Genomic DNA, 57,097 nt, shown 5'->3' with positions numbered 1-57,097 from the left:
CGCGAGGAGCTGCGCTCCCTCCCCGGCGTGGGCAGCTCCCCCGCGTTCGGCGGGTCCGACACCGGGAGACTGCCCGCGCCCACCTCGACCCGGCCGGCCGGCTCCGCCCCGACCTCCCCCACCGACACCCCTGGCGCGACCTTGCCCACGGAGGCCACCGACACCACCGACACCACCGACTTCCCCGACGCTACTGACACGAGTCCGCCCCAGGTCTTCGTGGACGGCAGACAGCTCGCCCTGGACACCGCCCCGGGCCAGTGCCTGCGCACCTTCCTGCGCGACGCAGGCTCGGCAGGAGTCAAGCGCGGCTGCGACGCCGGGGACTGCGGCGCCTGCACCGTGCACCTGGGCCGGCCCGGCGAGACCCCCACCGCTGTGCACAGCTGCATCATCCCGGCAGAACGTGTGGCCGGAGCAGAGGTCACGACCGTACAGGGACTGAGTGCTGAGGCTGTGGCGCAGGTCGAGGGCCGAGGAAACGCCGAGAGCCCCGCGGCCCTGCACGCCGCCTTGCACCCCACCCAGCGCGACTTCCTCGAGGCCCACGGGTTCCAGTGCGGCTACTGCACCCCTGGATTCCTGATGACCGCCACGGCGCGGAGCCCCTACTCTCCGGCCTCCGGGGAGCAGACCGATCCCGAGGACCCGGACACGCTGCGACGATTCAAGGGCAATCTCTGCCGGTGCAGCGGCTACTGCTCGATCAAGGACGCGCTGACCAAGACCCCACGAGTCAGCACCGACTCCGCTCCGGGCAGCAGCCCGATGCCTCCGGCGGGGCCCGCCGTGGTCACCGGCACCGCGGCCTACACCTTCGATGAGGCCGGCGAGCGCCCCCAGGAGTCGCCGCTGCACCTGGTGGTGATCCGCTCCCCGCACGCCCACGCTCATATCCGCGGCATCGACCCCGCCGCGGCGCTCGCCGCCCCCGGGGTGCTCGCCGTGCTCACCCATGAAGACGCCCCCGCCGAGCTCTACTCCTCGGCGCAGCATGAGCTGGTGGAGGATGACCCTGCGGACACTCGAGTCCTCGACGACGTGGTCCGGCACGTGGGGCAGCGGGTCGCCGTCGTGGTCGCGGAGACGCGTCGGCAGGCCGAGCGGGCCGCCGCCCTGGTCGAGGTCGACTATGAGCTGCTCCCCGCGGTGCTGGACCCCCGACAGGCCCAGGAGGACACCGCGCCGGCGATCCACGGAGACAAGGACTCCGCCACCCACCGGATCCTGTTCCCGCAGAGGAACCTCATCGCGATGGCCTCCAGCTCCCAGGGCGAGGCGGCCCAGGAGCTCTCCCGACCGGCTGAGGATCCCGGTGAAACCGGATCGGCCGAACCCGCCGGGTCCGCTGCGCAGAGCTCCGACTCCGCGAGAGGCGCCGCGTATTCGGCGAGCTTCGAGACCCATCGGACCTCCCATGTGGCCCTGGAGACCCATGGCGCGCTGGGCTGGATCGATGAGCTTGGCCGCTACACGCTCCGGTCCTCCACCCAGGTCCCGTTCCTGGTCCGGCGCACGCTCTGCCGGGTCTTCGGGCTGTCCTCGGAGGCGGTGCGGGTGTTCGCGCCCAGGGTCGGGGGCGGATTCGGCTCCAAGCAGGAGGTGCTCACCGAGGACCTGGTGCTGCTGGCCCTGCGCACCTTGGCGGCCCGCGGGATCACCCGCCCGGTGCAGCTGGAGCTGACCCGCTCCGAGGCGCTGGCGGCGACCACCACCCGGCACCCGTTCCAGATGCAGGTCTCGGTGAGCGCCTCCGCGTCGGGCCGGCTCCAGGGGCTGGCGCTGCAGGTGCTCTCCGACACCGGGGCCTATGGCAACCACGGGCCCGGGGTGATGTTCCACAGCATCACCGAGTCGATGCAGCTCTATTCGGCTCCGCATAAGCAGGTCCACGCCGAGGTCGTCTACACCAACAACCCTCCGGCCGGCGCGTTCCGCGGCTACGGGCTGAGCCAGACCACCTTCGCGGTGGACTCCGCCATGGACGAGCTGGCCCGCCGGCTCGGCGAGGATCCGCTGCGCTTCAAGGCCGCGAACATCGTGGCCCCCGGGGAGGTGCTCTTCGGCGCCGAGCATGATGATGTGGCCGCCGACGTCGACGGGCTGCAGCAGTGCCTGCAGATCATCGGGGAGAAGCTGCGCACCGGGGAGCTCACCTCGGCGGAACGGGCCCAGTGCGAGCGGCTGCTCAGCGAGGAGCGCCACGGCGGATTCGACCACGGCGGGTTCGACGACGGTGTCAGCCCCGGGCCTGCCGCCTCCCCGGTGGGTGCGACCCTTGGTGACTGGGCGGTGGGCACCGGCACGGCCGTGGCCATGATCGACACCGTCCCGCCCAACGGGCACCACTCCCACGTCACCGTCACCGCCCAGGGTGAGGGGCGCTACCTGCTCAAGGTGGGCACCGCAGAGTTCGGCAACGGCACCTCCACGGTGCACCGCCAGGTGGTTGCCGAGGTGCTGGGCACCGGCGCGGAGAAGATCCAGCTGATCCAGGCCGACACCGACGCGGTGCGCTTCGACACCGGCGCCTTCGGCTCCACCGGGATCACGGTGGGGGTGAAGGCGGCCCACGCCGCCGCGCAGGACCTGCTGGGCAAGCTCGCGGCCGATCCCGAGGCGGACCCGGTCGGCATGACCGGTGATGGCACCTGGGCCGGGACGCCGCGCTCGGTCTCCTTCAACGTGCAGGGGTTCCGGATCGCGGTGGACCGGCGCAGCGGGACCCTGGCCATCCTGCAGTCGGTCCATGCCGCCGACGCCGGGGTGGTGCTCAATGAGGCCCAGTGCCGCGGGCAGATCGAGGGCGGGGTGGCTCAGGCGCTGGGCGCGGCGATGTTCGAAGAGCTCGAGATCGACGAGTCCGGACAGGTCACCACCGACATATTGCGCAATTACCACGTGCCGCAGATGGCCGATGTGCCGCGCACCGAGGTGCACTTCGCGAAGACCCACGATCCGGTCGGTCCGATGGGCGCCAAGTCGATGTCCGAGGCCCCGTTCAACCCGGTGGCCCCGGCGCTGGGCAATGCGATCCGGGATGCGATCGGGCTGCGGATGACCCGCACCCCGTTCCGGAAGGACCGGATCGCGCAGGCGCTGCGCCGGGCTTCGACGAGTCCCACCGCGGTGGCCCCGCGGAGCTGATCAGGCCCCGTGGAGCGGCGCTGCCGTCCTCGGGCCGGGGCCGCTCCAGCGGTCCAGATCCTGAGGCGTATCGATGTCCTGCGCCTGGGCGATCCCGCTGAGATCGACCGCCTCGATCAGCTCCGGATGGGCCCTCAGGTAGGGGCGCGCTCCGGCATCTCCGAGCGCGATCGCCGCGGCCGCCTGGGCTGCGGCCAGGTCGAAGACCACCGGGTGCGTTCGAGTGCCGCGGATCAGGCCCTGGGTGATCCGCCCGGGAGCGTGGGCCTGGAGCACCCGGCGCAGGGCGACCGCGCCGATGCCGGGCTGATCCACCAGCACGACGGCGACCCGGCCGGCTCCCTGCTGGGCCGCGGCTTCCACGCCGGCACGGAAGGAGGCGGAGAGTCCCTGCTCCCAGTCCGGGCAGAGGACCCATTCCGCATCCGCCAGGCCGGGACCTTGAAACAGCTGCTCCCGGACCGGCTCGGCCCGATGTCCGAGCACGATCAGCGGACGGGTGTCGGCCTCGCGGGCACAGCGCAGCGCCCGCGAGGCCAGGGTCTCACCACCGATCCGCAGCAGCGCCTTGCCTCGGCCCCCGAGTCGAGTCCCGGCCCCGGCGGCGAGGATCACGGTCACGTCGGGACTCGGCATCAGGGCGGTGTTCCGCTCAGGCGCGCGCCGAGGCGGCCTGGCCGAGCAGGACCAGCTTCTCCCCCAGCCCGTAGCTGCGGTTCGCCAGCTGCCGGACGTACCCCTTGGCGATCATCGTGCGCAGCAGTCGGTGCGCCGTCGGTGCTGGCAGCCCGGTCTCTCCGGCGAGCTCGCTGAGGCTCAGCTGTCCCCCATGAGCGTTGATCACCTCGAGGATGTCCAGCGCTCGATCCACCGACTGCACCCCCTGGGTGCGGTGCTCCGCGGCACGGGTTCTCGTTGTCACGCGCGCCTCGCTGGGTGGCGCTGGTGCGTCGAGTGCTTCTGTCACGGCCTGCTCCTTCTGCTCATCCATGCTTGGCTCAGCGCCGGAGGGCGCTGAGTTCAGAGCTGCCTCGTCCATGCCGGCCGCCCACTCCGGGCGAGCTCCCCGGTCCCTGCAGAAACCCGCCCACCGGGGCCAGTGCGCTGGTGGTGTCCTGGGCGGTGTAGAGCGGGGTGCCGCGCAGCACCGCGCCGACCACGGTGCCGGTGATCTCATAGTGGTCATAGGCCGAGATCGGGTTCTTATGGGCCAGTCCTGCGGCGGAGATGAGGTTGGTCTGTCTCGGGTCGTAGATGACCAGGTCCGCGTCCCTGCCCAGCGCGATGCTTCCCTTCCGGTGCAGCCCGGCCAGCAGCGCGGTGTTGGTGGCCATCCAGGCGCTGACCGTCTCGATCCCGATGCCGCGCAGCCGGGCCTCATGGGCCACCGCGGAGAATCCCACCTGCAGCCCGGAGATTCCGCCCCAGGCCTGTTGCAGATCGGGCGCCCCCCGGCGCTTCTCCTCTGCGGTGGAGGGCGAGTGATCACTGACCACGGCGTCGATGATGCCCTCGCGCAGTCCCTCCCAGAGCGCCTCGCGGTTGCCGCGGTCACGGATGGGCGGGCAGCATTTGAACTCCGCCGCCCCGTCCGGGATCGCCTCGGCGTCGAAGCAGAGGTAGTGCGGGCAGGTCTCGACGGTCAGCGGGAGGCCCTCATCGCGGGCCTGGGCGATGATGTCCAGGGCGCGGGCCGAGGCCAGGTGCAGGATGTGGGTGCGGCAGCCGGTCTCGCGCACCGCTTCGATCAGGTCGCTGACCGCCGCGACCTCGGCGTCGTGGGGCCGGGTCTGGGCCCAGTCTGCATAGTGGCTGAGCCGGCGTCGTCCTCCGGTGAGCTCGCTGGCCCGCTCGATGGTCTCGGCGTCCTCGGCGTGGACGATCACCAGCCCGTCGAAGCTGGCGACCTCGGTCATTGCTTCACGCAGCTGAGAGGCGTTGACCGGGGGAAATTCGTCCACCCCCGAGGGCAGCAGGAAGCACTTGAAGCCGAAGACCCCAGCCTCCCAGAGCGGCCGCAGCTGTGGGGTGTTGCCCGGGACGATCCCGCCCCAGAAGCCGACCTCGACGAAGGTCTGCCCGGCGGCGGCCTGCTGTTTGATCCGCAGCGATTCCACGTCCACGGTGGGCGGGATGGAGTTCAGCGGCATGTCCACCACCGTGGTAACCCCGCCCAGCGCCGCGGCCATGGTTCCGGTCGCGAAGCCCTCCCAGCTGGTCCGGCCGGGCTCGTTGATGTGTACATGGGTGTCGACGTTGCCGGGCAGCACCTGATGCCGCGGATCGACCACGGTCATTCCCGCACCGGCGCCGACGTCGCTGGCCTTGACGATCTCGGCGCGACGTCGTCCCTCCCCCGGGCTGAGTCGGTGGATCCGGACGATCTCGCCCCCGAGGATCTCCAGGTGGGCCGGGGCGAACTCGCCCTCGAGCAGGACCTGCTCGGCGATGAGGTGGCGCAGCATCATCGGCTCGGCTCCGCTTCTGCTGCGGGTGCTGCCGCGGGGCCTGCGGTCGGGTCTGGGGAGGGGGACGTGGCGGGGGCGCGATCCGTCGGGGCCTGTTTCGGCAGCACCGCGTTCAGCACGACCGCACTGAGCATCGCCGGCACGATTCCGGAGGACAGCAGCAGCGCGATGTCTGCGGAGAAGGCGGCGGTGACCTCCTCCGGGGCGAAGGAGAAGCCGATGCCGAGCCCGAGGGAGACCGCGATGATCAGCATGGCGCGGCGGTTGAGCACCTCGCTGCCGACCACCTGGATGCCTGCGGAGGCGACCATCGAGAACATCACCAGCACCGCACCGCCGAGCACGGCGTAGGGGATGGTGCTGAAGAAGGCGGCGAACTTCGGCACGAAGCCGGCCAGCAGCAGGATGCCGCCGGCCAGTGCGACGACGAACCGGCTGACCACCCCGCTGAGCACCACGACCCCGGTGTTCTGGCTGAACGTGGTGTTGGGCATGGCGCCGAAGAGTGCGCCCAGCGAGGTGCCGATGCCATCGGCCATGACACCGCCGCTGAGCTGACGCGAGGTCGGGGTCTTGCCGATTGCGGTGCGCGAGACCGCGGTGAGGTCCCCGATGGACTCCATCGAGGAGGCCAGCGCGATGATGGTGATCGCGATGATGGCGGCGCTGGTGAAGTCCAGGCCGAAGTGCAGCGGCGTCGGGGCGAAGATCCAGTCGGCCTCGGCCACGGCCTGCAGGCTCACCATGCCGAAGGCGGCCGCCACGGCGTAGCCGATGAGGAGACCGATCAGCACGGAGGCCACCGAGAGGAAGCCGCGGCCGAACTGGTTGCATGCCACGGTCACGACGACCACCAGGGCGGCGATGCCGAAGTGGAACAGCGCGCCGTAGTCGCCCGCGGCCTGGGCGGGAGCCCCGCCGGCGGCGTAGTCGATCGCGGTGGGCATCAGCTTGATCCCGATGATCAGGATGATGACCCCGCAGACCAGCGGCGGGAAGAGCCGGGAGATCCAGTGCAGCGCCCCGCCGAAGATCACCTGGACGAACCCTGCCACGAAGGCTCCGCCGAAGACCGCGGCGATGCCGAACTCCTGGGCGATCGGGATCGCCACCGCGAGGAACGCGAAGCTGGTGCCCTGCATCACCGGCAGCCGAGACCCGATGGGCCCCGCGCCGAGGGTCTGCAGCAGGGTGGTCACACCGGAGACGATCATCGCCAGCTGCACCATCAGGGTGGTCTCTCCGGCGGCCATGCCGATGGCGGTGGCCACGATCAGCGGAGGCGCCGCGTTGCCGACGAACATCGCCAGCAGATGCTGGATGGCGAGCGGGAATGCTCGGCGCAGCGGCGGCATCTGGTCCACCGGGCTGGGCGTCGCCGACACTGCGTGCGCGGCGTCAGGCTCCGCCGGGGAGGCCTGCGCCTCGTCGGTGGTGCGGGCTGCGGTGGTCTCGGCACTCATGGGAGCAACTTCCTGTCACGGTGAAACCGGCTGGTTGCTCCCACGGTATGAGTCCGTTGTTAGGGCCGTGTTTCCGAGCGATTACCGCCAAGAGAAACATGCGTTCCGCGTTTCATGCGCTACGGAACACCTGTTTCTCACACCCGGTGCAGGTGGTCAGCAGAAGCCGCCCAGCCACTCCCAGGCATGCGGCCGGGCGGGGGCGTCGCGGCGGGTCACCGAGGCGTTCATCAGGCCATAGGGCCGGTCTCCGGCCTGGAAGACCTCGTTCGGGTTCTCCAGGTCGAAGCGGCTCAGGTCCACCACATAGTGGTGGTTGTTGGGCATCACGAAGCGGATGTCCTCGATCTCGGGCACGGCGCCGAGCACCGCCTCACCGGCGGCGTAGAGCGTCTGCTGCAGGGACAGCGAATGCACCAGCGCGAACTGCTCCAGCACGAGCTGCTTGACCCTGGCGTAGACCGCGTCGAAGTCGGTCTCCGCCGCGGCATCCTCCGCGAAGAGCCAGCGGGCGGTGATGTCCGTGGCCATGATCCGGTCCTGGGTCTCCGGCAGGGTGGTGTACCGGTCCCGGGGGAATCCGGAGAACTCGCTGCCGGTGGTCTTGAGCACGGTGAGATCGCTGAACCCGCCCAGCAGGTGTTCCTCTCCGTCCTGGATGGTGAGCGCGGCGGTGCGGATCTCCTGCTTGGACTTCACGAAGGAATGCTCATGAGCGCGCAGCTCTCCCTCGGGTCCGGGCACCTGGATCCGTTCCCAGGGGTAGGACTCCGCGGTCCAGCGACCCCCGGCGACCTCGTCCTGGGCGGTGAAGTGCCGGCCCAGCAGCCGCAGGAACTCCTCCGGGGTGGAGATCCCGTGTTCCTTGGCGAAGGCGTAGACCGTGTTCTTCTGGGTATCGGTGGCGATGACCCGGGAGTTGTCTCCGCTGCGGTAGCAGTCGGTGAAGTCCCCGCGCAGCAGGGAGCTCACATTGAGGTCCATGAGCGTATGGACCGGAGTCTCCCGGTTGACTCGGACCACCCGGACCTCGGCCTTGCCGTATTGGTTCGGACCGAGGACGACGTCAGAACTGCTCATGGGTGCTCCTGTTTCTAGGTGAGGCGCGGTCGTGTCGGGGCATGGGTGCCGGCAGCATTTCCTGGAGCGGCCGGGCTGGGGACTCAGCTGCCCCGGTAGGTGGTGTAGCCGAAGGGACTCAGCAGCAGCGGCACGTGATAGTGCTCGGCGGAGGCCTGCACGGAGAATGCGAGGCTCACCTGGGGAAAGAAGTGCTCGACCCCGCGGGCGTCGAAGTGTTCCCCGGTGGCGAAGACCAGTTCGTAGGTCCCGGGGGTCAGCGACTCCGGGCCGAGATCGCCGACGCGCCCGTCGGCGTCGGTGGTGCCGGCGGCGATCTGCTGCTGCTCCGGTCCGCGCAGGGTGACCTGGATGCCCTCGGCGGGGGTTCCGGTGCTGGTGTCCAGGACGTGGGTGGTGATCAGGCTCATCGTGGCTCCTGCCTTCAGTGTTCGAGCTCGTCAAGTTCGTCGTAGGCCTTCGCGATGGCCGAGAGGCGTCTGCGTCCAGCACCGAGCTGCCGGTTGAGCACCCCGTTGGCGAGCAGGCTGACCAGGGACATCGCGGCGGCGTAGCTGTCGAAGGCGCCCTCGGAGTCGATGGGGCATTCGATCCAGCAGTCCGCCTCCATCGCGTAGTGCCGGGAGGTGGAGTCACCGAGGCAGAGCAGCTGCGCCGGTGATGCGGCCACCGCCCGCACCGCACGCCCGAAGACCACCGGGCGACGTCGGAAGCCCACCGCCACCACCAGGTCCCCGGAACCGATGCCGGCGAGCTCCTCGCCCAGGGTCTGCCCGGGCTGCGGGGCCAGGCGCACCTTGGACCGGGTCTGGATGAGCTGCTGGTGCAGGTGCAGCGCGACCGGATAGCTGTTGCGCAGGCCCAGCACGATCACCCGCTCCGCGGCATCGAGCAGCTCCACCGCCTGCTGCAGCCGGCCCTCGGCCAGACCGGCTCCGAGCCGAGCGAGGTTCTCGTGATCGCGCGCCTCGTGGCGCTGCACCCCGGTGGAGGCGTCGTTGTCCGCCGAGGTCACCGGTGCTGCGGTGGGCACCCCGCGGCTGCGCAGCGCCCGGGCGTGGTCCTTGACCTCGCGGAAGTCTTCGAAGTCCAGCTTCCGGAAGAGCCGGGAGACGGTGGCCTTCGAGACCCCGGTCTCGCGGCTGATGTCGGCGGCGGAGAAGATCGCCAGATCGCCCAGGTGTTCGAGCAGGAAGTCTGCGACGTGGCGCTCCTGGGGCGGGAGGCTGCCGTAGCGCGCGTCGATCCGGGCGTCGATCCGAGTCTCGGTGTCGAGCCGCGGGTCGGCCTCGGATCGGGGCTCAGCGCGGGATCCTGACTTAGGATCCTGCGTGGAGGACTTCGTCATCTGCTGCTCACTCTCGGTGCTCGGCGGCCACGGCCCAGACCGCGCGCTCCAGGGCCTGCAGGGCCAGCGCCACGTCTGTCTCCAGCACATTCTCCTCCGGATGGTGGCTGATCCCGTCCTCGCACCGGGTGAAGAGCATCCCGATCTCGGTGACCGCCGCCATGGCCATGGCGTCGTGCCCGGCCCGGGAGTACAGCGTGATCGGGTCCTGATCCCCGGTCTCGGCGACCCCTGCGGCGAGCGCCTGGCCCAGCCGTGGTGAGCAGCTCACCGTGGGGGCCGAGTGGATCTCTTCGATGACCAGCTCCAGGCGGCGCTGGGTGCAGAAGCCGCTCAGCGCGGCGTGGATCTCCTCCCAGGCGGAGTCGCGCAGCGTGTCGGATTCCGCGCGCAGGTCCAGGGAGAAGTCCACCTCGCCGGGGACCACGTTGACCGCGCCGGGGCGGGTGTCGAGCTGACCGACCGTGGCGATGACCCCGCGGTCGCGGCCGATCCGTTCGACGTCGAGCACCGCCTGGGCGGCTCCGATCAGGGCGTCGCGGCGGCGTTCATAGGGGGTGCCCCCGGCGTGCCGGGCCTCCCCGAGGATGGTGAGCTTGAACCTGCGGGCTCCGGCGATCGAGCTGACCAGTCCCAGCGGTCGTCCGGCGGCTTCGAGGTAGGGGCCCTGTTCGATATGGGCCTCGAGATAGCCGACCAGGTCTTCGGGCGCCCGGGCGGCGTCGTGGATCTTCTCGGGGTCCAGGCCGAAGTCCCAGAAGGCCTGGGCCATGCTGATGCCCGCGGCGTCGGTGGCCTCCCACCAGCCCGGGTCCCAGGTGCCGGCCATGGCCCGGGAGCCCAGCAGGGTGGCGCCGAAGCGGGTGCCCTCCTCATCGGCGAAGGCGACGATCTCCACGGCGAAGGGCAGCTCGTCGGCGTGCGGGGCGAGTCGACGTGCGGTCTCGATCCCGAGCAGCACCCCGAGGATCCCGTCGTAGCGCCCGGCGTCGGGCACGGTGTCCAGATGGGAGGCGATGATCAGGGTGGGCAGTCCGGGGCGGGCGCCCTCGAGGCGCCCGCACTGGTTGCCTGCGGCGTCCTGCCAGACCTCGAGTCCGGCCTCGGCCATCCACCGGGCGGCCAGCGCGTTGTGCCGGCGGTGCTCCTCGGTGAGGTAGGCGCGCAGGATGCCCTCGGGCATCGCGCTGATCGCGGCCAGCTCATCGCATCGGGCCATGATCAGCGCGGCTGCGGCGTCATGGGTCAGGTCAGGGTCGCCCGTCATATCAGGGTCGCCCGTCATGTCGGCAGCGCTCATCATCTCAGGGTCGCGGCTCATCGGGCGGTCTCCTCGGTGGCCGCGGCATCCTGATACACCTCAGTGGCCGCGCCGACCCCTCCGCCCGGGGTCGGCTGGGCGCCGCCGGAGCGCAGCACCTGTTCCAGTGCGGCCAGGGTGAGCAGCACCGCGTCCTTGCGGGCGTTGTAGCCCATGGTGCCGATGCGCCAGACCTTCCCGTGCAGCGGACCGAAGCTGGTGCCGATCTCAATCCCGTAGTCATGCAGCATCGCCTGGCGGGCCGCGTCGCCGTCGATGCCCTCCGGGATGTGCACGGCGACCACGTTGTTCATCTTGTGGGCGATGTCCCCGAAGACCTGCAGACCCAGGCCCTGGACGCCGGCGAGCATGGCCGCGCCGTGGAGCTGATGCCGGGCGATGGCGGTGTCGATGCCTTCTTGAAGCAGCAGCCGGGCGCATTCGCGGGCGCCGTAGAGCATCGAGGTGGCCTCGGTGTGGTGGTTCAGCCGCTGCGGGCCCCAGTAGTCCAGGATCATCGCCAGGTCGAAGTAGTTCGAGGCGATGCGTCGGCCGCGACCTTCGGTGCCGTCGGCGATGCCTTCCTCCACGTGGCGGCGGGAGCGGATGACCTCCACCGCGCGATCGGAGAGGCTGATCGGTGCGGAGCCGGAGGGCCCGCCGAGGCATTTCTGCAGCCCGGCGGTGACCGCGTCGATCCCCCAGTCGTCGGCGCGGAACTCGTTTCCTGCCAGGGAGGCTGTGACGTCGGTGTAGAACAGCACGCCGTGGGCCCGGCAGATCGCGCCGATGTCCTCAAGCGGCTGGTTCATGGTCGTGGAGGTGTCGCCCTGGACCAGCGCGAGCAGGGTGGGCTGCTCCTCGAGGATGGCCTGTTCGATCTCCTCGGGCGTGAAGACCTGGCCCCAGGCCTTCTCGCGGACGGCCACCTCGGCCCCGGCGCGCACCGCGATCTCCTTGAGCAGGTGCCCGAAGCGGCCGAAGATCGGGACCAGCACCTTCGCGCCCGGCTCGATCAGAGAGATCAGTGCCGCCTCGATGCCGGCCCGGGAGGTGCCGTCGACCAACACGGTGGCCTCGTTGGAGGTCTTGAACACCCCGCGGTAGAGCTCCATGACCTCGTTCATGTACCCGGTCATCGCCGGGTCGTACTGGCCCACCAGCTGGGCGGACATGGCGCGCAGCACGCGCGGATCGGCGTTGATCGGGCCGGGGCCCATCAGCAGCCGTGGGGGCGGATTGATCTGGCTGGAACTCATGGACACCATCGTACTGAAACTATTGTTTCATCCATGAAACGAGGACGTATCCTCAGGAAACGCTGTGCTCCAGGCGCCTGACAGCGATCTCGGCCAGCTGACCACTGCGGATCCTGGCCTCCTCCTCGGGGGTGTTCTGCAGCCGCAGCTGCAACTGAGTCATCATCTGGGCCGGGGTGCGACCGGCGGCCCGGATCAAAAAGATCCGGTCGAAGCGGTCCTCATAGGCCCGGTTCGCGCTGATCCATTCCTGCTGCGCGGCCTCATCCTGGCTGAGGCTTCCCTGTTCACGCCGGGAGGCCTGCGCCTCCCGCGTCTCGCCCTGGACCTTCTCGCCGATCCGGGGGTGATGGGCCAGCGCGGCGTCGACCTCCAGGTCGGTCCAGTCCTGGGCCATCTCGGCCGCGATCTGGGTCAGCTGCTCGACGTGCGCGTAGGGCCGCCGGGCCAGCAGCGCAGCCCGCCAGGAGGGAATCGGCACGCAGGCATCGAGCAGCTCGGTGAGCTCCTCGGGCGACGCCTCATTGAACTCAGTCAGTCTCATGGATCTCCGTTTCCGTGACTCCGGGCCCGTCGCTCTGATGGGACGGGATTCTGGCGTGGAAGGCGGCGGCCTGCTGGATCAGCGCGATATCGCTGCCGGCGGGGCCGATCAGGCAGATGCCGGTGGGCAAGCGGTCGCGGGTGCGCAGCGGGACGTTGACCGCGGGGAGCCCGGCGAGTCCCGCCAGGCAGGTCAGCAGCATGGTGCCGCGGCGATGTTCCTCGATCAGGGCTCCACCCAGGGCGGCGTCCTCACGCAGCGGGGCCGGTCCTGCGGCGGAGGGCACCGCAAGGATCCCGTCACCGACCCAGCCCCGGATGATCCGACGGGCTCCGGCGGCCAGCGCCCGGGCCTGTCGTTCCTGATCTGCGGTGAGCTCGCTGGCCATGCGGAACCGGGCCCCGACGTCGGAGGCCATCGCCTCCCAATGTCGGCCGACCCACGCTCCGTGGTTGCTCCAGGCTTCGCGGAACTGGATGATCCGGAACGCCTCGAACCAGGCGGCATGCATCTCGGGTGAGACCCCGGTGAGCTCCTCGATCCGCATCACCGGGTTCTCGGTGGGCGGCTCGACGTCGGGGCTCACCTGGGCGCCGAGCGCGGCGCGCAACGCCTCGGCGACCTCCGGCTGCACCTGGTCGAACAGACGCGGGATGATCCTCATCGCGGGCTCCTGGGCCAGGACCGGATCAAGGACGGGATCCGCTTCACCAGCGGTCGCAGCTCCGGTCCCGGCGCTGGTTTCGGCGAGCAGGACCTTGGCCACGGCGGCGAGGGTGTCCGGGTCCCGGGTCATCCAGCCCACGGTGTCGAAGCTCTGCGCCAGCGGCAGCATCCCCTCTCGTGAGATGGCGCCGTGGGTGCTGCGGATGCCCCAGAGCCCCTGGTAGGAGGCGGGCACTCGGATAGAGCCGCCGGTGTCGCTGCCCAGTCCGATGTGCGCCTGGCCCAGGGCCACCGCGGCGGCGGACCCGGAGCTCGACCCGCCGCTGATCCGCTTCGGTGCGGACGGGTTGGGCGGGGTGCCGTAGTGCTGATTGGTCCCGGCCAGCGAAAGCGCGAACTCATCGGTCTGCGCGATCCCGGTGATCGCGGCGCCGGCATCGAGCAGCTGGGTGATCACGGTCGCGGTGGTGTCTTGGACCGGTGCGTCGGCGAGCCAGCTCGGGTTCCCGGCTCCGATCCGATGCCCGGCCACGGCATAGAGGTCCTTCACCGCCAGGGTGTGCCCGTCCAGACTCCCCGTTCCGGTGGCGGGCACCAGCGGCGCGCCGGCGTCGCCGCCGACCCGCCAGACCGTCGCGTCGATCGGGTGCTCTGCCGCCGTCTGGGCCGAAAGCCCTGTTAGGGAGTGCTGCTGCATGGGTTCCATCACAGCCCTGCGAAGTCTTTGACGGAGACCTTCGCGTGGACGCCCTTGACGATGTCGACCACCTGGGAGATGTTGAAGTCGGTGGCTGCGGAGAGATAGGCGTAGGCGTGTTCGGCGTCGAGCCCCCAGCGGGCCTGCAGCAGCACGATCGCGTTGCGCACGCAGTTGCGTACCGCGATGTCGAGGTCTTCGTCCATCCCAGTGGGGATCAGATGATCGGTGGTCTCGGCGAGCGGGCCGATCTGTTCTCCGAAGGCTCGCAGCGCCTGCTCCCGGGGAACCACCTCGAAGCTCAGGTGTCCGCGCAGCGAGGCTTCCATGGCGGTGAGCGCCACCTCGCCGTCGCCCTGGGCGAAGTGTGGGTCCCCGACGAAGGCCAGCGCTCCGGGCACCTGGACCGGGAGGTAGAGCGAGGTCCCCTCGGTGAGCACCTTGATGTCGATGTTCCCGCCATGGGCACCCGGGGGCACCGAGTGCGGCCGGACCTCGCCGGCCACGGCCACCCCGATGGTGCCGAAGAACGGGGCGAGCTCGAAGCTCAGCCGTCGCGGGGCGCCGGCCTTCGGGGCCATCCAGCCGCGCGGGACACCCTCACTGTCGGGCTCTACGGCGGCGAAGATCGACACGTTGGCCTCCCCACGCGGGTACTCCCCGTTCAGCGCGCCCTTGCCGTGCCGGTTGGAGATGATTCCGTAGGGCACCCGGCGTTCAAGCTTGTCGATGGTGACCTTCAGCAGGTCTCCGGGCTGCGCGCCGGCCACGTGGATCGGGCCGGTGTTCACATGCGGACCATCGACCTTGGGGTCCCGCGCGTGATCGCTGGCCGCCAGCTCGACCGCGTCGTGGAGCACCTGCTCAGCCGGTACGCCGTGGCTGGCGAAGTATCCTGCGGGGTCCCGGCCCTGGTCCTCCAGGATGCCTTCATGCGAGAGGGTGTCGATGACGATCTGCTCCCCGGGCTCGATGTGCAGCACCGGAACGTCGTTGGCACACGGCAGGCGCCCCCAGAAGATGTTCTCCGCGGTGGCCGGGAGGTAGCGGGCCCCATCGGGCAGGTGCTCGCCGGGCTGCAGGACGGGCTCGGGGCTGGATTCCACGCTGATGCGGGTGCTGGACTGCTGGTCGGTTGGCAGGCTCATGGATCACTCTCCTCGTCCCGATCCAGTCTGCCCGATCAGGTGTTACAGCAGAATGACACCCCAGAAACAGCTGTTTCAGAGGCGGTGATGTTTCAGGGTCGGTGATCTCTCAGTGCAGCTGGTGCATCAGAGTCGCTGGTGCATCAGGGACTCGGCGAGCGAGGTGTGGGTGCCCAGCCGCAGGGTCTCGCGCATGGCGTCGCCCAGCTGCTCGGCGCTGGTGAGGAACCCGTCGTGCCCGATCGGGGAGTCGATCATGTGCACCTGATGCTCCCCGGGGATCGCATCGGCGATCTCATGGGACTGGGCTGGGAAGTACAGCCGATCCGTGGTGACCGCGGCCAGGAACGGCACGGCGGTGACCCCGGCGAGCGCCTGGTCCACTCCCCCGCGTCCTCGGCCGACGTCGTGGCTCATCAGCGCCTCGGCGAGGACGATGTAGGCGTTGGGGTCGAAGCGCTTCAACAGCTTCTCGGCCTGGTGGTCCAGGTAGGACTCCACCTGATAGCGCCCGCGCCGGCGCCGGGGTCCCCCGAAGGGGTCCTCGGAGCCCTGGGCGGAGCGGCCGAAGCGCACCGCCAGCTCGTATTCTGCGCGGTAGGTGATGTGGGCGATCCGCCGGGCCAGGCCGAGCCCGGCCTGCGGGGCCGGACCTGCGTAGTAGTCGCCGCCGGCGAAGTGCGGGTCGTTCTCCACGGCCAGCACCTGGGCCTGGCCGAAGGCGATCTGCTCTGCGGTGGAGGCCGCCCCGCAGGCGAAGACGGCCACGCCGTCGACCATCTCGGGGTAGGTCACGGCCCATTCCAGCGCCCGGGCACCTCCCATGGATCCGCCGATCACCGTGTAAAACTTTTCGATGCCCAGGGCCTGAGCCAGCCGGGCTTCGAGGTGCACGGAGTCGCGAATGGTCACGAAGGGGAATCGGGAGCCATAGGGCTTCCCCTCGGGATCCAGGGAGGCGGGTCCGGTGGAGCCGTAGCAGCCGCCGACCATGGCCGGGGCGATGACGAACCAGCGCTCGGTGTCGATCGGGCGGCCGGGCCCGAGCAGCCCCTCCCACCATCCGGTGGAAGGGTCCGCCGCGGTCGCGGCGACGTGGGAGTCACCGGTGAGGGCATGTGCGACCAGGATCGCATTGCTGCGGTCCTGGTTCAGCGTGCCCCAGGTCTCGTAGGCAAGGGTGACCTCAGGCAGCCGCCCGCCGGCCTCAAAGGTGTACGCGCCGACCTCAGCGGTCTTCAGCGCACCGGCAGGTCTGTTCCCAAAGTCGTTCAGCACCTGATCACCCTAGCTTCAGACCGCCGCTGCGGTTTCTTGCTTCGTCACATTGTTCGTGCCGGCCTCGGAACCAGGATCTGCGGCAGTCTCCGATGCCGCGTCAGCTGCGGCCTGGGCGGCCTTCTCGAAGCCCTGGGCCAGGTCGGCGATGATGTCGTCGATGTGTTCCAGGCCCACGGAGAGCCGGACCAGCCCGGGCTTGACCCCGGCGGCACGCTGCTCGGCGGCGCTGAGCTGGCTGTGCGTGGTCGAGGCGGGGTGGATCACCAGGGAACGGACGTCGCCGACGTTGGCCACCAGCGAGTGCAGCTCAAGCGCGTCCACGAAGGCCTGGCCCGCGCGGGCCTGGGCGGCGTCGTCCTCGGCCGCTCCCCCGGCGAGCTCGAAGGCCAGCACCGCCCCGGAGCCGCGCGGCAGGTACTTCTTGGCGCGCTCGAAGCAGGGGCTGGAGGGCAGGCCGGAGTAGTAGACCCGCCGCACGTCCTGATGGGCCTCGAGATATTCGGCCACCTTCTGGGCGTTCTCCACGTGGCGTTCGATCCGCAGCGAGAGCGTCTCCAGGCCCAGGTTGATCTCGAAGGCATTGTGCGGGGACAGCGCGGGGCCGAAGTCGCGCAGCAGCTGGACCCGGGCCTTGAGGATGAAGGAGAGGTTGACTCCGAAGATCCCCTCAGACCCGAGATCCCGGCCGAAGACCAGCCCGTGGTAGCTCTCGTCCGGGGTGGCGAAGCCGGGGAAGCGCTCGGGGTGGGCGAAGTAGTCGAAGCGTCCGGAGTCCACGATCACCCCGGCGATGGCGGTGCCGTGTCCGCCGAGGAACTTGGTGGCCGAGTGCACCACGACGTCGGCACCGAAGTCGAAGGGCCGGATCAGGTAGGGGGTGGTCAGGGTGGAGTCGATGATCAGCGGGGCGCCGAACTCGTGGGCCACCGAGGCGACGCCTTCGATGTCGAGCACGTCCCCGCGCGGGTTCGCCACAGCTTCGCCGAAGAAGGCCACCGTGTTCTCCCGGGTGGCGGCGCGCCAGGACTCGAGGTCATCGGGGTCCTCCACGAAGGAGACCTCGATGCCGAACTTCGGCAGGGTGTGCTTGAACAGGTTCTGCGTGCCGCCGTAGAGCGTGGGCGAGGCGACGATATGGCTGCCGGCGTGGGCGATGTTCAGCAGCGCCAGCGAGGTGGCGGCCTGCCCGGAGCCGACCGCGAGCGCCCCGACTCCGCCTTCGAGGGCGGCGATCTTGTCCTCCACCGCCTGGACGGTGGGGTTCCCGATGCGGGAATAGATCGGGGCGATCTCCTCGAGGCCGAAGCGGCGCGCGGCCGCAGCGGTGTCCGGGAAGACGAAGGAGGTGGTCTGCTGGATCGGCAGCGCCCGTGCACCGGTGACCGGGTCGGGGGCGACTCCCGAGTGGATCTGCTGGGTCTCGAACTGCCAGGTGTTTTCGTTGCTCAAGGGATTCTCCGTTCAATGCGGTCCAGGATCGGGACCGGATATGAACCTCGCTGCCGGTGATCGAGACTCCGGCGCCGAATCCTGTACGGCCCTGTCCTGAGGACTGGGATGAAGGGCCCGCACTGGTGTGTGGCCCGCGCTTGCCACGGTCAGTCCATAGATCTTCTCCGGGACTGCCGCAACCAGGTCGTCACCCGGGGCACCCCACCGCGAACTGGAGGGTTGCCGGCCAGCAAACCGGGGTTTTGCGCTGGCACTCTTGACCTAGGGATAAGTCTGCATCGCGGAATGCTCCCGTGCAAGTGCGCGCCGCCGGACGGGTTCGCAGTTCGTCATGTTCGGCGCCCCGGGCCGACGGAAAGTCGTAGAGCTGTTGCTTCGTCCTAGAGCTCTATCCCTACGATCTTCCACAGCGCTCCGACTTCTGCGAGCCTGAGGGCATGCGACGTGGAGCCAGAGCCGTCATGACAGCAGCTGCAGCAGGCGTGATCCTGTCTGGATGTGCGTCCAGCGGGACGGAATCCGATCCACCCGAGGGTTTGCCCACCCGGGAGACCCAGGACGACGCCGGGGACTCGGCTCGGCTGGCCGGCGTCGTCGCTGAGATCGATGGCTGCTTCTACATCGAGGACGCTGAGGGCGAGCGGTGGGTCGCGGTCTTCCCGGCCGACATCGTCGATAGATCCTCCACAACAGAGGGATTCGCACTCAACGGGGAAGACTACGTCGAGGGCGACGACATCATGGTCGGAGGGAGCGCCGCCCCATCGATCACCTATCCGGTCCCCGATGTGTGCGATGAGGACATCCAGCAGTGGCAGGTCCACCCGGAGGGCTGATCATCCGGGGATCTTCCGAAGCACGAGGAACTCTGGAACGGTAGGACCATGGCATCTGCATCGCGAGTCTCTGGAGGGCTCGCTGCCTCCTGCCTCGCCCTGGGGGTGCTTCTGACCGGGTGCACCGAAGGCCAGATCGACCCTGGCCCGCCCGCAGGAGTGGCGAATCGCGTGGCTGAGGAGCCCACCGGACCCGAGGCCCTGCTGGAAGGGGCCGTTGCCCAGATCGACGGGTGTTTCTACATCGAGAGTCCCACCGTCGAGGGCCGTCTCAGCATCCCAGTCTTCCCCGCCCACGAGATCGGTGAGACGTCCGACGGCGACGGTTTCGCGTTCCTGGGCGAGGACTACTCCGAGGGCGACACCATCGCTGTAGGTGGGGCGATGTCCGGGGCGACGATGCATGAGCTTCCTGAGGAATGCGACCAGGATGTCCCGCAGTGGACGGTCACCCCGTCTGTCCCAGCTCCGTGATGCCGAGGGTCACTGGCCTCCCGACCCGAGAGAATGTAGCGTTTATTTCCAAATAGAGACCCAACATATTGGATATTCATCTCATGCTTCTTGCGACATCTCCCGCAGTGGTTGGGCTTAATCCATCGATCACGTCATCCTGGATCGACATTGCGTGGTGGGCCATACCCCTCGCCTACGTCACGGCTCTCCTCTGGGCTGCGGTGGAGCTGGCCCGGAACCAGAGCCTCGACCTCGGGCCAAAGATCGCCTTCGCGTTCCTGATGGTCCTGGCACCCTTCATCGGCTCGATCTTGACCATCCTGCTGGTCCGGACTCACGCCAGGCCCTCGGCTCCAGGGCGGGCCGAAGGAGCCCCGCCCACGGAAGATCCCGCGCCGGCACGGGTCACTCCGGACCGAGGAACGCGAACGGCTCCGCCGGTTCGAACAGATCGCTGACCTCTCCGACGTGACCCTCGGGCGGGCCTTCGCTGAGCACCAGACGGCGGACCCCGGAGCCTTCGCCGAGGTCCAGCCGGTCCAGCGAGACCCAGATGACGCTGGGCCGCAGCGCGGAGTCGAAGTAGTACCGGCGGTCCTTGTGGTCCGCCACGGTTCGCCACTGGGTCGAGGAGATGTTCGGCTGCCCCGGGGTGGAGATCCCATAGGGGACCGAGGCGTTGCGGATGACTCCGAACACCGCTGCGGTCGCGATGGTGCGGTCCTCGACCTGGGGCACCGCGTTGATGTAGAAGCTGGCCCGGACATAGCGGTCCGCGGCGCGGTTGGTACCCGGCAACATCACGGTCCCGCCGATCCCGCGCCAGTAGGCATCCACCGCCAGCTGTTGCACGAAGGGCGGCGAATTGGTCATCACCTGATGCGCCCGGTCGTGATGGATCTGCAGCGTCCCGTCCAGGTACTCACAGATCGCGCTGTCCCCAGACGCATCGGAGATCGACAGGTGCATGGTCGCCTCGCGCGGCTGCCCGGGCACCCCGGCGGTGACCACGGCAAAGTCTTCCCGGGCCAGGGCTTCCACCGCCTCCGCCACGGTGGCGAAGCTATCCAGCACATACTGGGCCCAGGCGCCGAGGGAGAGCTTGGGCCGGACATCATCGAGCCTGGGGTAGCTCGATTCCACCAGCCAGAGCGCATTCGCGACGAGGCCGCACTCATTGATCCCATCGGTGGTCGAGACGTCATAGCCGGTGGCGATCACGCTGCCGTAGCGAGACGTCCAGGTCAGCGAGTCCGGTCCAGCTCCACCCTGGCGCGCGAGACCGCGCGGGAAGACCCACAGATTCGTCCCCAGATCGGCGTTCCAATCCATGGACCGGGCGGTCAGCACACGGTCCTGCTCACCGAGATAGACCACACGTGTGCACATCAGACCCGCCTCTCCCCGATCCTGGCTCCCACTGGGCCTCAGTGTGTTCCACGCCATATCCAGAGGTCAACCCTGACCTAGACTCAGCTTCCATGACCGCTTCTGACCCTGATGTCCTGATGATCCTGCGCGACGCCTTCGCCCCGCATGCCTTGAGCACCGACACCGCCGAGCTTGCCGCCCAGGCGGTGGACAAGGGGCCCTTGGAGCACTGGCAGGTGCACCGACCGCGCGCCGTCGTCTTCGCCGAATCGACCCAGGACGTGCAGAAGCTGGTGCGGCTCTCGGCCGAGCACGGGTTCGCGCTGGTCACCCGCGGCGCCGGGACCTCGGTCTCCGGCGGCGCGAACACCACCGAGGGATCCGTGGTGCTGAACCTGACCCGGATGAACCAGATTCTTGCCATGCGACCAGAGGACGAGGTCGCCGTGGTCGAACCGGGCGTGATCAACGCGGATCTGAATGCCGCCGCCGCGGAGCACGGGCTGATGTACGCCCCGGATCCGGCCAGCTACCGGATCTCCACGATCGGAGGCAACGTCGCCACCAACGCCGGCGGACTGCGCTGCGCCAAGTACGGGGTGACCCGCGATTCGGTGCTGGCCCTGGACGTGATCCTCGCCGACGGCACGCTGATCCACACCGGCCAGGCCACCTTCAAGGGTGTCGCCGGCTACGACCTGACCAGCCTCTTCGTCGGGTCCGAGGGGACCCTGGGCATCGTCGTCGGGGTCACCGTGCGGCTTCGCCATCTGAGTGAGCACACCGAGACCATCGCCGCGTTCTTCGAGGAGCTGACCACCGCCGCGCAGGGCGTGCTGGAGATCGGCAAGGCCCGGGTGCAGCCGGCGATCACCGAGATGCTGGACCACAACACCATGCTCGCCCTGGATGAGGCCCAGGGCTCGGATCTGGCGACGCGCGGGAACACGCTGCTGCTGATCCAGACCGACGGCCACGGTGCGGCCATCGAGGCGGAGATCATCCGCGAGGTGCTGCGCGGCCTCGGCGCGCTGGTCAGCGACCCCGGCTCCACCGAGTCCGAGCGGCTGATCGAACTGCGTCGGCACGCCCGCGGGGACGGTGTCGTCACCGAGGTGCGGGTGGGTGAGGATGTCGCGGTCCCGCGCTCGAAGCTGGTGGACTACATCCGCGCCATCGAAGACCTCGCCGAGGAGCACCAGGTCCAGCTCAAGGTGGTCGCGCACGCCGGGGACGGCAACCTGCATCCGACCTTCAGCGTCCCCAGCGCCGAGCTGAGCCCCGGCACCGCCCCAGAGATCAGGGCCAACGACGACGTCGCTTCCGCCGCTCGCCCCGAGGGCACCTCGGTGACCGTTGATCCCGCAACGGATGATCCTGCAGCATCGGCCATGTCGCGGCTGAGCGCCGCGTTGGACGGCTCGGTCCGGCTCGCGCTGGAGATGGGCGGGACCATCAGCGGAGAGCACGGGATCGGCACCTATAAGCTGCGCTGGCTGGACTGGGAGCAATCCGAGGAGGTCATCACGCTGCAGCGCCGGATCAAGGACGTCTTCGATCCGGAGTACCGGCTCAATCCTGGGCGGGCGATCCTGTAGCCGCGCCGCCCGGGCCGATGAGGATTGCGCGGGCCGCGGCGTCTGCGTCCGCAAGCGATCGGGCGGAGGAGTCCACGTCCCCGCCGGCCTCGGCGGCGATCGCGGTGCCCCATTGGACCGAGCTGAGCTGGAGGCCGAGCACGTAGATCTCCCCCGGTTCGGGGCGGTCCATCGGGATAAGTCGATGCGGGACGGTGGTCACGTCGAAGCCTTTGCCTGCCCGCGGCGCCCCGGAGGCATCCACAAGTTCACGTGGCCGGGCCAGGCCGCTGCGCAGCAGCCCCGCCACCAGCGGCGAGCGGGAGAGCTGGACCCGGTTGGCCGGCATCATCGCCTCGAGCAGCCATCGCGCCTGGTAGGCCGGGGCGGCCACGGCCGGAGACTCGGCGGTGTAGAAGCCGGTCTCGCGATCCACGTCGAAGATCGGCTCGGGTCCCAGGAACTCCACCACCCCGGCGCGGGTCAGCGCGGCGAGCTCCTCGATCCGCTGCAGCGGCGGACCGCTGGCCAGGCCCTCCACCAGCGATTCGAACCACCCCTCGATCTCGCTGATCTGACTGGACTGTGAGACCCGACCCTGGCTGATCAACGCCTTGAGCTGCATCCGCGCCAGGTGCAGCGCGCCGATCGCCATCTTCACCGGGCTGCGCACCCCTGCCGCGGAGGTGGCGGCGTCGTCCTCGAGGTAAGCGCTCATATGCTGCTGATACTGCTCGGCGGACTCAAAGGTCAGGCCGCCGAAGGGTCTGCCGAGGGAGCGGATGTCGAACCACAGCACGTCCGGGGCGAGCTCGCGCAGCAGTCGCTGGCCGCGGGTCTGCAGCACCGCCTCCCCCAGGTGAGTGTCCGCGAGGAGTTCTTCCAGCGCCGCGTCGAAGCCGGCCTCGAAGAGCTCAGGAGCCAGCTGCACCAGGGTCCGGTAGTAGGTGCGCAGCACGTCGCGCTGAATCAACGGCCACAGGTGGGCGGAGAAGTCGAGCAGATCGTGGCGCCGTTCGGCCTCCGCCACCGCCTCGTCGTTGAAGTGGTGCAGCGTGATGCCCACGGGCGCGAATCCCGGCGACTCGGTGAGCGCGGTGGACTTGGCGCGGTAGGGCGTGCCCCGCCGAGAGCCTGCCACCAGATGCGGCTCGTCCCCGGTGGCGAGGTATTCCAGCCGCTGCCCGGCGGGACGGTCGGCGTGCTCATGGAACACTCCCCCGCGGCCCACGCTGGCCTGGATCATCAGGTCGAAGAAGTTCAAGCCCATTCCGCGGACCAGGACATTCTCCCCGGCGGGCAGCGAGTAGTAGTCCACCTCGGTGGGGATCGCCGGTGGCTGGTAGTGCAGCCCGAGCTGTTCGGCGACCTCGATGAAGTGCTCCCCGGATTCGTTCAGCCCGGCGGGGATGTGACCCAGCGCCAGCACCACCTGATCCGCGCGCAGCCGATCACCTGAGGCCGGCTCGGCGGCGTCGTCGTCGGGGTTGTCATGATTGTGGCCGAGGGTGAGCTCATACCCCGGCTCGGCACGGCGCAGTGCGGTGACCTCGGCGCCGAGGTGCTCCACCGTGATCCCGGGCTGGCGCTCGAGTGCGGCGCAGACCTCGGTATGCAGCCAGCTCAGGTACTGCCCGTAGGCGGCGCGGGTCGGGTAGTCGGTGTCGGTGCCACCGTGGTCGATCCCTCTCAGGACCGGGGGCTCGAAGCCGTCGGCACGCACCGAGGTGGCGGTCTCCTCGGCCTCGTGCTCGTGCCGCCACTGCGCGAAGGAGCGCGAGACCGAGGACGCCGGCAGCCGGGCCTGGGTGGCACCGGCGGGAGCCGCGGTCGGGAAGCTGGCGGGGGTGTTCATCAGGTACAGCGGGGACTGCCGCGGATTCCAGACCCGGCCGGGACCATGAGGTGCCGGATCGATGACCAGGATGCGAAGCCGGGGCACCCGGACAGCGTTCGTGCCGTGCTCCAGCGCGGCGAGAAGCCGTTCAAGGAAGGAGGTGCCGCGGGGTCCGGCCCCGATCAGCGCGACGCTGCGTTCCTCGGTCTGGCGGGGCATGGGCGGTAGGTTCTCCTGGTGAAATCTGCGGTCATCTGGTCCCGATCAGGGTACTGCGAGCGCGCGCTTTGTCAGTTTCCTGGCCGAACCGCTAGTCTAGACGGGCGCATGAGAACGGTTCGCCGAATTCATGAGCACAGGAGGCGTGCCAGAGCGGCCGAATGGGCTTCACTGCTAATGAAGTGTCCGCCTCAAAGCGGACCGGGAGTTCAAATCTCCCCGCCTCCGCCCTTTTTGTGAAGAAGAACCCCCGCCGGGAGCAGTCCTGGCGGGGGTTCTTCTGCGTCTGCGAAGGCGAGAGCCGACCTCGAGGGCCTAGTCCTGCGCGATGTCGAGCACGATCCGCACCGGATCCTGAAGCTGCTGGATCTGGAAGTCGCGTTCCTGGTCCATGCTGATCAACAGCTGGGACTCGCCGCCGAGCAGCTCACCAGGCTGGATCTCACGGACCATCGCCGCATCGGTCTCCGGGGTCCAAGGCTCGGCCCAGGCGGCGGCTTCGGCCTCCGGCCCGCCTGTGGTGCCGAGGACGTCGATCAGCAGCATCGCCCCGACCGTGTCGTCCTGAACCTCGGTGAAACCCTCCCCCTGGGTGCCGGGTTCGATGTACTGCGCATGGTGCGCCAGATCGGTGTCCAGCGCATATTCGAACACGATCCGCTCATAGCCCTCATGGGAGCCGAGCCGGAGATCGCTGAGCACCTGGATCGTGTTGTGGCTGAGATCCAGCTGGTAGTCCTTGAAGTTCTCGCTGGCCTGGGTCTGCGTGCTGAACCCGGTGAGATCAACGGTTTCGGAGTCCTCAGCGGGGCCCGCCTGCGAGGATTCCTCAGAGCCCTCCTGCGGGCCGGCAGTCTCGGACTCGCCGGCGCTGTCGCCACTCGGCTCGGCAGACTCGTCACCCTCAGGGGACTGGATCGGGTCCTCGGAGGGTGCCGGGCTCTGCTGCGTCGATTCGTCCTGCGGCAGCTCATCCTCGGAGAATCCGCAGCTGGTCAGCGCAAGCGCTGCGGCGATCGCTGCGGTGGAAAGGAGTGCGTCTTTGGGGCTCATCATCCGGCGCTCTTCTCAGGGAGTCGGGGGTGCTCGCTGACGTGTTGACTTCTGACCTGCACTGATCACCGTAGCCGGTGGGACATCGCTAGGCTCGGACCATGACTTCCTCCGCTGCCCCGCTGCCCACCGATTCCCCTGCTCCCCGCGCCGTGCTGGTGGGCTGCGGCGATGTCGGCACTCGGATCGGGCACCGGCTCCTGGATCGGGGCTTCAGCGTCACCGGGTGGCGACGCAGCCCGGAACGTCTGCCCGCAACCTTCGACGGCGCGGCCATGGACCTCACCGAGACCTCCAGCATCCCCACCCTGCCCGCCGACACCACGGCGGTGGTCTTCTCCCCCGCCGCCGGAACCCGCGACCCGGAGCGCTACGAAGAGGTCTACCTGCGCGGTCTGGAACGGGTGCTGGACCGGATCAGCCAGGCGGGCCTCGCCGAGTCCGTCCAGGTGCTGCTGGTCTCCTCCACCTCGGTCCTCGGCGACGCCGAAGGCCGGCTCGACGAGTCTGCCGGACTGACCCCCGCCAGCCCCACCGGAGAGATCCTCGCCCGGACCGAGCAGCTTCTGCAGCGCTGGCGCAGCGCCGGGCCCGAGTCCTCCGCGCGTTCCCGCAGCGGGATCCTGCGACTCTCCGGGATCTACGGGCCGGGACGGGACCGGCTGATCAAGCAGCTGCGCTCCGGCTCGGTGGGCGAATCTGCGGGTCAGGAGGAGCGCGATGCCTGGAGGATCTCGAACCGGATCCACTCCGAGGACGCCGCGCGCGCCGCCGTCGAACTGTTGACCTCAGCGGCCCCGCCGGAGCTGGTGCTCGGCGTGGACAAGCTCCCGGTGCCCCTGGGCGTGGTGCACAACTGGATGGCCGACCAGCTGGAACTTCCCCGCCCATGGAGCGATCCACGGCTCAGTCCTGAGGTGCTGGACTCCTTGCCGCTGAACTCCCCGGTCCGGCACCACGCGGACTCCCCCGCGGGCTCGGTGTTGACCGATGCCGGCCTCTCTGGCGCAGACCTGTTCGCCTCAGACCTGCTCGGCGCGGGCCACGGCAAGGCCCTGGACGGGTCCCTGCTGCACCGCCTGCTCGGCGAGCTGCTGCACCCCGATTTCCGATCGGGCTACACGGCCGCACTGAGCGAATAGACGAGCCCTGGACCAGCGCGCTGTCCGCCGACGTCTGGGCCAGCAGCTGGACCGCTCCGTCTTGTGCTTGACATCACATCTACTCCGGTGCTTGAGTTGACTTACTGACCAATCGGTCTGGAAATGCTATGAGGAGCACCGATGACGGAGTCCACCCAGCTCGCCCCCGAGGGCCTGAACTCGCGCACCGCAGCCTCGGGCACCGCAACCCAGCCTCGGCATCGGATGCTGGAGAATGATCGAGCCTCCCAGGCGCTCGGCATCGTGGTCCTGCAGGCCGATCCCGGCCACGCCCGGGTCAGCATGGAGATCCGTGAAGACATGACCAACGGCTTCGACATCGCCCACGGAGGAATGCTCTTCGCCCTGGCAGACACCTGCTTCGCCATGGCCTGCAACCACCCGAACCTCGACGAGGGCACGATCACCGTGGCCTCCGGCGTGGACATCAACTTCCTGAAGCCCGCCCTGCTCGGCGAGACGATCACCGCCGAGGCGATCGAAGTGGCGAGCACCGGGCGCAGCGGCGTCTATGACGTGCGGATCACTCGCGGCGACGACCTCCTCGGCGTCTTCCGCGGCCGCTCGCGCACCATCGCCTCCCCCGGAAAGAAGTGACCCGATGAGCATCCTGAACACCGAAGCCACCGCGATTCCCGCCACCGACCCCGGGCTGCCCGACACCGAGGAGCTGATGAGCCGCGAGGAGATCGAGGCGCTCCAGCTCACCCGCCTGCAGCAGACCCTGCGCCACGCCTACGACAACGTCGCCGCCTACCGTGAGCTCTATGACGCCCACGGCGTCGGCCCCGATGACCTGCAGACGCTGGAGGACCTGGCGAAGTTCCCCTTCACGGACAAGGAGTTCCTGCGTGCGGCCTACCCGTTCCAGGCCTTCGCCGTGCCGATGGAGCAGATCCGCCGGGTGCACGCCTCCTCCGGCACCACCGGTCGACCCACGGTGGTCGGCTACACCGATGCGGACATCGAGAACTGGGCGACCCTGCTGGCGCGCTGCCTGCGCTACTCCGGGGTCCGCCCGGGAGACCTGGTGCACAACGCCTACGGCTACGGGCTGTTCACCGGCGGCCTGGGCGCGCACTACGGAATCGAGAAGCTCAAGGCCACCGTCATCCCGATGTCCGGGGGGCAGAGCGAGAAGCAGGTCCAGCTCATCCAGGACTTCAAGCCTCGGGTGATCCTGTGCACCCCGACCTACCTGCTGGCCCTGGCCGACGCCTTCCGCGCCGCCGGGGTGGACCCGCGGGAGACCTCTCTGGAGGTCGCCGTCCTGGGTGCCGAGCCGTGGACGGACAAGATGCGCCACGAGATCGAGCAGACCTTCGCGCTGAAGGCCTGCGACATCTACGGGCTCTCCGAGGTGATGGGCCCCGGCGTCGCCGGTGAATCCGTGGAGCGCCAGGACGGCTCCACCATCTGGGAGGACCATTTCCGCCCGGAGATCATCGACCCGATCACCGAAGAGGTGCTGCGCACCGGCGAACACGGCGAACTGGTCTTCACCACGCTGACCAAGCAGGCACTGCCGATCATCCGCTACCGCACCCACGACCTGACCCGGCTGCTGCCGGGCTCCGAGCGCCCGGGGCACCGCCGAATGGGACGGATCACCGGGCGCAGCGACGACATGATCATCCTGCGCGGGGTCAACCTCTTCCCCTCCCAGATCGAGGAGATCGCCCTGGAGATCAAGGAGCTCTCCCCGCACTTCCAGCTCCGCCTGGCCCGGCCGGGCAAAATGGATGAGATGACCGTGCACATCGAACGCCGCCCGGAGACCTCCGCTTCAGACGCCGAGACGGCGGGTGCCGAGCTGGCTCGTCAGATCAAGGTCAAGGTCGGCTCCAGCTGCAAGATCAGCGTGGAGGAGCCAGGGTCCCTGGCCCGCTCCTCGGGCAAGCTGCGCCGGATCTATGATCAGCGACCCCGATAGTCCCGCGACTAGTGTGGAGTCATGACCTCCACTTCGACGACGGCGTCCGCCTCCCGCCGGGGCCGCCCCGGCTATGACCGCGAGGGGCTCATCACCGTCTGTGTCGAGACCTTCAACCGCCACGGCTACGAGGCGACCTCGATGGGCGCACTCTCCCGGGAGCTGGGCATCTCCAAGTCAGCGATCTACCACCATGTCAGCTCCAAGGAAGAGATCCTGGACATCGCGCTGAACCGATCGCTGGCCGAGCTGGAGCGGGTGGTCACCGAGGCGGAGGCGCTGGACGCCTCAGCTCTGGCCGAGCTGGAGATGATCCTGAGCGAATCGGTGAAGGTGCTGACCACTTCATTGCCCTATGTGACGCTGCTGCTGCGGCTTCGCGGGAACTCCGAGATGGAGGTCAAGGCGCTGCAGCGTCGCCGTGAGATCACGCTGCGCATCGCCGAGCTGATCCGGCAGGCCCAGAACGACGGCGACCTGCGCCAGGACATCGATGCCCGGACCGCTTCGCGGCTGGCCATGGGCACGATCAACTCGATCGTCGACTGGTATCGACCGGTCGGCGGCGCCCCGGATGCCGCCCTGGCGGAGACCGTGAAACAGATCATCCTCGGCGGTCTGCGCCCGCCCCAGGCCCGCTGAGGCCCACGACGCGGGGCTCGTCGCTCAGAAATATTGCTTGCATCGGGTAACTGGCCTCTCCCGCGACCTCACGGGCCTGCAGCCGCGCGCGCCCGATTCCAGGGCTGGCGGGCGCCACGAAATAGTCTTGATCCACATTGACCATGAGATTTTGTTCAGGTTAGCGTCAGCTTATGTCCGGGGTGCTTTTCAGTTCATTGCCCGCGGTTCATGAGCTCAGGAAGCAGAGCGGTCCCAGCCCTCTGCACCCCGCGGCTGGCACTGATCACTCACCCAGATAGAGGTACCGAAAGATGGACATTCTGACAACCGGTGGCGCGTTGGCCATCGTGATAGCCGTGGGCATCGCCGCGGTGCTGATCGGCGTCGTCGCGCTGCTCATGATGCGGGCCTGGACCAAGGTCGCCCGCGCGGATGAGGCGCTGGTGGTCACCGGCAAGTCCTCCCGCTCCGACCTCCCCGGCTCACGCCCCAAACAGGTCATCGTCAACGGCCGGGCGCTGGTCAATCCGATTCGGCAGCGCCACGAGATCATCTCGCTGCGCTCCCGGCAGGTCCTGATGACCGTGACCGCCCAGAGCCACGACAACGTGACCATCAACGCCGAGGCCGTCGCCCTGGTCAAGATCGGCAGCGCGGACGAAGACGTCAAGGCAGCCTCTGAGCGCTTCGCCTCCCAGGACGACGCCGTGGTCGAGTACACCCAGGACCAGCTCGAGGGTGCACTGCGAGGCCTGATGGCCCAGCAGACCGTCATCCAGCTGATGCGGGATCGGCAGAAGTTCTCCGACGAGATCTCCGAGTCGATCTCTCCAGAGCTCGCCACTCAGGGCCTGCTGCTGGACTCGTTCCAGATCCGCGAGATCACCGACGACTCCGGCTACATCTCCTCCCTCGGTGCACCCGAGATCGAGGCCAAGCGTCAGGCCGCGGAGATCGCCGCGACCAACGCCGAGCGCGCCATCGCCAAGGAGCGCATCTTCAACAACGAGCAGAACCTGGTCGAGGAGACGGAATACGACTCGAACAAGGCCGCTGCCACCTCTCGAGTCGGCCAGGCCCGTGCTCAGGCCGAGCAGGCCGAAGCTCTGGCGGGCGAGAAGGCGCGCCAGGAGGTGCTCGGTCAGCGAGCCGAGAACCGGCAGGCCGAGCTCGACGCCGACGTCAAGCGCGTCGCCGATGCGGATCTGTACAAGCAGCAGAAGCGCGCCGACGCGGAAGCCTACGAGCGCACCAAGGCCGCTGAGGCAGGTGCGCTCGTCGCCGAGTCCGAGGCTCGCGCGCGTCTGAAGCGCTCCGAGGCCGAGGCCACCGCGATCCGCGAAGAGGGCGAGGCCAAGGCCGCCGCCATCCGCGCCGAGGCAGAAGCTCTGCGCGAGAACCAGGAAGCCGTGCTGGCTCGCGAGGCCCTCGCCGTGCTGCCGCAGCTCATGGACTCCTTCGCCGCCGGATACGCGAACATCGGTTCGATGACGCTGATCGGCGGTTCCGGTGAATCAGGCGCCTCCAAGCACTTCGACGGCGAGGCCTCCGTGGCACTGGCCGGGGTGTTCAAGCGGGTCGAGGCGGCCACCGGGATCGACCTGGGCTCGATCCTGCAGGCGAAGGTGCAGGGAACGGCCATGGGCGAGGCGCTGGCCGAGTCCAATCACACGGCCGCTGACAACGGCCAGAGCCAGTAGCGGCGGGCGACTGGACTATTCACTAGGGCAGCTGTTCGGCTGCGGGCTAGCATGGCCGAATGGAGGTTCATAAAGCCAGAGCGTTTCTCACCGTCGCGGAGGAGCTGCACTTCGGTCGAGCCGCTAAGCGGCTGCACATGGCCCAACCGCCGTTGAGTCGGCTCATCCACCAGTTGGAGACGGAGCTGGGAGCCAAGCTTTTTGACCGCGACACCCGCAATGTGACCCTGACGCCAGAGGGCGAAGCGATCCTCCAACCTGCTCGCGAACTGCTCATGCTCTCGCAGCGGATCAAGGATGTTGTCGTGAAGTCCCAGAAGGGTGAGGTGGGGGCTGCCCGACTGGGTTTTGCGGGTGCATCGGTCAACCAGGCCGTGGGGGAACTCGCGCGTCAGATCCGAAGGCAACGTCCAGGGATCTCACTGAAGCTCTACAGTTCGGAGTTTTCGCACGTGGGCCTGCAGAAGGTTCTGGACAGCTCCCTCGACCTCGTCATTGGCCGGTGGGACTTCCTGCCCGCCGAGATCAGCTCCCGTGTCGTCGGTGTGGAAGAGCTGCTGATCGCGCTCCCGGAGAACCACCGTCTCGCAGGTCAGGACGCCGTAGCGGCCGAAGACCTTGTCGATGAATCGTGGCTGGTCCTGCCGGGAGGCGCGGGAGCCACCCTGCCGAATCGACTCAACGCACTCGGCGTAGACGCGGGGTTCGTTCCGCGAATCGTGCAGGTGGCACCTGACTCCGGGACTCTCGTCGTCCTTGTCGGCGCGGAGATGGGGATCGCCCTCACGCTTTCCAGCGTGCGCGACCACGTCCCTTCCCGCGGCGTGGTCTACAGGCCGTTGCGAAGCAGGCAGAAACCGGTGGAGGTCCGGCTCATCTGGCGACGCGACGACCTCAGTCCGGGTCTGCGTGCCGTCGTCGACATCTCCAAGACCGTCTTCCCCCCGCCCGAGACGCTGGACGCAGAATCCGTCTCAGTCCCATCCGGGGGCCCGCCGCAGCAGTGATCATGAGGGCGCCATCCTCGCAGGGCTAGTCGCCGTAGCTGTAGAAGCCTCTGCCGGTCTTGCGCCCCAGCTCATTTCTGGCAACCATCGCCCGCATGAGTGGCGGCGGGGTGAACCGGTCCCCCAGCTTGGACTCGAGGTACTCCGCGATTCCCAGGCGCACATCCAGGCCGACCACGTCGGTCAGAGCCAGTGGACCGATCGGGAACTTGTAGCCCAACACCATCGCGTCATCGATGCTCTCGGGCGAGGCAACTCCTTCCTCGACCATCCGAATCGCTTCGAGGGCGATGACCAGTCCAAGTCGGGAGGATGCGAAACCAGGCGAGTCGTGAACCACTACTGGAGTCTTGCCCAACCCCTCCACCCAGCCCACCGACAGCTCGCGGAGTTCTTGGCGCGTGTGCTTCGAGAGCACGACCTCCACAAGCTTCGAGGCCGGCACCGGATTGAAGAAGTGCAGGCCGCAGAACCGTTCGGGGTTCGACAGCTGTCCAGCGAGGTCATCCACGGACAGAGAGGATGTATTGGTGGCCAGCCAGGCCGTCGGGGAGGCATGCCGCTCAACGTCCTGCAGGGCAGCGACCTTCAGTGCCCAGGACTCCGGGACGGCTTCGACCACCAGTTCCGCCTGCGAAAACTCGGCAGGGTCCACGCTCGTCGTGAGGCGTCCGGCCAGTTCCTTGAAACCCTCCTCCACCGAGCCTCGCTCAATCGATCTCGAGATGTCCCGCTCGACGCGCTCCTTGGCGGCTCGCGCAGACTCCAGGTCTCGCTCGACGATCCTCACCCGAGCGCCGGCAAGCAGGAACGAGTGGGCGATCCCTGCCCCCATCCGGCCTCCCCCGAGAACTCCGACGACGGATGGCATGACGACATCCATCAGACCTTCTCCAACAGCATCGCCGTACCCTGACCGACTCCCACGCACATGGTGACCAGGCCCATCTGTGCCGACTCACGCTCCATACGCCCCAGCAGAGTGGTGGTGATCCTCGACCCGGATGAGCCCAGGGCGTGACCGAGGGCGATCGCGCCGCCGTCGTTGTTCACGGTTCCGGCATCGAGCCCAAGGCGCCTGATGCAGGCCAGTGACTGGGTGGCAAAGGCCTCGTTCAGTTCGACGGCGCCGAGGTCGTCGATGGAATAGCCGCTGCGCTCGAGCACCTTGTTGGTGGCCGGGACCGGGCCGAGCCCCATGAGATGAGGGGCCACCCCGGCGGAGGCGCCGTCCACGATCCGTGCTCGAGCGGCAAGGCCATACTTCTTGATGGCTCGCTCCGAGGCGACCAGTATCGCCGAGGCGCCGTCGTTGAGGGAGGAAGAGTTGCCGGCCGTGACGATCCCGTCGGCCTTGACCACGGGGCGCAGCCGCGCGAGGACCTCGGTGCTGGTGCCCGGTCGGGGACCCTCATCGGCGACTACGACCGTCTCGGCGCCTTTGCGGTCCTTCACTGTGACGGGAATGATCTCCTGCGAGAAATGACCGGCCTCGCTCGCGGCGATGGCGCGCTCGTGGGAGGCAACGGCGAACGCGTCGGCCTCGTCTCGGGTGATGCCGTCCACCCCCGCGACCTCCTCGGCGGTCTCGGGCATCGAGTAGGTCAACTTGTCGGTCTTCTTGAACTCTGGATTCGTGAACCTCCAACCGATCGAGGTGTCGAAGACCTCCCCGGGCTTTGCGAAGGCTGCGGTCGGCTTCTCGATGACCCAGGGGGCACGGGACATGGACTCGACACCACCGGCGACGACGAGGTCAGCCGCCCCGGACTTGATCATGTGTGAGGCGGTGATGATCGCCGACAGGCTGGAGGCGCACAGCCGGTTGACGGTGATCCCCGGAACAGTGTCGGGGAAACCCGCCAGCAGCCAGGCCATGCGGGCGACGTTGCGGTTGTCTTCCCCTGCACCATTGGCACAGCCAAGGATGACCTCGTCGACGTCGTGAGGGTCGATCCCCGCGTCAGCCACCGTGTGCTGGATCACCAGGGCGGCCAGGTCGTCCGGGCGGACGCTGGCCAGCGCGCCGCCGTAGTTGCCCGTCGGGGTGCGAGAACCGCCGACCAAGAATGCTTCCGTCACTATCTCTTCCCATCTGTCATGAGGTCAGGTTGTCAAGGGCTTTTCACTTGAAGGCGGAGATCCCGGTGATGTCTCGTCCTACGAGCAGGGACTGGATGGCGTCGGTGCCCTCATAGGTTGAGACGACCTCCATGTCGGTCATGTGCCGGGCGACGTGATTCTCCAGCAGGAGTCCGTTTCCGGCGAGCAGATCGCGTGCCTCGTTGCAGATCCATTTGCCCTTCTGAGCGGTCGACATCTTCACCATGGAGGCCTGCGCGTTCGTGAGCTGGCCACGATCGGCGAGCTCAGCCATCCGGTTGCACAGAAGCTGCATCGTGGTGAGTTCGCTGAGCATGTTGGCAAGCCGCGATTGCACCAGCTGGTAACCCCCGATGACGTTGCCGAACTGCTTGCGCCTGGACGCATACTCGGCGGCAATCTCGAAGACCGCCATTGCGTGGCCTACGGCTTCCCAGGAGGCTCCACCGCGAGTCGCTTGCAGCACCCGAGAGACATCCTTGAAGGAGTTGCACCCGGTGAGTCTGTTCTCGTCGGGAACGCGCACACCTTCGATGGTGATATCCGCCTGCTGGATGGCCCGCTTACCGACCTTGCCAGTGATCCGTTCAGGTCTGTACCCGGTTGGGTAGTTCTGATGCTCGTCTTTCTCCACAACGAAGGCGTTGACCTTCCCGTCTTCGACGTTTCGTGCGAATAGGACAGTGACGTCGGCAGCATCTCCGTTGCCGATCCAGCGTTTATGCCCGTCGATCACCCAGGTGTCACCCTCACGGCGGGCGCTGGTCTCCAGTGCGACCGAGTCGGAGCCGTGGTCGGGTTCGGTGAGCGCGAACGCGCCGGTCTTCTTCAGGCGCGCCATCTCAGGGAGCCACCGCTCCTTCTGCGACTCGCTTCCGAGCATGTTCAAGCTGCCCATACAAAGGTTGGCGTGTACCCCGATGAACGTATTGATGCTGCCGTCGGCACGTGACATCTCACGGGCCACCATGCCGGCGGCTTTGCGGCTCATTCCTGGACAGCCGTGGCCCTGAATCGTGGTGCCGATGATGCCGAGCTCTGCCAGTCCAGGCAACAGCTCCCAGGGAAACTCCGCTCGCTCCCAGTAGTCGTTGATGATCGGCAGCACCTGCTGCTCGGCGAAGGACCGAACCTTGTCCCGGATGGCGATCTCTTCTGGGCTGAGATCTTCGTCGAGACGGAAGTAGTCGGCGTCGGTGGTGGTGCCGGTGGCCGCTGCGGGCGCGCTCCGGGTCGATGTAGTCGCGGTCATGGTTGGTCCTTTCGTCGACGGGTCGGCGGACCCGGCCTGGTGGTGGGTTCGTGTGTCACTGATGTTCGGTCGAGGCACCGGGCTCAGCCCCGGGCGGCACCGGCTTCGACTGTGGGGTGAGGATCTGGGCGAGCATGCGCCTCAGGCGCTCGGGAAGCGGGGCGGACCGTCCTGTGGCCGGGTTTGTCTGGACGAGCACCGTCCGAGCACGGACTGCAACCTCGCTGTGCTGGACCACTTCGTAGTCCACCGTGTAGGAGGAACGGCCGATCGCCGAGACCCAGACACGCGCCGTCAGCTCCGGTCCATGGTCCAGGGGGCGCAGGTAGTCGACGGTGAGGGAGACGACCACCCGCGGCCGGGCTGGGTCAGGGATGCCGTCGTCGCCCAACCAGGAGGTGATCGCAGATATCCGCGCCTCCTCGATCAGGGTCACCACACGGGCGTTGTTGACGTGCCCATTGAGGTCCTGATCCGACCAGCGAACGGGCAGCACGACGAGGTGGACAGCGCTCATGAGGCTTTCCGCACTTCAGGTTCGACGCGCTCAAGCCACGCCAGGACCCGACCCCGGTCGCCATCGAGGCGGGGCGGAGCGTGGGTGTAGTCGACCGGGGTTCGGCTGAAATCCACCGGATGACGCACCGTGGGAATCTCCCGCTCTCCGGAACCGGCCATGACCACCGGCTCCAAGCCGAGGTCTTCGGCGAAATGCACACCTTCGTCCACCCCGAGGATCGGCGCGCAAGGCACCTGTGCCGCCTTGAGTCGTTCGAACCAGTCGGCGGCGTTGCGCGTGCTGAGTCCGTCGATCAGGAGCTGACGCAGCTCCACGCGGTTGGCGTTTCGCGCCCCCACGGTGGCGAAGCGCTCATCCACAGCAAGCTCGGGAGCCCCGAGGCACTGGCACAGGCGAGCGAACTGCCCGTTGTTTCCTACGGCGATCACCATGTTCTTGTCCAGAGTGGGGAATGGTTCGTAGGGATACAGGCTCGGGTGCTCGTTGCCCATGCGAGTCGGGACGCTGCCGCCGGCCACGTAGGCGGCGGACTGGTTGACCAGCCCCGAGAGCGCCGAGGTCAACAGGTTGAGCTCGACGTGCTGCCCGCTCCCGGAACCCTGGCGCTCATGGAATGCCCCCAGGATGCCGGAGACCGCGTGGAGTCCGGTGATCACGTCGAAGAGCGCCACGCCGGCGCGGTAGGGTTCACCGGATTCGCTGCCGGTGAGGCTCATCATCCCTGAAAGCGCCTGGGCAAGCAGATCGTAGCCGGGCAGGTCGGCTCCACCTGCGGTGCCGAAGCCGGTGATGGAGGCGTAGACGAGATCTGGACGCCACGCGCTGACGCTCTCGTAGTCGAGTCCGTAGCGCTTCAGTCCGCCGGGTTTGAAGTTCTCCACCAACACGTCGGCCCGGGCGATGATCCGCTCCACGATCTCGAGCTGTGCAGGATCCGAGAAGTCCAATGCGATGGACTGCTTGTTGCGGTTGACCGAGAGGAAGAACGTGCTCTCCCCGTCCCGGTGCGGCGGAACCCATGCGCGGGCGTCGTCGCCGGTGGTGGATTCCACCTTGATGACGGTCGCGCCCATATCGGCGAGGAGCATCGTGGCGTAGGGCCCTGCAAGCACACGGCTGAGATCCGCCACCACTACCCCGGCGAGCGGGCCTGTGCCTCGGCGACCGAAGATCTCCTCCAGAACGCCCAAGTCATCGAATCGACTCATGTCGTCTCTCTTCCTCTTCTTCTCGTGTCTGTTCGACGTCGGGGCTGCTCAGCCTGCGTACTCATACCAACCACGGCCGTTCTTGCGTCCGTAGCGGCCCTGCTCGTAGAGCTTCTGCACGGACGGGTGCGGCAGGTCTGCCGGGTCCCCGCTCTGCTCGTACTCGGAGAGTCGGATCAGATACGACACGTCGATCCCCACCAGGTCCATGAGCTCGAACGGGCCCATGGGGTGGCCCAACGCTGTCCGGGCGGCCACATCGATGTCCTGGTAGCTGGCCACGCCGTCGGCCTCCAGCCGAAGAGCCTCGTTCCGAAGGGCGCCCAGCAAACGGTTGGCGACGAACCCCGGGATCTCCTTGTTCAACCGGACAGGCTCCTTGCCGAGCCGGTGCACCATCCCAAGAGCAGCCTCCACGGTCGCGTCCGAGGTCTGCGGGTTGCGCACCACCTCGACGCAGTTCATCACCAGCGCCGGGTTGAAGAAGTGCATGTTGCAAACCCGGTCCGGCCTGGCTGTGGCATCCATGAGCAGGGACGAAGGGATCGTCGAGGAGTTGGTCGCCAGGATCACATGTTCCGGGGCGGCCTCGTCGAGGTCGGCGAAGAGCTGTCGTTTGATGTCGATCCGCTCCACGGCGGCCTCGAGCACGAAGTCGGTCGTCCGAGCCGCCTCGAGGGAGTCCGTCGTATACAACATCCGCTCCAGCGCCGAGTCGACCTCCTCGCGGCTGAATGTCCCCTTCTCGGCCAGTCGTCGGAGGCGCCGCTGTGCCTCGTCCCGCGACTCGTCGAGGGCTTCGGGGGCGAGGTCGCCTGTGGTGACGCTGTAGCCAGCCAGGGCGAAGGCCGCCCCGATCTGCGTCCCCATGGCCCCAGCGCCGACGACGAGGACGTCGTCGATGGTGTCGGTGGTCGAATCGGGCGTCATATCTGCTCCTTGGGATGCTTCGCTGAAATGTTCGGAAACTGTCCCGGGGTGGTCACGGGATCATCGATCAGGATGTGGACGTCACTCCTCGGCGCGGAATCGTGCTCGGCGCTTCTCGAGGAACGCCGTGGCGCCTTCAGCCTTCTCATCGGAGGCGTAGAGCAGGGACTGCGCCAGGCGTTCGAGGAGCAGCCCTGTGGACTGGTCCGTCTCGGCGCCGCCGCGCACGACCAGCTTGGCCAGCCGCACGGCCAACGGACCCTTGGCCAGGATCGTCTCGGCCGTGGACAGCACGGTGTCCATCAGCTCCTCCGGCGGCACCACGTTGGTCACCAACCCGATGCGCAGTGCCTCCTCCGCGTCGATGATGCGGCCGGTAAGGATCATCTCCTGCGCCCGGCCCAGGCCGACCAGTCGTGACAGCCGCTGGGTGCCTCCGGCACCGGGAAGGATTCCGAGGTTGGTCTCGGGCAGGCCGAACTGAGCGTTCTGCGCCGCCACGCGGATGTCGCAGGACATCGCCAATTCGTTGCCCCCTCCCAGTGCGAATCCGTTGACCGCTGCGATGGTGGGCAGATCAGATTCCTGGATCCGGTCCCACAACCGCTGCATCCGTGCCGTGAGCCCGTCGCGCAGCGTGTAGCCGATGAGCTGGTTGATGTCCGCACCGGCCACGAACGCCTTCTCTCCGTGACCGGTGAACACGATGGCACCGACGTCACCGTCGCGCTCGAGCGAGTCGAGCGCGGCCTCGATGCCATCCAGCACGCCGAAGTTCAGGGCATTGCGCACCTCCGGGCGGTTCACGGTCACGACAGCAACACCGCCTCTGATCTCGGTGGTGACGACGCTTGTCCCGGCGGCAGCACCGTTGGCGCTGGGGGTGGTGGTTTCTGTCATGTCTGGTCCTTTCGATCAGGCGACGCTTGTCGCAGACGCGGGAATCTGGGAGGGGGCAGCACCGTCGTCGGCGGGGGTCCCGGGCTTCACGGTCAGGAAGGCGAGCACGAGGCTGACAGCCACGAGCGCCAGTCCCAGGACCGCGCTGAGCGGCGCTGGCATGAACAGCAGGAACCCTCCGACGGCACCCAAGAGGCGACCCAGGACGGGCATCCGGCGGTCGAAGCCGACCGTCCAGCCCTCGATGGCCGAGGCCAGGGCGTAGACGCCTACGATGCTCAATGCGAACGCGAGCAGCACCCGCCCGGGGGATTCTTGTGCCACGAGTGCAGGATTGAGGGCGAATCCGAACGGAACGATGTACTTCACCGCTCCCAGCTTCATGGCTGCCACGCAGGTGCCCATGGGAGAAGCCTTGGCGATTCCTGCCGCGGCGAAGGCGGCGAGACCTACGGGTGGGGTGATGTAGGAGACGGACGCCCAGTAGATGACGAACAGGTGGGCAGCGAGTGGGTTGACTCCCAAGTCGATGACCGCTGGAACCATCACGATTGCCAGGAACACGTACGCCGCTGAGATCGTCATGCCCATGCCAAGGATGAAGCAGGTGACAGCGCCGGCAATGAGGATGAGCACCACATTGTCGCCGACCACTGCGACCAGTTCACGGGCGAGGGAGAGGCTCACCCCCGTCGCCGTGAGGCCACCGACGATCAGGCCGACTCCTGCGATGATCCCGATGATGTTTCCCAGCGTCCGGCCGGCCGCAACCAGGAAGTCGGCGAACTCCCGGAGTCCGAATTTCTGGCTTGGGCGCAGGACTGCCACGACCAGAAGCACCAGGATCACCCAATACGGCACCTGGGTCTCGGAGTTCGTGAAGAAGAGCAGACCGGTCAGCAGACCCAGCGCCAGGATGTAGGGCCAGCCCTGCATCAGCGTGACCAGGGTCCGGGGCAGGAGGGCGGGCGCTACGCCCTTCAGTCCCTTGCGGGCGGCGTAACCGTCCACCTGCAGGTAGATGCCCAGAAAGAAGAGGGCCGCAGGAATGGCCGCGGCGATGAGGATCTCGGTGTAGGGCACTCCCACGAAAGAGACCATGAGGAACGCTGCGGTACCCATGATCGGAGGCGTGATGGACCCCCCTGAGGCTGCCGTCGCCTCGACCCCACCTGCGTAGGTGGGGCTGAATCCGGAGCGCTTCATGGCTGGAATGGTCATGGGCCCGGTAGTCAGGACGTTCGAGACCGCACTTCCGCTCATCATGCCCATTGCTGCGCTGCTCGCCACTGAGACCTTCGCCGCGCCGCCTCTGTACCGGCCGAAGATCGACATCGAAAGTTTGTGGAAGAAGTCAGCACCGCCAGTGTGCTGCAGGGCTACGCCGAAGACCAGAAAACCGACCAGGATGGTCGCCGCAGTCTGGATGGGCAGGCCCAGCAGGCTCTCGGCTCCCATGGTGTGCACCTGTGCCAGGGTCTTGAGGTCGTAACTGACACCCTGGAGGATTCCGATAGGAAGATCCCCCGCCACCAGTGGGTACAGCGAGAACAGCAGGGCGATCACGGTGACGACCATTCCACCGGTCCGGCGAAGCGCTTCGAGCACCACGATCCACAGCAGGAACGCGGAGACTGTCGCGGCGGTGGGCGCCATGTACTCCCAGCCGAAGTCATAGATCCGGGTCCCGTTGAAGGCGAAATAGCCGCAGACGCTCGCCGCAACCACCATCAGCAGCACATCGAGAGCCTGAACTGGGCGTTCCTTGGGAGCGACGTCGTCGCCAGACTCACCCTCCGACTGTTCCACCGCTTGGGCAAGCGGGATCTTCCGCAGGGGATTGACGATGAACACCACGGGCAGGAACACGCCCAGGATCAGATAGAGGTACGAGTTTCTCAACAGGCCCAGTCCGCCCACGTTCCAGAAGAAGACCTGATTCATGGCGATCAGCACGCCCAGGACCGTCAGCACGATCACAACCATCCGCCAGAATGGCGTCACTCGGTTCTCAGCCCTCATCGCCGGTCCTCTCGTTGCTCAACTCGTCGGCCTTCCAAGCGGCCCAGTTTCCTTCGAGCTCCTCCGCTGAGGAGGACTCGAGAACGCTGGGCCAGGCCTCCCGCATCCGCTCGCCACGCTCGATCAGTGCGTTGTTCTTCTCCTCGAGCTCCTCCGTCCACACGCCGCGCTCCTCGAAGAAGCGGACGGTGCCGGCATGGAACGGGACCACCAGAGGTTCCTTGAGGACCGCGTCGAGGGAGAACTGCGGAGTGTCCGGCGTGGTGTCCTCGTAGTGTTCATAGTTCTCTACGATCGATTTCACGAGGCGGTAGACCTCCTCGGTGTCTCGGTCCCCCATCGTGGTGATCGGAATCGTGTACTCCAGGACCTGGGCGCTCTCGCCCTCCTCCACTCCGGGGGCCTCGGTGACCTCGCCGACGTTCACCATGGGCATGAGCTCGTCCCAGGTCTCGTAGCGGTCCGGGTCTTGATCGTCGAAGGTCAGCCATTTCACATCGGTCGTCGAGGCGAGCTCCTCGATGTTGGACCCGACCACGTTCTGGTAGAGGGAATCGATCTGACCCGCCTCGAGAGCGTCAAGCTGCTCGGCGTAGGAGAGTGGAACCTTCTCGACGTCGTCGCCGGTCAGCCCGCCATAGTTGAGGAAGCCCTCCATCTTGTTGTTGATGGAGGTGTTCGCGGTCAGATCTGGGAATTTCGTGCCCTCCAGATCTTCGAAGGAGTCGATGCCGCTGTCCGCGCGGACCAACAAGCCGTAGTAGCCGAGGGGCGCCCACACCAGGCTCACGTCCTGGGGCCCCCACTGCTCGTTGGCATACTCATAGTCGCCCTCGAAGGCGTAGTAGTACTCGTCACCGGCCCGGGCATAGTCTGCGGTGCCGTTCACCAGTGGGGCCAGCCGGCCGATGCCGGTGTCCGATGTCATCAGCCGTACCTGAAGCCCCTCTTCGCCGGTCAGCGTGTTCGCGATGGCAGCGAGGTCGTTATAGGTGCCCGTGCCCACGCTGTACGTGGACCACACCGATTGCTCCGGCAGGGCGTCGGGGTCTGCCTGCGCAGCAGCGTCGCCGCTGGCACAGCCGGCAAGGACGAGCAGTGCGGCGGCGCCCAGGGCAGTTGAACGGATCTTCGCTGTCTTCATCGTGGCCTTTCGATCACAGAGGTCGGCGCTCAGCGCCCGGAGAAGGAAGGAGCCCTCTTGTGGAGAAGCGCCTGTTTCCCTTCCACAAAGTCAGAGGTTTCGAAAAGGGCGGGTTGCTGCTCCCGCTCGAAGAAGAGGGCCTCCTCGTAGGTGCTGGAGGCTTCGCGGATTCCTCGCTTGACCGCGGCGACAGCCAGCGGCGCCCTGCTCGCCAGCTCCTCGGCCCGGGCCACCGCGGCGCTCAGCACGTCCTGGTCCGTCACGATGTGATCTGCAAGACCTATGGCGAGTGCCTCGGTGTCAGCGATGGGCACTGCCTCGAGCAGAATCTTCTGCGCACGCGCGGCGCCCACCCTTCGGACCAGCGAGTGCATCAGCCCGCCGTCGGGGATCAGACCCAACCGGGTGAACGGGAACAAGAATCGCGCGCTGGTCCCGATCACGACGACGTCGCAGCAGCACACGAGGCCCACCGCCACACCCGCCGCGGGACCGCGCACCGCGGCGACGACCGGTTTGTCGAGCGTTGCCAGCCGACGGACGAGGAGCGCGAGATCTTCCATGCGGGCGGCACCCTCGGCTGGATCCGCGGGAGGCATCGCTGCCAGGTCACCACCGCTGCTGAAGCATTCTCCTGAGCCGGTCAACACCACGGCCCGCACTGTCGGATCTTCGGCGAGCGCCGCCAGCTCGCTGCGCAATTCGGTGCGCATCCGGGATCCGAGCACGTTTCGGCGGGAAGGATCCTCGAGCACCACGATCGCCACGGCACCAGCACGCTGGACATGCACTCGGGCCGAAGTATCGGCGGGGAGCTGATGCGGCACGGAAGTCTCCAATGTGAGGGAAAATGTCGTCCAGATCACACTTCCACGGCCACTGATAAAGTTCAAATACCTAATTAAGGGTTTATTGATACCTGTATAGCAATTATTCGCTTCGAGGTGTTATCCGGGTCACAAGTGCGCAATCCTTGAAAAAGACCTCTGCACATCCCGTCTTCAAGGAGCGCTCCATGAACCCAGCCGCAGCCGATCTGCTCGATGTCGAAGCAGACTTCAGTTCCGAGGAGCGTGAGACTCAGGGAATGGTTCGCGAGTTCGTGGACAGACGCATCCGCCCGAATATCGCCGCGTGGTATTCGGACGCGCACTTCCCGCAGGAGATCATCGCTGAGATGGCCACGCTCGGTCTGCTCGGCATGCATATCCAGGGTTATGGGTGCGCCGGGAAGTCCGCAGTGCAGTACGGGATCGCCATGCAAGAACTCGAGGCCGGAGATTCTGGCCTGCGCACATTCGTCTCGGTCCAAGGCTCGCTGGCGATGTCCGCGATCGCCAAGCATGGCTCCGAGGAGCAGAAGCAGCGTTACCTGCCGGGCATGGCCGCCGGTGAGATCATCGGGTGCTTCGGACTGACCGAACCCACCGCGGGCTCGGACCCGTCAACCATGGCGACCACCGCAGTGCGCGAGGGCGACGAGTGGGTCCTCCAGGGCGCCAAGCGCTGGATCGGTCTCGCCTCGATCGCCCAGGTGGCGGTGATCTGGGCAAAAGTTGTCGATGAGAGCGGGCGCAGTCGGGTCCGCGGCTTCCTCGTGCCCACGGACGCTCGCGGTTTCACCGCTACTCCCATCGAGCAGAAGCTGTCGATGCGCGCCTCCATCCAGTGCGACATCACCATGGAGGACGTCAGTCTTCCAGCCGATGCCATCCTTCCCGAGAACCCGGGACTCCGAGGCCCATTCTCATGCCTCAACGAGGCCCGCTACGGCATCATCTGGGGAGCCCTGGGAGCAGCGCGGGACAGCTTCGACGCCGCCCTGGAGTATTCGCAGCACCGAGTTCAGTTCGACAAGCCGCTTGCGGCGTACCAGCTCTCCCAGGCAAAACTCGTGAACATGGCCCTGGAGATCCAGAAGGGGCAGCTGTTGGCGCTGCGCATCGGCCGCCTCAAGGATGAGAATCGCTTAGAGAACCACATGATTTCCGCGGGCAAGTTGAACAACTGCAGAATCGCGATCGACGTGTGCAGAGAAGCGCGCACGATGCTCGGTGGCAACGGCGTCACCCTCGACTACTCACCGCTGCGCCATGCCAACAATCTCGAGTCCGTGCGCACATACGAGGGCACCGATGAGGTGCACAGCCTGATTCTCGGCCAGCACCTCACCGGACACTCCGCCTTCCGCTGAGCCAGCCTGCGCCCGGTGATCTCGGGGCCAAGGCCGGCCCCGGTGGGCCCCACCCCGTTCGCGAGTGGTGGAGACTGGAGCCATGGACGAATCACCGTGCGCAGCCTCCGACCGTGACATGGAGCGCGCGATCCTCGAGCTGCTCGACAAGCGCGCCGCATCGGCGACGATCTGTCCCTCGGAGGCTGCTCGCGCGGTGGCCGGTGAAGAGTGGCGGGAGCAGATGGATGCGGCGCGAGAGGCGGCGCGACGCCTCGTAGCCGCCGGCCTCGTGGAGATCACCCAGCGCGGCGAAGTGGTCGACCTCGCCACCGCTCGAGGTCCGATCCGGATCCGTCGTCGGGGCGTCGGCGAGGAGCCGGCCTAGACCGTTACCCCAAGTCCTGCTGACCCTGCGGATCCAGCCCTCGCAAGAGGAAGGTGATGATCCCGGGAATGAGCTCACTCAGATCGGTGTCGAGGTCGCGCTGGACGGTGGTGACCGCAAGGTCCAGGAGAGACTCCGCGACGTCCACCGCGACCGCCAGAGGCATGCGTCGAAAGGTCCCCTCCGCCATTCCGTCACTCAGGATCTGACGCAGCAGCGCCGTCTCCTCCTGAGTTCGGATCAGGTAGAGCGGAACTCCCTCCGGCCCTCGGTGAGAGAGAACGATGGTCACACCGGCGGCCACCTCGCGGCGGTGGGCATCGACGTGGGAGAGGTAGCTCTGTGCGTAGGCGCGAAGCTGGTCCTCGGGTGCAGATTCGGCCCCCACCGCGTTCTCCACCTCGCTGCCCAGCCCAGAGAACACGATGTCCAGGACTTGGAGCAGCAGCGCGTCCTTGGACCCGAAGTAGTAGACGATTCCGCTCTTGGCCACCTGTGATCGCTTCGCGATCTCCGCCAGTGAGGCACGGTGGTAGCCGATCTCATTGATCGTCGTGATGGCGCCTTCCACAATCTGGGCGCGGCGGGCGGCTTCGGTGAACGTCCGTCGATCTTCTGTTGACTGCATGTTCTGGCCTCAGATCTCCGGTGACGATGTCTCGAGGAACTCGTCGATGAGGCCCGGGGCAGCCTGCGCGGCAAGCCGGAGCGCCTCGCTGCTCGCCACATCCGGCGCCTCATAGACGGACCAGCCCGCCGCGGTCATGGCCGAGACCGTGCTGAGCCCGAGCCTCTTCTGCAGGATCGACTGGCGCACCGCGATGGTGCTGACCGCGTCGCGGCGCAGCACCGAGGTCGTCCGACTCATCAGACCGGCCCGCACCATGAGGTAGTCCCCGACGATCGCATGCCCCAGCGCCCGGTACGCGATGACGGCGCCAGCCAGCCCAAGCGGCCACACCCCGAGCGCCGCCCACAGCAGCCACATCGGCGCGGTCCCGGAGGCCACGGGCAGCGCCACACAGCTGAGAACGCCCGCAGCGAGCGCCGTCGCCCACCAGAGCCGGCGTCGCAGCGCCGCCCGCGGATGTCGCTCGACCGGCATGGTGAACGGTCGTGGCTCCCCCAGTACGCGCGCCGCCACGTCTCGGGCGATGCCCCGGGGCCCGCGCGGAAGGATGGCGGTGGGTTCTTCCATATCCCACAGCCCCAGCCCCGTGGTGATGACGGTGGTGTCGGCCATCTTCATCCACCGCCACAGCAGCGGCTCGCCGATGGATACTCCGCGGATGCGGGCCTCGTCCCGATTGACCTCGCGGGTGCTGAAGAGCCCTCTTCGCGTGCGCAGGAAAGTGGTCTTGGCGGAGGGTACGCGTGCAAGCTCGAACCTCCAATAGGCGGTGAAGAAGTTCACCCCCATCCCGAGGGCACCGACGACGCCTCCGACGAGCAGCCCGAGCACGACGACGCCGCCCCACCCCAGCTCGTTCCAGTCGACGAAGCGGGAGCTGAGATCCAGCAGGTCGACCCCGAACGTCGCCGCGAGCCAATACGCACCCCACAACAGCCCTGCCGCCAGGAGATAGGCCCAGATGCTGAACAGGTGGTAGACGACCCACCAGGGGCGCAGCCCGGCGAGGACCTCGATGTCCTCACGCTGCCGCTCCTGCGCACCCGCGGGCACGCCCGAGCTCGCACCCTCGGACTCTGACGCGGACTCTGACTCTGACTCTGACTCCGACTGGAAGATCCGATCACCGTCCCGCGGACCGCCGGTCGGTTCCCAGGCATCTCTGCGTTCCTGAAGCAGCAGCTCTCGCAGCAGCTCTGCGTCGGCGCGCGTGAGCGCATCCAGCACGAACGCAGCCTCACCGGTGTTGGTCTGTTGACCCGCGCCCACGGTCACCACGCGCAGGCCGGCGATGCGGTGACGGAGCTTGGCGTGTGTGTCGACGCTGCGGATGCGGTCGTGGCGGACCGAACGGTGCCGACGCACCAGGAACCCGGTGCGGCGCTCGATCTCGTTCTCGGTCACGCGGTAGCGGGTGAAGATCCAGCGGATGATGTCTGCGACCGCACCGATGACACCCCACGCCGCGAGCAGCGCGAAGGGCCACAGGGACTCCAGCGATGCCTCGACCTCGAAGACGCCGATGGCGAGGACCGCGGGCATCAGGGACACCAGGCTCCTGACGAAGTCGACCCAGATCACCCGGACGCTGAGGCCGCGCCACTCCCCGTCGGGGCCGGCGGCTTCCAGAGACTGCGCCGCTCGCTCCAGCGCCCCCGGCCGTTCCAGCGCCCCCGATCGTTCCGGTGCCCCGGTCACGTGGCGTCTCCCTCGGAAAGCTCCGCGACGAGGGCCAGCCGCTGGGCGGCGTCCTCGGCCGTCTTGCGATCGAGCCCGCTGATGTTCACCGCGCCGGAGGACGAGGCCGTCGTCACCCGCAGCGTGGAGAGTCCCAACAGCTGCTCCAGCGGACCCCGCACGGCGTCGACCGTCTGGATCCGTGAACTGGGCGCGACCCGCCATTCCCGCACGATCCAGCCCTTGGAGGCATAGGTGGCCTGCTCGGTGATCTCCCAGCGGTGCACCGCATAGCGCCACCACGGCTCCACGCAGAGTCGAGCGAGGAAGATCACGCCCAACACGATCGCCGGGACCGTGAGCCAGACGCGCGCAGGTTCCCAGAGCACCATCGACACCAGCAGCGCGGCCAAGAGCGAACCCCACAGCAACAGCGCACGAATCGTCCACCAGATGATCGCGCGCCGTTCAATGCGCAGGCGCGGGAGCCGGACCGCCACATCGGGGTCCAGCGCAGGGGCACCGTGGTTGCTGTTCGACGGCACGAGAGACTTCCTTTCCGTGGGCTCCAGGCCCAATTGAACCGATCGGTCTAATTTTAGACCAGATGGTCTGTTTGCTCGAGCCCCTGGGGTGCATCCGCGCCGCGTCCACGCGATCCGCAGCCGTGAGCCGCGGAACGTCGAGGCACCGCGCGGGCCAGCGGAGCAGATCCCAACCCGCGTGTTGACCGTCACACCTCCAGTGCTATACTGAACGAACGGTCGGTAAATAATGCGACGGAATAGAGGATGACCATGTCACCCGAGAACCACCAGCACGCTCCCCTGCACCTCGCTGACGAGGGCGATGCCGCAACGGCCCTTGCCGAGGCAGAGGCCGGGCAGCACCGCTTCGACGAGCTCATCGCCGAGGACTCCCGCATCGAACCGCGGGACTGGATGCCCGAGTCCTACCGGAAGTCGCTGGTGCGGCAGGTCTCCCAGCACGCGCACTCCGAGATCATCGGCATGCAGCCCGAGGGCAACTGGATCTCCCGGGCCCCCAGCCTCAAGCGCAAGGCGATCCTGATGGCCAAGGTCCAGGACGAGGCCGGCCACGGGCTCTACCTCTACTCCGCCGCCGAGACCCTCGGCCGCCCCCGCGAAGAGATGTACGACCAGCTCTACAGCGGCAAGGCCAAGTACTCCTCCATTTTTAACTACCCGGCCCGGACCTGGGCCGACATCGGCGCGATCGGCTGGCTGGTCGACGGCGCCGCCATCGTGAACCAGGTGCCGCTCTGCCGCGCATCCTATGGACCCTATGGCCGCGCCATGGTGCGGATCTGCAAGGAAGAGTCCTTCCATCAGCGCCAGGGCTGGGAGATCCTCTACTCGCTCTCCCATGGCACCGAAGCGCAGCACCAGATGGCCCAGGACGCCGTGGACCGCTTCTACGGCCCGGCGCTGCAGATGTTCGGCCCGCCCGACGGCGACTCCCCGAACTCCCAGCAGTCCATGGAGTGGAAGATCAAGCGCTTCACCAACGATGAGCTGCGCCAGCGCTTCGTGGACATGTTGGTCCCGCAGGTCGAGGCCCTGGGACTGACGCTTCCCGATCCCGAGCTGAAGTGGAACGAGGAACGCGGACACTACGACTTCGGCGACCTGGACTGGGACGAGTTCTTCGCGGTCATCAAGGGCAACGGCCCGCTGAGCCGCCAGCGCCTGGAGCACTACCGCAAGGCCCGCGACGAAGGCGCCTGGGTGCGCGAGGCCGCCGTGGCCTACGCGAACCACCAGGCCCAAGGCCGGGATCGTGACCAGGCCGCCCTGATCGGCGCCTGAGCCCCGCTCCACAGCCCCCCCCGACATCACCACGAGAAAGACGAGGCCATGACCTCCAGCGCAGATTCAAGCTCCTGGCCCCTCTGGGAGGTCTTCATCCGGTCCTCACGCGGGCTCTCTCATGTCCACGCGGGATCGCTGCACGCCCCTGATGCCACCATGGCGATCCGCAATGCCCGGGACCTCTACACCCGGCGCAACGAGGGCACCTCGGTGTGGGTGGTGCCGGCCGCGGCGATCATGGCCTCGGACCCTGACTCCAAGGGCGCCTACTTCGAATCCGCCCAGGGCAAGAGCTACCGCCATGCCACGTACTACACCCAGTCCGAAGGGGTGAAGCACCTGTGAGCTTCGCATCGCATGACTCCGCCACCCGCCAGTCCCAGGGCGAGGCGATCACCGCCGAGGAGATCGCCTCCTCCGGAGCCAAGGCCGAGGACGCCACCGCCCGCTACGCGCTGCTGCTGGGCGACGACGCGCTGATCCTCTCCCAGCGCCTGGGCGCCTGGGTCTCCCGGGCCCCCGAGCTGGAGGAGGATGTCGCCCTGGCGAACATCGCGCTGGACCTGCTGGGTCACGCCCGCTTCCTGCTCACCTACGCCGGCACCGCCTGGGACAAGACCGAGGACGACCTCGCGTACTTCCGCCCGGAGGAGGAGTTCCGCTCCTGCCGCCTGGTGGAGCAGGAGAACGGGGACTTCGGCAAGACCATCGCGCGCCAGCTGATCTTCAGCTTCTACCAGCACGAGCTCTACAGCCGACTGGTGCAGTCCACCGACACCACCCTCGCGGCCATCGCCGAGAAGGCACTCAAAGAGGTGGACTACCACCAGGATCACGCCGCCCAGTGGATGCTGCGGCTGGGCCTGGGCACGCAGGAGTCCGCCCAACGCGTCCAGGCCGGCCTGGACTCGGTCTGGTCCTACGTCGAGGAGCTCTTCACCGACGTGGAGCCGATCACCGAGCTCGGCGATATCGCGGTGCTGCCCTCCACCCTGCGCGAGCCCACGCTGAACCGGCTCCACCAGGTCATCGAAGAGGCAGGGCTGAGCATCCCCGACATGTCCGGGGCCCACGGCGCCGACCGGTCCGGGCGCCACTCCGAACAGCGCGGACTGATCCTGGCCGAGATGCAGGTGCTGGCCCGCCAGCACCCCGGAGCCACCTGGTGAGAGGAGCACTCATGGCAGTGATGGGACCAGAAACAGTGACCCTGCCTCCCGGCGCCACCCTCTGGGAGATCGCCGCGAGCGTCAACGACCCAGAGATCCCGGTGCTCAGCATCGCCGATCTGGGAATCCTCCGCGAGGCACGCCTGGATGAGGACGGCACCGCCGTCGTCGTGATCACCCCGACCTACTCCGGCTGCCCGGCCATGGACACGATCAACGCCGATGTCACCGCCGCGCTGCGCCATGCCGGACACGAGAAGGTGCGCATCGAGACCGTGCTGCACCCGGCATGGACCACCGACTGGATGACCGAGGAGGGCAAGGCGAAGCTGCGTGAATACGGCATCGCCCCGCCCACAGGCAAGGCAGCCCTGGGGCCGGTCCGTGTGGGTCTGAGCGTGAAATGCCCCCGATGCGACTCCCCCAATACTCGTGAGATGACCCGCTTCGGCTCCACCGCATGCAAGGCGCTCTACCAGTGCCGGGCCTGCCTGGAGCCCTTCGACCACTTCAAGGTGCACTGATGTCCACGACCACCCGCCGCCGGGCGTCCTTCTCCACGCTCACCGTCTCCGAGGTGCGCCCGCTCACCGCGGACTCCGTGGAGGTCACCTTCGCGGTGCCCCCGGAGCTCCAGGAGGACTTCGACTACGCGCCGGGTCAATACGTGGCGCTGCGCACCGAGCTCGACGGCCAGGAGATCCGCCGCTCCTACTCGATCTGCACCGAGCCGACACCCGGTGAGATCCGGGTGGCGATCAAGCGCGACATCGGCGGGGTGTTCTCCAACTGGGCCAATGAATCGCTCAAGCCCGGGGATCAGATGGAGGTGATGAACCCCTCCGGGGCCTTCGTCTCCAAGACCGCGATCACCTCGATGAACAACCCGGCCAAGCTCGCCGAGGAGGCCGTAGCGTTGCGCTCCGACGTGCATCTGGTCGCCTTCGCCGCAGGTTCCGGGATCACCCCGATCATGGCCATCGCCCGCTCGGTGCTGGCCGCCTCGAAGGACTCCACCTTCGACCTGATCTACGCCAACCGCTCCGCCGGGGATGTCATGTTCGCCGAGGAGCTCGGTGACCTCAAGGACCGCTACCCCGCGCGACTGGCGGTCCATCATGTGCTCAGCCGCGAGCAGCGGATCAACCCGCTGCTCACCGGCCGGATCGACGAGGAGAAGCTCAGCGACCTGCTGGACAAGGTGCTGCGAGTCCCCGACACCGACGAGTGGTTCCTCTGCGGGCCCTTCGAGCTGGTCCAGATGGCCCGGGACTCCCTGGCCGCCCGGGGGGTGGACGAGGACAAGATCCGGTTCGAGCTCTTCACCACCGGACGCCCGGACCGCCCCGAGGGCCAGCAGGGCCGCAAGGTCGAGGCCGACCCGGAGGGCGAGAACGTACAGATCGAGTTCACCCTGGACGGGCTCACCGGCCAGATCGCCTCGCCGGCGAGCTCGGGCGAGACCGTGCTCAACGCCGCGCTGCGCGCCCGACCCGATGTGCCCTTCGCCTGCGCCGGAGGGGTCTGCGGCACCTGCCGCGCGAAGGTCGTCTCCGGAGACTTCGAGATGGAGGAGAACTTCGCGCTGGAGGCCGATGAGGTCAAGGCCGGATACATCCTGACCTGCCAGACCCGGCCCACCTCCAAGCAGCTCGTCGTCGACTACGACGCCTGAGCGCATCCCAACCCTGGAGAGCCCATGATCAGCCTGAGCATCACCGAGAACGTCGCCAAGATCGTCTTGGACGCCCCGAAGAAGCTCAACTCCCTGGATGAGCAGGCGCTCGATGACCTCGATGCGGCCTACCGGGAGGCGGAGGCCGCAGGTGTGCGCGCGCTGCTGCTGCGCGGTGAGGGCCGGGGCTTCTGCGCCGGCCGGGATATCTCGAACGTGGTGCCCGCCACCGACGACGCGCTCGGCTACCTGCAGGAGAAGGTCACCCCGTTGATGCGCCGGATGGCGGCATTTCCCGCCCCGACCTTCGCCGCGGTGCAGGGCGCCTGCCTCGGTGTGGGCTTGGGCTTGGCCATCGCCACCGATGTGGTTTACGTGGCGCAGAACGCCAAGATCGGCTCTCCCTTCGCGGCTCTCGGCGCCACCTTGGATTCCGGCGGACACGCGCTCTTCGCGGAGCGACTCGGCGCGCACCGGACCCTGGACCTGATCTACACCGCGGATCTGATGACCGGCGCGGAAGCGGTGACCGCGGGACTCTTCTCCCGGGCACTGCCGGCCGAGGAGCTGCTCGACTTCGCACGGGAGAAGGTGGCCGTGGCGGCCGCAGGAGCCACCCTGGCGTTTCGTGAGTCCAAGAACCTGGTGGCTGCGGTGCGGGACCAACGGATCGGGCTGTGGGAATCACTGGAGGCGGAGAACCACGCCCAGGGGCGGCTGTGTGACTCCGCGGACTACACCGAAGGGTTCGCCGCGTTCCAGCAGAAGCGCAAGCCGGTCTTCCAGGGACGCTGAGTCGGCCGAACCTGGGAGACCGGAGCGCGTTCGTTCGACACCGGGGTGACCCTGCACGCTGGAGCGTCCCTCACCGGACACGTCACTGCGTCTGCGATTCCTACACAGGTTGCGCTTGATGGATCGCTCCCACAGAGGGTTCATCATTCCAACGTCGCGGGCGGCCCGACAGAAGCCTTCAGCTCTCCCCTGGTGATCGTGCCAACAGTTCGTCGCTCTCCATACGCCATGTCCCACCGGCCAATGCGCGAAACCTGCGAGGAAGAGGACTGCGCACGTACGGCCTCTCCGCAGGCACCCACACTGTCTTCCAACCCTCAGGCTGCAAGGCATATCGGCCCATCCGAGACTAGAGACCCCCAACAGGCCGGCCGAGCAAGTTTGCAGTCACACGTTGGTGACCTACGATATTCACATGCATTTGTACTTCCTCTGACGGAAAACCGGTCCGCTACGCCCGTTGAGCCACTCCGGGTCTATTGCGGTCGCGTGTTCTGACCCTTCATCGGTCACCGTCATCAGCGCGCCTCCTTGCCTTCCGCCTTGGTGCGGCGTGCTCATTTCCAGAGGAATCACATGTCTACCCCCACTCACCCCCATTCCCCGCGCCATAGCGCACAATTAGTTGCCACCGATGTCTCTGTCATCCGCGGTGCGAGTCCCGTCCTCAACAACATCAGCCTCACCGTGACCCCAGAGTCTCGTATTGCGATCGTCGGTGAGAACGGACGCGGCAAATCCACTCTGCTCCACGTTCTCGCCGGCACACTCTCCCCACAAGGCGGCACCGTCCAACGTTTCGGCACGATCGGAATGGCAGACCAAGAAATGTCGGCTACAGAGGATCGAACCGTCGGCCAAGCAATCGCTGAAGCAATCAGTGAATCCTTGGAAGCTCTCGAAACCCTCGACCACACCGCGCGGGCGTTGGCCGAGAATGAAGAGGGTGCGACCGATGCCTACACAGCCGCTCTGGAGACGGCCGAAGCGCTCGACGCCTGGGAAGCCGAGCGACGCGTTGAAGTCGCGCTCGAAGCACTCGAAGCAGAGACCGACACCTCCCGGTTGCTCGCCGATCTCTCGGTGGGACAACGCTACCGAGTGCGCCTGGCATGCCTGCTGGGAGCCGACGACGACTTTTTGCTCCTCGATGAGCCCACGAATCACCTCGACCGCAGCGGTCTGGACTACCTCAGCGCGACGCTACGTGCGCGCAAGGGAGGAGTCGTCCTCGTCAGCCACGACCGTGCGCTGCTCTCAGACGTGGCAGAGACCATCATCGACCTGGACCCCACCATGGATCAGCGCCCGCGCGTCTATGGCAATGGCTACAGCGGATATCGGGAGGGACGACTCGCTGAACGCCAGCGCTGGGAACAGGAATATCAGCGCCAGCAGGCCGAACAAGCACGTCTCCAAGACAGTCTCAGCGCTGCGCAGAACCGGCTTGTCTCCGGCTGGCGACCCGATAAAGGCACCAATAAGCACGGACGGGCTACCCGTGCGGGCGGGCTGGTGAAGAACGTCCATAGACGGCAGGAAGCCCTGGACGCCAACGCCGTGACCGTGCCAGAGCCACCGCAGTACTTTCGATTCCCAGGTCTGCCGACACGGACTGGGGCAACCCTGCTCACCGTCGAAGAGGTGAGTCTGTCGGGAAGGCTCCCGAAAACTGTCACCTTTGAGCTATCCCATCGGGGACGTCTCGTCGTGACAGGCCCCAACGGAGCAGGAAAGTCCACCCTCCTCGGCATTCTCGCCGGTGAGCTGTCCCCGGATACAGGGTCTGTAAGGATGCCCGGAAGTATCCGCCTCGGATTCTTGCACCAGGAATCCACGTTGCCTCAGGAACAGCGAGCAAGCCAACACTTCGCTTCCATCGTCGACGAGCTCATCTCACGGGGCACATTAAACCCCTCAGAGGCCATCGGACTCTCACAGCTTGGCCTCTTGCGTCCCAGAGAAGCAGGGAAAAGGATCGGCGAACTCTCGATGGGACAACAGCGACGACTCGACCTCGCACTCGTCCTGGCAACCAAACCCCAGCTCCTCCTTCTCGACGAGCCCACCAACCACCTCTCCATCGCACTGGTGGATGAACTCACCGAAGCACTCCAAGCCACGACTGCAGCTGTCATCGTCTCCACCCATGATCGGCAGCTCCTGCGCGACGTCCGGGAGTGGCCTCAACTTCGCCTGAGCGAGACCACCGCAGCGGAGGCACGAGCATGAACCCCCGGAACGAACCTCGATTCCGGGCCCTCCTGCCGCTGAACTCGAGAGACTACCGACTGCTCTTCGCCACGGTGGGAATCGAAATGTTCGGCACTGGCATGTGGACGATCGTGATGGTCTTCCAAGTACTCGCCCTCAACGACAGCCCTCTGGCGCTCTCGGCAGTGGCCACGGGTATGAGCCTCGGGCTGTTCGCCTTTTCGGTCCTCGGTGGCGTCGTGGCCGATCGGTTCTCGAAACGACGCATCATGATCACAGTGCATGGGTGTACCGCCGTTGTGCTGACGGCGATTGCCATGTTGTCTCTGACCGGATCGATCGAGTTGTGGCACGTCGGCGCAGCTTCATTCGTCATGGGCGCCGGAAGCGCGTTCTTCTACCCCGCCTACAGCGCGTATCTGCCCCAGGTCCTACCCTCGGAGCAGCTCCTCGCAGCCAACGGCCTCGAAGGCGCACTACGCCCATCCATGGCCCAAGGCCTAGGCCCGGCGCTGGGCGGAATCATCGTCGGCGCGTTCTTCCCCGCCATTGGAGCCGCCATCGTTGCCGCGTCCTATGTCCTGGCGTTCCTCCTGACCCTGCTTCTCAGCCACCGCGACGAGAACACAGGCTCCCACAGTCCAGAGCGCACCAGCGTGTGGGGAGACCTCAAGACCGGCGTGAAATACGTAGCTCGAACCCGCTGGCTGCTCTGGACCCTGATATTCGGTTCATCCTTAGCCCTGATCATCCAAGGTCCGATCGATGTACTCCTCCCCTTCCTCACGAGGGAGCGTTTCGAGGATGCTGAAGCTACCTTCGGCCTTCTTCTCGCTGCCTACGGGGTGGGTGGTGCAGTCGGCTCATTGGTGGTGTCATCGATTCGGCTTCCCCGGCGGTATCTCACCTTCATGATCCTGTGCTGGGGCGGGGGCACCCTGCCCCTCATGCTGATTGGTCTCGCGGACCAGCTGCTCCTGATGCTCGCCGCACTCTTCCTTGTCGGTGCAGCAACTGGTGCGGGTGTCGTGATCTGGGGAACCCTGCTGCAACGCCTAGTTCCAAAGGAGATGATCGGTCGAGTCGCAAGTCTGGACTTCTTTGTATCGATCGCGTTCATGCCAGTCTCGATTGCTATCGCAGGACCGTTGTCTCTGGTGGTTCCGATCGAAACGATCTTTTTCGTCGCGGGGATCGTACCGACAGTCCTTGCGCTCGTCGCCCTGGTTGCCGGCCAGATGGGGTCTACCGAGTTGCAGCGTCCGTTGGATACGTAAGCCAAGGTGGGTCCGTTCCGGTTCCGCCGGAGTGGACCCACCTCCTAACGAGTCACCGAGTACACGCTGTCTTGCAACCCTTGGTTGCAAGACGGTGGATGAGACATCTCTCCCCCGGTAGAAGCTCGGGAGATCTCGCGGTCGAGGGTGGCCTGCGCACTCTCGCAGCGGTGTCTCAGTCGGATCGGGTAGTCATCACCAGCAGCGAGACAACAGAGTCTGTCGTGCCACAATCCCATCTATGGAGAGAACCGGAGCACCATGGGTGCGTGGAAGACGACTCGAACGCCTTCTAGCCCAAGAGACCAACGTGTCAGACCTCATCCAGTTCCTGAGAGACTGGGACCCGGCCCCTGGGAACCACTCGTCGGGTTCGTCCCAGACGACCTCGTTCGAGAGGCATCTGCCGCTAACGACGCCGACCTGTTGCTTACCTCCGGCGCCAAGGGCGCAGTGATTGAAGCAAAGCTGGGTCACCTAATGTCCCCTCAACAGCAAGATAAATACGAAGCGTTGGATCCGGATCTCGATCTCTACCTCGCGGCACTCAGCGCAGACGAGGTGCGCTTATCAGAGGTCTCCGAGCGCTGGAAGTTCCAGAGTCTGAGCAGTCTGTTCAGCGGATGGGAGTCTTCTCAGGACGAGCTCGCACGCTCCCTCGCACGTGAGGCAGCCACGCTCTTGAAGGAATGGGACCGAATAATCTCTGGGGTGCTCGAGGCTGGCGCAGCCGAAGGTGGCCTGCAACTCGATGAGTTGAAACAGAAGTTCCTAGCCCGTGTCGTCACCCGACGTCTTGTGAAGGAGCTCCACTCACGTGGGTACATGGCCGTCGCCGATGTCAGCAGCGGTGGGGGCCTTCCAATCATCAAAGCATGGGCCCCGATTTGAGGCGAAGGCGAAGACCCAACCTTCATCGCCGAGGTCCGATGGCGGGACAACAAATCCGGAGGTGAACTCCGCTTCGGCGTGGACTTCGACCCTCGCCCGGGGCACAAAGAAGACGAGGAAGTCCGCCGCGCCGCATACGCCCTAGCCCACAGCATGGAGCACGCCATCGACCACCATGCTCTCCACGCCCGACTCACACAGCACCGTTCTGACCTCGGAGGAGCGCTGTCCCGAGGGAAATCTAGCCGTCCGGCAGCACGGGGCGATGGGGAAGCCGTCATCGTCCACGGCCTCAAAGGCGCCCCAATGAAGGACGGACGCAGGAACACGCGACGCAGAACCACGCCGGCGTTCTACGGTGACGGTGCACTGAGGTTCCAAGCGATTAGCGACATCGATTTCTCACGCGTCTCAGCCCAGGACCTTGTAGACCTGATCGACCTCACGCTGAGCCATCTCTCTTCGAGCGAACCGGAACAGTCCACGAGCCAAAGCAGTCACTACCGCGTGTACCGATTTCCTCTTGATCCTCCCGAGGCTGCGGCAGCACGCAAGGGGATGGGCGGATTCTGGCGGTCATTGCAACAGGAGGTCTTCGATCAGTTCGATCGGCTTCTGAAAACCTAGTCTTTTCCGTGGTCGATCATTGAGTTCCTGGGCTACCCAG

General features: G+C 67.2%; 51 protein-coding genes, 1 tRNA gene and 1 riboswitch (1 of these 53 cut by a window edge). Of the genes, 22 read left to right on the top strand and 30 right to left on the bottom strand.

Annotation, left to right across the window (positions count from 1 at the left end; translation table 11 throughout):
• On the top strand, nt 1-3,147 hold the 3' portion of the coding sequence (locus I2487_RS08080) for a molybdopterin cofactor-binding domain-containing protein (RefSeq protein ID WP_207170514.1). The gene continues 945 nt to the left of window position 1, outside the view; 3,147 of the gene's 4,092 nt are visible here — the last part of the coding sequence; its start codon lies off the left edge, out of view; its stop codon occupies nt 3,145-3,147.
• On the opposite strand, the gene I2487_RS08075 is transcribed toward I2487_RS08080, so the two are convergent.
• From I2487_RS08075 to I2487_RS08010, 14 genes are all read right to left on the bottom strand, one after another.
• Nucleotides 3,148-3,783 (bottom strand): nucleotidyltransferase family protein, encoded by a 636-nt coding sequence (locus tag I2487_RS08075; protein WP_207170513.1) that lies wholly within the window; start codon nt 3,781-3,783, stop codon nt 3,148-3,150.
• A gap of 16 nt (nt 3,784-3,799) precedes the next feature.
• Nucleotides 3,800-4,114 carry a helix-turn-helix domain-containing protein gene (locus tag I2487_RS08070; RefSeq protein WP_345941366.1) on the bottom strand — a complete coding sequence of 105 codons (315 nt, stop codon included), beginning with the start codon at nt 4,112-4,114 and terminating at the stop codon, nt 3,800-3,802.
• Nucleotides 4,115-4,145: 31 nt separating this feature from the next.
• A complete protein-coding gene (gene allB, locus I2487_RS08065; protein ID WP_518523712.1) occupies nt 4,146-5,612 on the bottom strand; it encodes an allantoinase AllB in 1,467 nt (488 codons plus the stop codon).
• Nucleotides 5,612-7,078, bottom strand: a complete 1,467-nt coding sequence (locus I2487_RS08060; RefSeq protein WP_207173028.1) for a uracil-xanthine permease family protein — start codon at nt 7,076-7,078, stop codon at nt 5,612-5,614. The genes allB and I2487_RS08060 overlap by 1 nt, the downstream gene beginning before the upstream one ends.
• A gap of 156 nt (nt 7,079-7,234) precedes the next feature.
• Complete coding sequence (pucL, locus tag I2487_RS08055; RefSeq protein WP_207170502.1) at nt 7,235-8,158, bottom strand: factor-independent urate hydroxylase; 924 nt, start codon at nt 8,156-8,158, stop codon at nt 7,235-7,237.
• Nucleotides 8,159-8,241: 83 nt separating this feature from the next.
• Nucleotides 8,242-8,568: a hydroxyisourate hydrolase gene (gene uraH / locus I2487_RS08050; RefSeq protein ID WP_207170501.1), complete on the bottom strand. Its 327-nt coding sequence runs from the start codon at nt 8,566-8,568 to the stop codon at nt 8,242-8,244.
• 14 nt (nt 8,569-8,582) lie between these two features.
• The gene (locus tag I2487_RS08045; RefSeq protein ID WP_207170500.1) at nt 8,583-9,506 is read right to left on the bottom strand and encodes a MurR/RpiR family transcriptional regulator; all 924 of its coding nucleotides are present in this window, start codon (nt 9,504-9,506) and stop codon (nt 8,583-8,585) included.
• A 7-nt stretch (nt 9,507-9,513) separates the two neighbouring features.
• Nucleotides 9,514-10,827, bottom strand: a complete 1,314-nt coding sequence (locus tag I2487_RS08040) for an allantoate amidohydrolase (RefSeq protein ID WP_255546065.1) — start codon at nt 10,825-10,827, stop codon at nt 9,514-9,516.
• A complete protein-coding gene (pucG, locus tag I2487_RS08035) occupies nt 10,824-12,065 on the bottom strand; it encodes a (S)-ureidoglycine--glyoxylate transaminase (RefSeq protein WP_255546064.1) in 1,242 nt (413 codons plus the stop codon). The genes I2487_RS08040 and pucG overlap by 4 nt, the downstream gene beginning before the upstream one ends.
• Before the next feature lie 52 nt (nt 12,066-12,117).
• Complete coding sequence (gene uraD / locus I2487_RS08030; RefSeq protein WP_207170499.1) at nt 12,118-12,609, bottom strand: 2-oxo-4-hydroxy-4-carboxy-5-ureidoimidazoline decarboxylase; 492 nt, start codon at nt 12,607-12,609, stop codon at nt 12,118-12,120.
• The gene (locus tag I2487_RS08025) at nt 12,596-13,981 is read right to left on the bottom strand and encodes an amidase family protein (protein ID WP_255546062.1); all 1,386 of its coding nucleotides are present in this window, start codon (nt 13,979-13,981) and stop codon (nt 12,596-12,598) included. The genes uraD and I2487_RS08025 overlap by 14 nt, the downstream gene beginning before the upstream one ends.
• Nucleotides 13,981-15,120, bottom strand: a complete 1,140-nt coding sequence (locus I2487_RS08020) for an acetamidase/formamidase family protein (RefSeq protein ID WP_207170498.1) — start codon at nt 15,118-15,120, stop codon at nt 13,981-13,983. The genes I2487_RS08025 and I2487_RS08020 overlap by 1 nt, the downstream gene beginning before the upstream one ends.
• 126 nt (nt 15,121-15,246) lie before the next feature.
• Nucleotides 15,247-16,398, bottom strand: a complete 1,152-nt coding sequence (metX, locus tag I2487_RS08015) for a homoserine O-acetyltransferase MetX (RefSeq protein WP_207170497.1) — start codon at nt 16,396-16,398, stop codon at nt 15,247-15,249.
• Between the two features lie 15 nt (nt 16,399-16,413).
• Nucleotides 16,414-17,850: an O-acetylhomoserine aminocarboxypropyltransferase/cysteine synthase family protein gene (locus tag I2487_RS08010; RefSeq protein WP_207170496.1), complete on the bottom strand. Its 1,437-nt coding sequence runs from the start codon at nt 17,848-17,850 to the stop codon at nt 16,414-16,416.
• 131 nt (nt 17,851-17,981) lie between these two features.
• Nucleotides 17,982-18,115: riboswitch (SAM riboswitch) on the bottom strand.
• Between the two features lie 199 nt (nt 18,116-18,314).
• Here I2487_RS08010 and I2487_RS08005 point away from each other — a divergent pair.
• Nucleotides 18,315-18,689, top strand: a complete 375-nt coding sequence (locus I2487_RS08005; protein ID WP_207170495.1) for a hypothetical protein — start codon at nt 18,315-18,317, stop codon at nt 18,687-18,689.
• A gap of 171 nt (nt 18,690-18,860) precedes the next feature.
• Complete coding sequence (locus tag I2487_RS08000) at nt 18,861-19,163, top strand: hypothetical protein (protein ID WP_207170494.1); 303 nt, start codon at nt 18,861-18,863, stop codon at nt 19,161-19,163.
• A gap of 387 nt (nt 19,164-19,550) precedes the next feature.
• Here I2487_RS08000 and I2487_RS07995 read toward each other — a convergent pair whose 3' ends face one another.
• Nucleotides 19,551-20,534, bottom strand: coding sequence for a linear amide C-N hydrolase (locus I2487_RS07995; protein WP_207170493.1), 984 nt, complete (start codon nt 20,532-20,534; stop codon nt 19,551-19,553).
• A 92-nt stretch (nt 20,535-20,626) separates the two neighbouring features.
• Between I2487_RS07995 and I2487_RS07990 the strand changes: the two genes are divergently transcribed.
• Nucleotides 20,627-22,114: an FAD-binding oxidoreductase gene (locus I2487_RS07990; RefSeq protein WP_518523711.1), complete on the top strand. Its 1,488-nt coding sequence runs from the start codon at nt 20,627-20,629 to the stop codon at nt 22,112-22,114.
• On the opposite strand, the gene I2487_RS07985 is transcribed toward I2487_RS07990, so the two are convergent.
• Nucleotides 22,089-24,149 carry an FAD/NAD(P)-binding protein gene (locus tag I2487_RS07985; RefSeq protein ID WP_207170492.1) on the bottom strand — a complete coding sequence of 687 codons (2,061 nt, stop codon included), beginning with the start codon at nt 24,147-24,149 and terminating at the stop codon, nt 22,089-22,091. The two genes, I2487_RS07990 and I2487_RS07985, sit on opposite strands and share 26 nt — an antisense overlap.
• A gap of 139 nt (nt 24,150-24,288) precedes the next feature.
• Here I2487_RS07985 and I2487_RS07980 point away from each other — a divergent pair.
• A tRNA-Ser gene (locus tag I2487_RS07980) sits at nt 24,289-24,377 on the top strand.
• Between the two features lie 87 nt (nt 24,378-24,464).
• Here the strand turns inward: I2487_RS07980 and I2487_RS07975 are convergent.
• On the bottom strand, nt 24,465-25,205 hold the full coding sequence (locus tag I2487_RS07975; protein WP_207170491.1) for an AMIN-like domain-containing (lipo)protein: 741 nt from the start codon (nt 25,203-25,205) through the stop codon (nt 24,465-24,467).
• Nucleotides 25,206-25,303: 98 nt separating this feature from the next.
• On the opposite strand from I2487_RS07975, the gene I2487_RS07970 reads away from it, so the two are divergent.
• The 6 genes from I2487_RS07970 to I2487_RS07945 all read left to right on the top strand — a co-directional run bounded on the left by I2487_RS07970 (nt 25,304) and on the right by I2487_RS07945 (nt 31,629).
• The gene (locus I2487_RS07970; protein WP_207170490.1) at nt 25,304-26,344 is read left to right on the top strand and encodes an NAD-dependent epimerase/dehydratase family protein; all 1,041 of its coding nucleotides are present in this window, start codon (nt 25,304-25,306) and stop codon (nt 26,342-26,344) included.
• A 141-nt stretch (nt 26,345-26,485) separates the two neighbouring features.
• On the top strand, nt 26,486-26,962 hold the full coding sequence (gene paaI / locus I2487_RS07965) for a hydroxyphenylacetyl-CoA thioesterase PaaI (protein WP_207170489.1): 477 nt from the start codon (nt 26,486-26,488) through the stop codon (nt 26,960-26,962).
• Nucleotides 26,963-26,966: 4 nt separating this feature from the next.
• Nucleotides 26,967-28,298: an AMP-binding protein gene (locus I2487_RS07960; RefSeq protein WP_255546059.1), complete on the top strand. Its 1,332-nt coding sequence runs from the start codon at nt 26,967-26,969 to the stop codon at nt 28,296-28,298.
• A gap of 21 nt (nt 28,299-28,319) precedes the next feature.
• Complete coding sequence (locus I2487_RS07955) at nt 28,320-28,940, top strand: TetR/AcrR family transcriptional regulator (protein WP_207170487.1); 621 nt, start codon at nt 28,320-28,322, stop codon at nt 28,938-28,940.
• Between the two features lie 293 nt (nt 28,941-29,233).
• Nucleotides 29,234-30,622 carry an SPFH domain-containing protein gene (locus I2487_RS07950; protein WP_207170486.1) on the top strand — a complete coding sequence of 463 codons (1,389 nt, stop codon included), beginning with the start codon at nt 29,234-29,236 and terminating at the stop codon, nt 30,620-30,622.
• Nucleotides 30,623-30,681: 59 nt separating this feature from the next.
• Nucleotides 30,682-31,629, top strand: a complete 948-nt coding sequence (locus I2487_RS07945; protein ID WP_207170485.1) for a LysR family transcriptional regulator — start codon at nt 30,682-30,684, stop codon at nt 31,627-31,629.
• A 25-nt stretch (nt 31,630-31,654) separates the two neighbouring features.
• On the opposite strand, the gene I2487_RS07940 is transcribed toward I2487_RS07945, so the two are convergent.
• The 10 genes from I2487_RS07940 to I2487_RS07895 form a co-directional block, all read right to left on the bottom strand.
• Entirely contained in the window at nt 31,655-32,500 is an 846-nt protein-coding gene (locus tag I2487_RS07940) for a 3-hydroxyacyl-CoA dehydrogenase family protein (protein WP_255546058.1), read from the bottom strand.
• Between the two features lie 11 nt (nt 32,501-32,511).
• Nucleotides 32,512-33,711, bottom strand: coding sequence for an acetyl-CoA C-acyltransferase (locus I2487_RS07935; RefSeq protein ID WP_207170483.1), 1,200 nt, complete (start codon nt 33,709-33,711; stop codon nt 32,512-32,514).
• 43 nt (nt 33,712-33,754) lie between these two features.
• On the bottom strand, nt 33,755-34,984 hold the full coding sequence (locus I2487_RS07930; protein ID WP_207170482.1) for an acyl-CoA dehydrogenase family protein: 1,230 nt from the start codon (nt 34,982-34,984) through the stop codon (nt 33,755-33,757).
• 55 nt (nt 34,985-35,039) lie between these two features.
• A complete protein-coding gene (locus I2487_RS07925; protein ID WP_207170481.1) occupies nt 35,040-35,501 on the bottom strand; it encodes an acyl-CoA thioesterase in 462 nt (153 codons plus the stop codon).
• Nucleotides 35,498-36,712 carry a CaiB/BaiF CoA transferase family protein gene (locus tag I2487_RS07920; protein ID WP_207170480.1) on the bottom strand — a complete coding sequence of 405 codons (1,215 nt, stop codon included), beginning with the start codon at nt 36,710-36,712 and terminating at the stop codon, nt 35,498-35,500. Before I2487_RS07920 ends, I2487_RS07925 begins: the two co-directional genes overlap by 4 nt.
• Nucleotides 36,713-36,760: 48 nt before the next feature.
• Nucleotides 36,761-37,642, bottom strand: coding sequence for a 3-hydroxyacyl-CoA dehydrogenase family protein (locus I2487_RS07915; protein WP_207170479.1), 882 nt, complete (start codon nt 37,640-37,642; stop codon nt 36,761-36,763).
• An 81-nt stretch (nt 37,643-37,723) separates the two neighbouring features.
• On the bottom strand, nt 37,724-38,542 hold the full coding sequence (locus I2487_RS07910; protein ID WP_207170478.1) for an enoyl-CoA hydratase/isomerase family protein: 819 nt from the start codon (nt 38,540-38,542) through the stop codon (nt 37,724-37,726).
• Between the two features lie 15 nt (nt 38,543-38,557).
• Nucleotides 38,558-40,564: a TRAP transporter permease gene (locus tag I2487_RS07905; RefSeq protein WP_218624192.1), complete on the bottom strand. Its 2,007-nt coding sequence runs from the start codon at nt 40,562-40,564 to the stop codon at nt 38,558-38,560.
• Nucleotides 40,554-41,708 carry a TAXI family TRAP transporter solute-binding subunit gene (locus tag I2487_RS07900; protein ID WP_207170477.1) on the bottom strand — a complete coding sequence of 385 codons (1,155 nt, stop codon included), beginning with the start codon at nt 41,706-41,708 and terminating at the stop codon, nt 40,554-40,556. The genes I2487_RS07905 and I2487_RS07900 overlap by 11 nt, the downstream gene beginning before the upstream one ends.
• Before the next feature lie 29 nt (nt 41,709-41,737).
• Nucleotides 41,738-42,535, bottom strand: a complete 798-nt coding sequence (locus I2487_RS07895; RefSeq protein ID WP_207170476.1) for an enoyl-CoA hydratase-related protein — start codon at nt 42,533-42,535, stop codon at nt 41,738-41,740.
• A gap of 188 nt (nt 42,536-42,723) precedes the next feature.
• Between I2487_RS07895 and I2487_RS07890 the strand changes: the two genes are divergently transcribed.
• Together I2487_RS07890 and I2487_RS07885 are read left to right on the top strand one after the other, a co-directional pair.
• Entirely contained in the window at nt 42,724-43,902 is a 1,179-nt protein-coding gene (locus I2487_RS07890) for an acyl-CoA dehydrogenase family protein (RefSeq protein ID WP_207170475.1), read from the top strand.
• Nucleotides 43,903-43,984: 82 nt separating this feature from the next.
• Nucleotides 43,985-44,269 (top strand): DUF3253 domain-containing protein, encoded by a 285-nt coding sequence (locus tag I2487_RS07885; protein WP_207170474.1) that lies wholly within the window; start codon nt 43,985-43,987, stop codon nt 44,267-44,269.
• A gap of 4 nt (nt 44,270-44,273) precedes the next feature.
• On the opposite strand, the gene I2487_RS07880 is transcribed toward I2487_RS07885, so the two are convergent.
• The 3 genes from I2487_RS07880 to I2487_RS07870 are packed head-to-tail and all read right to left on the bottom strand — an operon-like array spanning nt 44,274 to nt 47,122.
• Nucleotides 44,274-44,897: a TetR/AcrR family transcriptional regulator gene (locus tag I2487_RS07880; RefSeq protein ID WP_207170473.1), complete on the bottom strand. Its 624-nt coding sequence runs from the start codon at nt 44,895-44,897 to the stop codon at nt 44,274-44,276.
• A 9-nt stretch (nt 44,898-44,906) separates the two neighbouring features.
• Nucleotides 44,907-46,598 (bottom strand): PH domain-containing protein, encoded by a 1,692-nt coding sequence (locus I2487_RS07875; protein WP_345941365.1) that lies wholly within the window; start codon nt 46,596-46,598, stop codon nt 44,907-44,909.
• The gene (locus tag I2487_RS07870) at nt 46,595-47,122 is read right to left on the bottom strand and encodes a PH domain-containing protein (protein ID WP_345941364.1); all 528 of its coding nucleotides are present in this window, start codon (nt 47,120-47,122) and stop codon (nt 46,595-46,597) included. Before I2487_RS07870 ends, I2487_RS07875 begins: the two co-directional genes overlap by 4 nt.
• Before the next feature lie 252 nt (nt 47,123-47,374).
• On the opposite strand from I2487_RS07870, the gene paaA reads away from it, so the two are divergent.
• The 9 genes from paaA (at nt 47,375) to I2487_RS07825 (ending at nt 56,430) form a co-directional block, all read left to right on the top strand.
• Nucleotides 47,375-48,406, top strand: coding sequence for a 1,2-phenylacetyl-CoA epoxidase subunit PaaA (paaA, locus tag I2487_RS07865; protein WP_207170472.1), 1,032 nt, complete (start codon nt 47,375-47,377; stop codon nt 48,404-48,406).
• A gap of 48 nt (nt 48,407-48,454) precedes the next feature.
• A complete protein-coding gene (gene paaB / locus I2487_RS07860; RefSeq protein WP_036474355.1) occupies nt 48,455-48,754 on the top strand; it encodes a 1,2-phenylacetyl-CoA epoxidase subunit PaaB in 300 nt (99 codons plus the stop codon).
• On the top strand, nt 48,751-49,578 hold the full coding sequence (paaC, locus tag I2487_RS07855; RefSeq protein WP_207170471.1) for a 1,2-phenylacetyl-CoA epoxidase subunit PaaC: 828 nt from the start codon (nt 48,751-48,753) through the stop codon (nt 49,576-49,578). Before paaB ends, paaC begins: the two co-directional genes overlap by 4 nt.
• 20 nt (nt 49,579-49,598) lie before the next feature.
• A complete protein-coding gene (paaD, locus tag I2487_RS07850; protein ID WP_255546055.1) occupies nt 49,599-50,102 on the top strand; it encodes a 1,2-phenylacetyl-CoA epoxidase subunit PaaD in 504 nt (167 codons plus the stop codon).
• Nucleotides 50,102-51,253, top strand: coding sequence for a 1,2-phenylacetyl-CoA epoxidase subunit PaaE (gene paaE, locus I2487_RS07845; RefSeq protein ID WP_207170469.1), 1,152 nt, complete (start codon nt 50,102-50,104; stop codon nt 51,251-51,253). The genes paaD and paaE overlap by 1 nt, the downstream gene beginning before the upstream one ends.
• A gap of 24 nt (nt 51,254-51,277) precedes the next feature.
• Complete coding sequence (locus I2487_RS07840; RefSeq protein ID WP_207170468.1) at nt 51,278-52,048, top strand: enoyl-CoA hydratase/isomerase family protein; 771 nt, start codon at nt 51,278-51,280, stop codon at nt 52,046-52,048.
• Between the two features lie 576 nt (nt 52,049-52,624).
• A complete protein-coding gene (locus I2487_RS07835) occupies nt 52,625-54,280 on the top strand; it encodes an ABC-F family ATP-binding cassette domain-containing protein (RefSeq protein WP_207170467.1) in 1,656 nt (551 codons plus the stop codon).
• The gene (locus I2487_RS07830; RefSeq protein ID WP_207170466.1) at nt 54,277-55,539 is read left to right on the top strand and encodes an MFS transporter; all 1,263 of its coding nucleotides are present in this window, start codon (nt 54,277-54,279) and stop codon (nt 55,537-55,539) included. Before I2487_RS07835 ends, I2487_RS07830 begins: the two co-directional genes overlap by 4 nt.
• A gap of 453 nt (nt 55,540-55,992) precedes the next feature.
• Complete coding sequence (locus I2487_RS07825) at nt 55,993-56,430, top strand: hypothetical protein (protein WP_207170465.1); 438 nt, start codon at nt 55,993-55,995, stop codon at nt 56,428-56,430.
• Nucleotides 56,431-57,097: the final 667 nt, after the last annotated feature.

Origin of the sequence: Nesterenkonia sp. E16_10, from assembly GCF_017347085.1 — a bacterium.
GTDB lineage: Bacteria > Actinomycetota > Actinomycetes > Actinomycetales > Micrococcaceae > Nesterenkonia.
The sequence above is the reverse complement of the archived record's forward strand: the minus strand, read 5'-3'. Positions and strand labels throughout refer to the sequence as shown.

Coding starts and splice junctions, on each gene's coding strand:
- paaI (WP_207170489.1), top strand. CDS start 26,486: ATGACGGAGTCCACCCAGCTCGCCCCCGAGGGCCTGAACTCGCGCACC.
- I2487_RS07840 (WP_207170468.1), top strand. CDS start 51,278: ATGATCAGCCTGAGCATCACCGAGAACGTCGCCAAGATCGTCTTGGAC.
- paaD (WP_255546055.1), top strand. CDS start 49,599: ATGGGACCAGAAACAGTGACCCTGCCTCCCGGCGCCACCCTCTGGGAG.
- I2487_RS07900 (WP_207170477.1), bottom strand. CDS start 41,708: ATGAAGACAGCGAAGATCCGTTCAACTGCCCTGGGCGCCGCCGCACTG.
- I2487_RS07915 (WP_207170479.1), bottom strand. CDS start 37,642: ATGACGCCCGATTCGACCACCGACACCATCGACGACGTCCTCGTCGTC.
- I2487_RS08005 (WP_207170495.1), top strand. CDS start 18,315: ATGACAGCAGCTGCAGCAGGCGTGATCCTGTCTGGATGTGCGTCCAGC.
- uraH (WP_207170501.1), bottom strand. CDS start 8,568: ATGAGCCTGATCACCACCCACGTCCTGGACACCAGCACCGGAACCCCC.
- I2487_RS07990 (WP_518523711.1), top strand. CDS start 20,627: ATGACCGCTTCTGACCCTGATGTCCTGATGATCCTGCGCGACGCCTTC.
- I2487_RS07960 (WP_255546059.1), top strand. CDS start 26,967: ATGAGCATCCTGAACACCGAAGCCACCGCGATTCCCGCCACCGACCCC.
- paaE (WP_207170469.1), top strand. CDS start 50,102: ATGTCCACGACCACCCGCCGCCGGGCGTCCTTCTCCACGCTCACCGTC.
- pucG (WP_255546064.1), bottom strand. CDS start 12,065: ATGAGTTCCAGCCAGATCAATCCGCCCCCACGGCTGCTGATGGGCCCC.
- I2487_RS08020 (WP_207170498.1), bottom strand. CDS start 15,120: ATGAGCCTGCCAACCGACCAGCAGTCCAGCACCCGCATCAGCGTGGAA.
- I2487_RS08075 (WP_207170513.1), bottom strand. CDS start 3,783: ATGCCGAGTCCCGACGTGACCGTGATCCTCGCCGCCGGGGCCGGGACT.
- I2487_RS08060 (WP_207173028.1), bottom strand. CDS start 7,078: ATGAGTGCCGAGACCACCGCAGCCCGCACCACCGACGAGGCGCAGGCC.
- I2487_RS07995 (WP_207170493.1), bottom strand. CDS start 20,534: ATGTGCACACGTGTGGTCTATCTCGGTGAGCAGGACCGTGTGCTGACC.
- I2487_RS07930 (WP_207170482.1), bottom strand. CDS start 34,984: ATGACCGCGACTACATCGACCCGGAGCGCGCCCGCAGCGGCCACCGGC.
- I2487_RS07945 (WP_207170485.1), top strand. CDS start 30,682: ATGGAGGTTCATAAAGCCAGAGCGTTTCTCACCGTCGCGGAGGAGCTG.
- pucL (WP_207170502.1), bottom strand. CDS start 8,158: ATGAGCAGTTCTGACGTCGTCCTCGGTCCGAACCAATACGGCAAGGCC.
- paaB (WP_036474355.1), top strand. CDS start 48,455: ATGACCTCCAGCGCAGATTCAAGCTCCTGGCCCCTCTGGGAGGTCTTC.
- I2487_RS08045 (WP_207170500.1), bottom strand. CDS start 9,506: ATGACGAAGTCCTCCACGCAGGATCCTAAGTCAGGATCCCGCGCTGAG.
- paaA (WP_207170472.1), top strand. CDS start 47,375: ATGTCACCCGAGAACCACCAGCACGCTCCCCTGCACCTCGCTGACGAG.
- I2487_RS07985 (WP_207170492.1), bottom strand. CDS start 24,149: ATGCCCCGCCAGACCGAGGAACGCAGCGTCGCGCTGATCGGGGCCGGA.
- I2487_RS08025 (WP_255546062.1), bottom strand. CDS start 13,981: ATGGAACCCATGCAGCAGCACTCCCTAACAGGGCTTTCGGCCCAGACG.
- allB (WP_518523712.1), bottom strand. CDS start 5,612: ATGCTGCGCCACCTCATCGCCGAGCAGGTCCTGCTCGAGGGCGAGTTC.
- I2487_RS07835 (WP_207170467.1), top strand. CDS start 52,625: ATGTCTACCCCCACTCACCCCCATTCCCCGCGCCATAGCGCACAATTA.
- I2487_RS07950 (WP_207170486.1), top strand. CDS start 29,234: ATGGACATTCTGACAACCGGTGGCGCGTTGGCCATCGTGATAGCCGTG.
- I2487_RS07885 (WP_207170474.1), top strand. CDS start 43,985: ATGGACGAATCACCGTGCGCAGCCTCCGACCGTGACATGGAGCGCGCG.
- I2487_RS07920 (WP_207170480.1), bottom strand. CDS start 36,712: ATGAGTCGATTCGATGACTTGGGCGTTCTGGAGGAGATCTTCGGTCGC.
- I2487_RS07975 (WP_207170491.1), bottom strand. CDS start 25,205: ATGATGAGCCCCAAAGACGCACTCCTTTCCACCGCAGCGATCGCCGCA.
- I2487_RS07910 (WP_207170478.1), bottom strand. CDS start 38,542: ATGACAGAAACCACCACCCCCAGCGCCAACGGTGCTGCCGCCGGGACA.
- I2487_RS07955 (WP_207170487.1), top strand. CDS start 28,320: ATGACCTCCACTTCGACGACGGCGTCCGCCTCCCGCCGGGGCCGCCCC.
- I2487_RS07970 (WP_207170490.1), top strand. CDS start 25,304: ATGACTTCCTCCGCTGCCCCGCTGCCCACCGATTCCCCTGCTCCCCGC.
- I2487_RS07905 (WP_218624192.1), bottom strand. CDS start 40,564: ATGAGGGCTGAGAACCGAGTGACGCCATTCTGGCGGATGGTTGTGATC.
- I2487_RS07925 (WP_207170481.1), bottom strand. CDS start 35,501: ATGAGCGCTGTCCACCTCGTCGTGCTGCCCGTTCGCTGGTCGGATCAG.
- I2487_RS07940 (WP_255546058.1), bottom strand. CDS start 32,500: ATGCCATCCGTCGTCGGAGTTCTCGGGGGAGGCCGGATGGGGGCAGGG.
- I2487_RS08040 (WP_255546065.1), bottom strand. CDS start 10,827: ATGAGCCGCGACCCTGAGATGATGAGCGCTGCCGACATGACGGGCGAC.
- I2487_RS07890 (WP_207170475.1), top strand. CDS start 42,724: ATGAACCCAGCCGCAGCCGATCTGCTCGATGTCGAAGCAGACTTCAGT.
- I2487_RS07880 (WP_207170473.1), bottom strand. CDS start 44,897: ATGCAGTCAACAGAAGATCGACGGACGTTCACCGAAGCCGCCCGCCGC.
- I2487_RS07830 (WP_207170466.1), top strand. CDS start 54,277: ATGAACCCCCGGAACGAACCTCGATTCCGGGCCCTCCTGCCGCTGAAC.
- uraD (WP_207170499.1), bottom strand. CDS start 12,609: ATGAGACTGACTGAGTTCAATGAGGCGTCGCCCGAGGAGCTCACCGAG.